The 56,249-nt window shown below is 63.3% G+C and carries 53 protein-coding genes (1 of these 53 running past the window's edge); 25 read left to right on the top strand and 28 right to left on the bottom strand.

Going from position 1 to position 56,249, the window contains the following annotated elements; genetic code table 11:
* Positions 1-2,559, bottom strand: partial view of a molybdopterin cofactor-binding domain-containing protein gene (locus M2427_RS32770; RefSeq protein ID WP_280710943.1) — the 5' portion only. Its footprint begins 168 nt before the window's first position; only the first 2,559 of its 2,727 coding nucleotides appear in the window; it begins with the start codon at positions 2,557-2,559; its stop codon lies off the left edge, out of view.
* Positions 2,556-3,383, bottom strand: a complete 828-nt coding sequence (locus M2427_RS32765) for an FAD binding domain-containing protein (RefSeq protein ID WP_280710942.1) — start codon at positions 3,381-3,383, stop codon at positions 2,556-2,558. Before M2427_RS32765 ends, M2427_RS32770 begins: the two co-directional genes overlap by 4 nt.
* Positions 3,384-3,547: 164 nt before the next feature.
* Here M2427_RS32765 and M2427_RS32760 point away from each other — a divergent pair, with 164 nt between their 5' ends.
* On the top strand, positions 3,548-4,897 hold the full coding sequence (locus M2427_RS32760; protein ID WP_280710941.1) for an 8-oxoguanine deaminase: 1,350 nt from the start codon (positions 3,548-3,550) through the stop codon (positions 4,895-4,897).
* 100 nt (positions 4,898-4,997) lie between these two features.
* On the opposite strand, the gene M2427_RS32755 is transcribed toward M2427_RS32760, so the two are convergent.
* The 4 genes from M2427_RS32755 to M2427_RS32740 form a co-directional block, all read right to left on the bottom strand.
* Positions 4,998-6,074, bottom strand: coding sequence for a BMP family ABC transporter substrate-binding protein (locus tag M2427_RS32755; protein ID WP_280710940.1), 1,077 nt, complete (start codon positions 6,072-6,074; stop codon positions 4,998-5,000).
* 80 nt (positions 6,075-6,154) lie between these two features.
* Positions 6,155-7,072: an ABC transporter permease gene (locus M2427_RS32750; protein ID WP_280710939.1), complete on the bottom strand. Its 918-nt coding sequence runs from the start codon at positions 7,070-7,072 to the stop codon at positions 6,155-6,157.
* The gene (locus M2427_RS32745) at positions 7,059-8,150 is read right to left on the bottom strand and encodes an ABC transporter permease (RefSeq protein ID WP_280710938.1); all 1,092 of its coding nucleotides are present in this window, start codon (positions 8,148-8,150) and stop codon (positions 7,059-7,061) included. Before M2427_RS32745 ends, M2427_RS32750 begins: the two co-directional genes overlap by 14 nt.
* Positions 8,134-9,705 carry an ABC transporter ATP-binding protein gene (locus M2427_RS32740; protein WP_280710937.1) on the bottom strand — a complete coding sequence of 524 codons (1,572 nt, stop codon included), beginning with the start codon at positions 9,703-9,705 and terminating at the stop codon, positions 8,134-8,136. Before M2427_RS32740 ends, M2427_RS32745 begins: the two co-directional genes overlap by 17 nt.
* Before the next feature lie 572 nt (positions 9,706-10,277).
* Between M2427_RS32740 and M2427_RS32735 the strand changes: the two genes are divergently transcribed.
* The gene (locus tag M2427_RS32735) at positions 10,278-11,384 is read left to right on the top strand and encodes a hypothetical protein (protein ID WP_280710936.1); all 1,107 of its coding nucleotides are present in this window, start codon (positions 10,278-10,280) and stop codon (positions 11,382-11,384) included.
* 66 nt (positions 11,385-11,450) lie between these two features.
* On the opposite strand, the gene M2427_RS32730 is transcribed toward M2427_RS32735, so the two are convergent.
* The 6 genes from M2427_RS32730 to M2427_RS32705 are packed head-to-tail and all read right to left on the bottom strand — an operon-like array spanning position 11,451 to position 17,317.
* A complete protein-coding gene (locus tag M2427_RS32730) occupies positions 11,451-11,930 on the bottom strand; it encodes a nucleoside deaminase (protein WP_280710935.1) in 480 nt (159 codons plus the stop codon).
* Between the two features lie 13 nt (positions 11,931-11,943).
* Positions 11,944-13,476: an ABC transporter ATP-binding protein gene (locus tag M2427_RS32725; protein ID WP_280710934.1), complete on the bottom strand. Its 1,533-nt coding sequence runs from the start codon at positions 13,474-13,476 to the stop codon at positions 11,944-11,946.
* On the bottom strand, positions 13,473-14,156 hold the full coding sequence (locus tag M2427_RS32720) for an isochorismatase family cysteine hydrolase (protein WP_280710933.1): 684 nt from the start codon (positions 14,154-14,156) through the stop codon (positions 13,473-13,475). The genes M2427_RS32725 and M2427_RS32720 overlap by 4 nt, the downstream gene beginning before the upstream one ends.
* Before the next feature lie 11 nt (positions 14,157-14,167).
* Positions 14,168-15,094 (bottom strand): ABC transporter permease, encoded by a 927-nt coding sequence (locus M2427_RS32715; RefSeq protein WP_080136340.1) that lies wholly within the window; start codon positions 15,092-15,094, stop codon positions 14,168-14,170.
* A 1-nt stretch (position 15,095) separates the two neighbouring features.
* Positions 15,096-16,208, bottom strand: a complete 1,113-nt coding sequence (locus tag M2427_RS32710; RefSeq protein WP_280710932.1) for an ABC transporter permease — start codon at positions 16,206-16,208, stop codon at positions 15,096-15,098.
* On the bottom strand, positions 16,205-17,317 hold the full coding sequence (locus M2427_RS32705) for a BMP family ABC transporter substrate-binding protein (protein ID WP_280710931.1): 1,113 nt from the start codon (positions 17,315-17,317) through the stop codon (positions 16,205-16,207). The genes M2427_RS32710 and M2427_RS32705 overlap by 4 nt, the downstream gene beginning before the upstream one ends.
* A gap of 400 nt (positions 17,318-17,717) precedes the next feature.
* On the opposite strand from M2427_RS32705, the gene M2427_RS32700 reads away from it, so the two are divergent.
* The 5 genes from M2427_RS32700 (at position 17,718) to M2427_RS32680 (ending at position 24,851) form a co-directional block, all read left to right on the top strand.
* The gene (locus tag M2427_RS32700) at positions 17,718-18,977 is read left to right on the top strand and encodes an allantoate amidohydrolase (RefSeq protein WP_280710995.1); all 1,260 of its coding nucleotides are present in this window, start codon (positions 17,718-17,720) and stop codon (positions 18,975-18,977) included.
* Positions 18,978-19,093: 116 nt separating this feature from the next.
* Positions 19,094-20,467, top strand: coding sequence for a hypothetical protein (locus M2427_RS32695; protein ID WP_280710930.1), 1,374 nt, complete (start codon positions 19,094-19,096; stop codon positions 20,465-20,467).
* A 231-nt stretch (positions 20,468-20,698) separates the two neighbouring features.
* Positions 20,699-22,768, top strand: a complete 2,070-nt coding sequence (locus M2427_RS32690) for an alkaline phosphatase family protein (protein ID WP_280710929.1) — start codon at positions 20,699-20,701, stop codon at positions 22,766-22,768.
* Positions 22,769-22,857: 89 nt separating this feature from the next.
* Positions 22,858-24,423, top strand: coding sequence for a sulfotransferase (locus M2427_RS32685; RefSeq protein WP_280710928.1), 1,566 nt, complete (start codon positions 22,858-22,860; stop codon positions 24,421-24,423).
* A gap of 83 nt (positions 24,424-24,506) precedes the next feature.
* Entirely contained in the window at positions 24,507-24,851 is a 345-nt protein-coding gene (locus tag M2427_RS32680; RefSeq protein ID WP_280710927.1) for a hypothetical protein, read from the top strand.
* Between the two features lie 17 nt (positions 24,852-24,868).
* On the opposite strand, the gene M2427_RS32675 is transcribed toward M2427_RS32680, so the two are convergent.
* Positions 24,869-26,188 carry a dicarboxylate/amino acid:cation symporter gene (locus M2427_RS32675; RefSeq protein WP_280710926.1) on the bottom strand — a complete coding sequence of 440 codons (1,320 nt, stop codon included), beginning with the start codon at positions 26,186-26,188 and terminating at the stop codon, positions 24,869-24,871.
* 87 nt (positions 26,189-26,275) lie between these two features.
* A complete protein-coding gene (locus M2427_RS32670) occupies positions 26,276-27,289 on the bottom strand; it encodes a formamidase (protein WP_280710925.1) in 1,014 nt (337 codons plus the stop codon).
* Positions 27,290-27,522: 233 nt separating this feature from the next.
* Between M2427_RS32670 and M2427_RS32665 the strand changes: the two genes are divergently transcribed.
* Genes M2427_RS32665 through M2427_RS32655 form a run of 3 tightly spaced genes read left to right on the top strand, consistent with a single transcriptional unit; the run spans position 27,523 to position 31,458 of the window.
* Positions 27,523-28,188: a TetR family transcriptional regulator gene (locus M2427_RS32665; RefSeq protein WP_280710924.1), complete on the top strand. Its 666-nt coding sequence runs from the start codon at positions 27,523-27,525 to the stop codon at positions 28,186-28,188.
* Positions 28,189-28,196: 8 nt separating this feature from the next.
* On the top strand, positions 28,197-30,062 hold the full coding sequence (locus M2427_RS32660) for an adenine deaminase C-terminal domain-containing protein (protein ID WP_280710923.1): 1,866 nt from the start codon (positions 28,197-28,199) through the stop codon (positions 30,060-30,062).
* A gap of 13 nt (positions 30,063-30,075) precedes the next feature.
* Positions 30,076-31,458, top strand: coding sequence for an NCS2 family permease (locus tag M2427_RS32655; RefSeq protein WP_280710922.1), 1,383 nt, complete (start codon positions 30,076-30,078; stop codon positions 31,456-31,458).
* Positions 31,459-31,466: 8 nt separating this feature from the next.
* Here the strand turns inward: M2427_RS32655 and M2427_RS32650 are convergent, their stop codons facing one another.
* Positions 31,467-31,688: a hypothetical protein gene (locus M2427_RS32650; protein ID WP_280710921.1), complete on the bottom strand. Its 222-nt coding sequence runs from the start codon at positions 31,686-31,688 to the stop codon at positions 31,467-31,469.
* Between the two features lie 351 nt (positions 31,689-32,039).
* Here M2427_RS32650 and M2427_RS32645 point away from each other — a divergent pair, with 351 nt between their 5' ends.
* On the top strand, positions 32,040-32,222 hold the full coding sequence (locus M2427_RS32645) for a hypothetical protein (RefSeq protein WP_163311847.1): 183 nt from the start codon (positions 32,040-32,042) through the stop codon (positions 32,220-32,222).
* 30 nt (positions 32,223-32,252) lie between these two features.
* On the opposite strand, the gene M2427_RS32640 is transcribed toward M2427_RS32645, so the two are convergent.
* The 3 genes from M2427_RS32640 to M2427_RS32630 form a co-directional block, all read right to left on the bottom strand.
* Complete coding sequence (locus M2427_RS32640) at positions 32,253-33,632, bottom strand: VWA domain-containing protein (RefSeq protein WP_280710920.1); 1,380 nt, start codon at positions 33,630-33,632, stop codon at positions 32,253-32,255.
* 5 nt (positions 33,633-33,637) lie between these two features.
* The gene (locus tag M2427_RS32635) at positions 33,638-34,585 is read right to left on the bottom strand and encodes a MoxR family ATPase (RefSeq protein WP_280710919.1); all 948 of its coding nucleotides are present in this window, start codon (positions 34,583-34,585) and stop codon (positions 33,638-33,640) included.
* 144 nt (positions 34,586-34,729) lie between these two features.
* Positions 34,730-34,930 carry a hypothetical protein gene (locus tag M2427_RS32630; protein WP_280710918.1) on the bottom strand — a complete coding sequence of 67 codons (201 nt, stop codon included), beginning with the start codon at positions 34,928-34,930 and terminating at the stop codon, positions 34,730-34,732.
* A gap of 240 nt (positions 34,931-35,170) precedes the next feature.
* On the opposite strand from M2427_RS32630, the gene M2427_RS32625 reads away from it, so the two are divergent.
* Positions 35,171-36,145: a quinone oxidoreductase gene (locus tag M2427_RS32625; RefSeq protein ID WP_280710917.1), complete on the top strand. Its 975-nt coding sequence runs from the start codon at positions 35,171-35,173 to the stop codon at positions 36,143-36,145.
* 39 nt (positions 36,146-36,184) lie between these two features.
* Here M2427_RS32625 and M2427_RS32620 read toward each other — a convergent pair whose 3' ends face one another.
* The gene (locus M2427_RS32620) at positions 36,185-36,460 is read right to left on the bottom strand and encodes a hypothetical protein (protein ID WP_280710916.1); all 276 of its coding nucleotides are present in this window, start codon (positions 36,458-36,460) and stop codon (positions 36,185-36,187) included.
* A 100-nt stretch (positions 36,461-36,560) separates the two neighbouring features.
* The gene (locus M2427_RS32615; RefSeq protein WP_280710915.1) at positions 36,561-37,169 is read right to left on the bottom strand and encodes a S24 family peptidase; all 609 of its coding nucleotides are present in this window, start codon (positions 37,167-37,169) and stop codon (positions 36,561-36,563) included.
* 163 nt (positions 37,170-37,332) lie between these two features.
* Between M2427_RS32615 and M2427_RS32610 the strand changes: the two genes are divergently transcribed.
* Together M2427_RS32610 and M2427_RS32605 are read left to right on the top strand one after the other, a co-directional pair.
* A complete protein-coding gene (locus tag M2427_RS32610; RefSeq protein ID WP_280710914.1) occupies positions 37,333-37,866 on the top strand; it encodes a GcrA family cell cycle regulator in 534 nt (177 codons plus the stop codon).
* 49 nt (positions 37,867-37,915) lie between these two features.
* Positions 37,916-38,479 carry a hypothetical protein gene (locus tag M2427_RS32605; protein ID WP_280710913.1) on the top strand — a complete coding sequence of 188 codons (564 nt, stop codon included), beginning with the start codon at positions 37,916-37,918 and terminating at the stop codon, positions 38,477-38,479.
* Between the two features lie 48 nt (positions 38,480-38,527).
* Here M2427_RS32605 and M2427_RS32600 read toward each other — a convergent pair whose 3' ends face one another.
* Positions 38,528-38,884 carry a hypothetical protein gene (locus tag M2427_RS32600; RefSeq protein ID WP_280710912.1) on the bottom strand — a complete coding sequence of 119 codons (357 nt, stop codon included), beginning with the start codon at positions 38,882-38,884 and terminating at the stop codon, positions 38,528-38,530.
* A 196-nt stretch (positions 38,885-39,080) separates the two neighbouring features.
* Between M2427_RS32600 and M2427_RS32595 the strand changes: the two genes are divergently transcribed.
* The 3 genes from M2427_RS32595 to M2427_RS32585 all read left to right on the top strand — a co-directional run bounded on the left by M2427_RS32595 (position 39,081) and on the right by M2427_RS32585 (position 40,603).
* Positions 39,081-39,545: a hypothetical protein gene (locus M2427_RS32595; RefSeq protein WP_280710911.1), complete on the top strand. Its 465-nt coding sequence runs from the start codon at positions 39,081-39,083 to the stop codon at positions 39,543-39,545.
* A gap of 386 nt (positions 39,546-39,931) precedes the next feature.
* Positions 39,932-40,117 carry a hypothetical protein gene (locus M2427_RS32590; protein ID WP_280710910.1) on the top strand — a complete coding sequence of 62 codons (186 nt, stop codon included), beginning with the start codon at positions 39,932-39,934 and terminating at the stop codon, positions 40,115-40,117.
* 144 nt (positions 40,118-40,261) lie between these two features.
* Positions 40,262-40,603 carry a phasin gene (locus M2427_RS32585; RefSeq protein WP_194481422.1) on the top strand — a complete coding sequence of 114 codons (342 nt, stop codon included), beginning with the start codon at positions 40,262-40,264 and terminating at the stop codon, positions 40,601-40,603.
* 188 nt (positions 40,604-40,791) lie between these two features.
* Here the strand turns inward: M2427_RS32585 and M2427_RS32580 are convergent, their stop codons facing one another.
* The 3 genes from M2427_RS32580 to M2427_RS32570 form a co-directional block, all read right to left on the bottom strand.
* Positions 40,792-41,112 carry a cytochrome c gene (locus M2427_RS32580; protein ID WP_280710909.1) on the bottom strand — a complete coding sequence of 107 codons (321 nt, stop codon included), beginning with the start codon at positions 41,110-41,112 and terminating at the stop codon, positions 40,792-40,794.
* 289 nt (positions 41,113-41,401) lie between these two features.
* Positions 41,402-42,232 carry an alpha/beta hydrolase gene (locus tag M2427_RS32575; protein ID WP_280710908.1) on the bottom strand — a complete coding sequence of 277 codons (831 nt, stop codon included), beginning with the start codon at positions 42,230-42,232 and terminating at the stop codon, positions 41,402-41,404.
* A 143-nt stretch (positions 42,233-42,375) separates the two neighbouring features.
* Positions 42,376-44,172, bottom strand: coding sequence for a POTRA domain-containing protein (locus M2427_RS32570; protein ID WP_280710907.1), 1,797 nt, complete (start codon positions 44,170-44,172; stop codon positions 42,376-42,378).
* Positions 44,173-44,301: 129 nt separating this feature from the next.
* On the opposite strand from M2427_RS32570, the gene M2427_RS32565 reads away from it, so the two are divergent.
* Positions 44,302-45,516, top strand: a complete 1,215-nt coding sequence (locus M2427_RS32565) for a FecR family protein (RefSeq protein ID WP_280710906.1) — start codon at positions 44,302-44,304, stop codon at positions 45,514-45,516.
* A gap of 58 nt (positions 45,517-45,574) precedes the next feature.
* Positions 45,575-48,319, top strand: coding sequence for an EAL domain-containing protein (locus M2427_RS32560; RefSeq protein ID WP_280710905.1), 2,745 nt, complete (start codon positions 45,575-45,577; stop codon positions 48,317-48,319).
* Positions 48,320-48,325: 6 nt separating this feature from the next.
* Here M2427_RS32560 and M2427_RS32555 read toward each other — a convergent pair whose 3' ends face one another.
* Positions 48,326-48,586: a hypothetical protein gene (locus tag M2427_RS32555; protein ID WP_280710904.1), complete on the bottom strand. Its 261-nt coding sequence runs from the start codon at positions 48,584-48,586 to the stop codon at positions 48,326-48,328.
* Between the two features lie 244 nt (positions 48,587-48,830).
* Here M2427_RS32555 and rocF point away from each other — a divergent pair, with 244 nt between their 5' ends.
* From rocF to M2427_RS32535, 4 genes are all read left to right on the top strand, one after another.
* Positions 48,831-49,808, top strand: coding sequence for an arginase (gene rocF / locus M2427_RS32550; RefSeq protein WP_280710903.1), 978 nt, complete (start codon positions 48,831-48,833; stop codon positions 49,806-49,808).
* A 160-nt stretch (positions 49,809-49,968) separates the two neighbouring features.
* A complete protein-coding gene (gene soxC / locus M2427_RS32545) occupies positions 49,969-51,240 on the top strand; it encodes a sulfite dehydrogenase (protein WP_280710902.1) in 1,272 nt (423 codons plus the stop codon).
* Positions 51,227-51,760, top strand: a complete 534-nt coding sequence (locus M2427_RS32540; protein WP_280710901.1) for a cytochrome c — start codon at positions 51,227-51,229, stop codon at positions 51,758-51,760. The genes soxC and M2427_RS32540 overlap by 14 nt, the downstream gene beginning before the upstream one ends.
* A gap of 115 nt (positions 51,761-51,875) precedes the next feature.
* On the top strand, positions 51,876-52,160 hold the full coding sequence (locus M2427_RS32535) for a hypothetical protein (RefSeq protein ID WP_280710900.1): 285 nt from the start codon (positions 51,876-51,878) through the stop codon (positions 52,158-52,160).
* Between the two features lie 3 nt (positions 52,161-52,163).
* On the opposite strand, the gene M2427_RS32530 is transcribed toward M2427_RS32535, so the two are convergent.
* Positions 52,164-53,378, bottom strand: coding sequence for a mandelate racemase/muconate lactonizing enzyme family protein (locus M2427_RS32530; RefSeq protein ID WP_280710899.1), 1,215 nt, complete (start codon positions 53,376-53,378; stop codon positions 52,164-52,166).
* A gap of 158 nt (positions 53,379-53,536) precedes the next feature.
* Here M2427_RS32530 and M2427_RS32525 point away from each other — a divergent pair, with 158 nt between their 5' ends.
* The gene (locus tag M2427_RS32525) at positions 53,537-53,725 is read left to right on the top strand and encodes a hypothetical protein (protein WP_280710898.1); all 189 of its coding nucleotides are present in this window, start codon (positions 53,537-53,539) and stop codon (positions 53,723-53,725) included.
* 139 nt (positions 53,726-53,864) lie between these two features.
* Here M2427_RS32525 and M2427_RS32520 read toward each other — a convergent pair whose 3' ends face one another.
* Positions 53,865-55,112, bottom strand: a complete 1,248-nt coding sequence (locus tag M2427_RS32520; RefSeq protein ID WP_280710994.1) for a divalent metal cation transporter — start codon at positions 55,110-55,112, stop codon at positions 53,865-53,867.
* 305 nt (positions 55,113-55,417) lie between these two features.
* Here M2427_RS32520 and M2427_RS32515 point away from each other — a divergent pair, with 305 nt between their 5' ends.
* The gene (locus M2427_RS32515; protein WP_280710897.1) at positions 55,418-55,591 is read left to right on the top strand and encodes a DUF3606 domain-containing protein; all 174 of its coding nucleotides are present in this window, start codon (positions 55,418-55,420) and stop codon (positions 55,589-55,591) included.
* A 45-nt stretch (positions 55,592-55,636) separates the two neighbouring features.
* Here M2427_RS32515 and M2427_RS32510 read toward each other — a convergent pair whose 3' ends face one another.
* The gene (locus M2427_RS32510; protein WP_280710896.1) at positions 55,637-55,822 is read right to left on the bottom strand and encodes a hypothetical protein; all 186 of its coding nucleotides are present in this window, start codon (positions 55,820-55,822) and stop codon (positions 55,637-55,639) included.
* Between the last annotated feature and the right edge of the window lie 427 nt (positions 55,823-56,249).

The following is a 56,249-nucleotide window of genomic DNA, read 5'->3' as shown; positions in this document are numbered from 1 at the left end:
GGATGTCTCGGCGAACAGCACCTCCGTGCGCGGAACGTCCGCGAAGGACGGGAGATGATAATCGCGAAACTTCGGATTGGTGACGCGGCCATCAGCGTCGATCACCATCTCCTCATAGAGCGCCGCGCCAAGCGCCTGCGCGACGCCGCCCTCGACCTGGCCGCGGCACTGCATGGGATTGGCGACGACGCCGGCATCGGCGGCCTGCACGCTCCTGAGAATCCTGATCTCGCCCGTGGCCTTGTTCACGGCGATGCGAAAACCCTGCACGTTGAAGCCAACCGAGCGCGGCGTGCCCTCGGAATTGCCGCGCGCGGTGAGCGGACGACCGGTCTCGCGCGCGAGCCTGGCAAGCTCTGCGAAGGACATCCGCCGCACGCCGCTGACGACGAACTCGCCCTCGAGCGCGCAAGTCCCTGCATCGCAGAGCCATGCGTCGGCCGCCGCTGTCCTCAGCTCGGTCGCAAGCTGCATGGCGGCGGCCTCAGTCGCCTTGCCGGCCACGAAAGTGCCGGTGCTGCCATAGGCGCCGGTGTCATGGCCGCCATGGGCGGTGTCGGACTGGCGCAGCCGGATCCGCTCGACGGTGGTCGCCAGGATTGTCGCGGCGATCTGCCGGTGCACGGTGCTGGTGCCGTTGCCGAATTCGGCGGTGCCGACGGTGAGATCGAAGCCGCCATCGTCGTTCAGCGCGATCATGGCGTCGGCGATGTGACCGGCGGGCGGCACCGTGTCGATCATGGTCAGCGCGATGCCCTCGCCGGTCAGCCAGTCCGGCGACAGCCCGGGTTGCGGGGCATCGGCCTGCATGGCGCGCTCGACGAGGTCAATGCACTGGTCGAGCCCGTAGGAGCCATAGAGCACGTCGTGATATTCGGACTCGGGTGGCGACAGCATGGGATCGCCGGGCCTGACGATGTTGCGGCGGCGCATGTCATAGGGGCTGATGCCGAGCTGCTTCGCCAGCTCGTCGATCGCAGCCTCCACCGCGATCAGCGCCTGCGGCAGGCCGTAACCGCGAAACGCGCCGGCTGGCACGGTGTTGGTGTAGACGACGTGACCGTCGACCCGCTTGTTGGGACAATTGTAGACCGCGATCGACTCCGACACCGCGTGGAACATCACGGAGGGGCCGTGATTGCCGTAGGCGCCGGTGTTGGAGAGCAGGTCGAGCTGCAGTGCGGTCAGCTTGCCGTCGGCATCCGCACCGGCCTTGAGGTGGACCCGCATCGGATGCCGGGTCGAGGTCGCGATGAACTGTTCCTCGCGGGTGAGCTCGAGCTTGACGGGGCGTCCCGTCTTCAACGCGGCGAGCGCCAGAACATCCTCGACGAACATCTCCTGCTTGCTGCCAAAACCGCCGCCGACGCGCTCGCAGAACACGCGGACCTTATCCATGGGCAGCTGGAAGATGTCCGAGAGCGCGCGCCGGGTCAGGAACGGCACCTGCGTCGAGGTGCGGACGTTGAGCACGCCTGCATCGTCGAGCCAGGCGAGGCCGCCATGGGTCTCCAGCGCCGCATGCTGCACACGGTGGCTGTGAAAGGTGGCCTCATAGGTCGCCGCCGATGTGGCGAGGGCCGAGGCGACATCGCCGAACTCGCCGTGAATCTCCGCGACGAGATTGCGCTGCGCGTCGGCGACGCGGTTCGCGCTGGTTCGATCGGGATGAACGAGCGGCGCGCCCGGCAGCATCGCCTGTTCGGGGTCGATCAGCGCAGGCAGGAGCTCGTAATCGACCTTCAGCCGGCGGCAGGCCTCCTCGGCAGCGTCTTCGCTGTCCGCAACGACCGCCGCGACCTTCTGGCCAATGAAGCGGACGACGTCGTCGAGGATGCGGGTGTCCTCGGGGTCCATCCAGTCCTTCTCATGCCGCGCCGTCGAGATCAGCACCGACGGCGCGTCCTCGTGCGTCAGGATCGCGTGCACGCCGGGCACCGCCATCGCCGCCGATCGGTCGATCGCGACGACCTTGGCATGCGCATGCGGCGCGCGCAGCAGCTTGATGTGCAGCACGCCTTCAACCTCAGTGTCGAATGTGTACCGCGCGTTGCCGCGCACGACATCGGGTCCCGCGGGCGCGGGCAGGCTGCGGCCGAACGCGCCGCCAGCCTCGACATCCTGTTCGATATTGCTCTTGCCGTGGATCGCGTCCTCGATCGCGCGATAGCCAGTGCAGCGGCAGATGTTGCCCTTCAGCGCCGCGCCAAGGTCGGTGCGCTGGGCCTGGTTCAGCGAGGCACAGGTCAGGATCATGCCGGCAGTGCAGAAGCCGCACTGGAATCCTTGCGCCTCGAGGAAGGCCTGTTGCATCGGATGCGGGCCGTGCTCATCGCCAAGACCTTCGATCGTCGTGATGGCGCGCCCCTCGGCGCGAAATGCCGGGATCAGGCAGCTATGCACGGGCTCGCCGTCGAGCAGCACGGTGCAGGCGCCGCAATCGCCGGCGTCGCAGCCCTTCTTCACCCCGAAATGGCCGAGCTCGCGCAGGAACGTGCGCAGGCATTGGCCGGCGCGCGGCGTTTGCGGAAAGCTGGTGCCATTGACCTCGAAGCTCATGACGGCGTTGCACCCAAGAGCTCGACGCGAATCTCCTCGGCGAGCCGCAACGTCATGTGCTTGCGCCAGAGGGGCTTGCCATGAATATCGGTATGATAGAGATCGTCGGTAATCTCCTCCGCGATGGCCGTGCGAAGCGCGCTCGCGTCGGGCGGCTTTGCGAACGACAGCAAGACTGGGCGCACGGTCGATGCGGTCACGGTCAGTTTCAACGCACCAGTGCCGTCGAGGCTTCCGATCAGAAGCGCTGCGGAGCGGCCGATGGGTGCGAGCGAGATCTGGCGAAATGCCGAGCGGCGCTTCAGGGCCGCGACCGGAATGTCGATCTGCCGCAGCAGATCGCCGGGCGACAGGCGGTTACGCTGATTGCCAGTGACGAATTCGGCGACGGGAATCCTCTGCTCGCCGCCGCCGGCCTGCCAGATGGTGCAGACGCCGTCGAGCGCCGCGGTGAGCGAGATCATCGGCCCTGCCGGCAGCGACATGCAGAGATTGCCGCCGACCGTCGCCGTCTTCCAGATCTTGAAGGAGGCGAGGAAGGCGCGGCAGCATTGGCTGATCAGCGGTGCTGCGAGCCAGTCTGTCGGGCAGGTCAGCGCATCGAGTTGCGCGATCGTGCAGGTGGCGGCGATGCTGAGGTGGCTCTCGGTGATCGTCAGTGCCGGCCATTTCAGATCGGTGAGATCGATCAGCCGGGTGAGGTGAGCTTGTGGCTCCGAGAACAGCCACGTGCCGCCCGCGAGCCAAGCATCACCTGGCGTCCAAACGGGCAGTTCGAAGCGCGTTTGCGGATGACTGACCGCTGTGATGGTATTCAAGTCCATGGCTGCGATAACGCCTGCGCCTGACGATTTGCGTTGAGGGAAAGTCTTGCAAGACCAGCGCCAAGTGGCAACAAGAAGTGGCAACAACAAGTCGTGGTAATCGCGCGCGGGCTGGCCCTGGCCTTGCAGGCCTCCCGTCAGCGGATGTCAGGAGAAGCAGGCGCATGAGCGACGCAAAGCCGATCTGGATCAGGGATCCCCTGGCCATTCTCGCCGACGGTGCCGGGCGCGGGATCGTCGTCAAGGACGGCCGCATCATCGAGCTCGTGCCGGCTGGCGCGACGCCGGCGACCGCTGATGTCGCGGTGTTCGATGCGAGCGGGCACGTCGTGCTGCCGGGCCTCATCAACACCCATCATCACTTCTATCAGACGCTGACACGGGCGTTGCCCGCGGCGATGGACCGCGAGCTGTTTCCCTGGCTGCAGGCGCTCTATCCGGTCTGGGCCAGGATGACGCCTGATACGCTCGAGCTCGGCGTCACCGTGGCGATGTCCGAACTGCTGCTGTCGGGCTGCACCACCACGACGGACCATCATTACGTCTTCCCGGCGGGGCTCGAAGAGTCCGTCGACATCGAGGTCGGGGTCGCAAAGCGGCTCGGCGTCCGCGTGCTGCTGACGCGCGGCTCGATGAACCTGTCGCAGCGCGACGGCGGCCTGCCGCCCGACAGCGTCGTGCAGGACGAGGATACCATCCTCGCCGATAGCGCGCGCGTGGTTGCGAAGCACCACCAGCGCGGCGCGGATGCGATGGTGCAGATTGCGCTCGCGCCGTGCTCGCCGTTCTCGGTGACGACATCGCTGATGCGCGCCACCGCCGATCTCGCCGACAAGCTCGACGTGCGGCTGCACACGCATCTCGCCGAAACCGAGGACGAAAACAAATTCTGCCAGCAGATGTATGGCTGCCGCCCGCTCGACTATCTCGAGCAGTGCGGCTGGCTCAACGCGCGGACCTGGCTCGCCCATGGCATCTTCTTCAATGCGGACGAGATGAAGCGGCTCGGCAAGGCCAGGACTACGATCAGTCACTGCGCCTGCAGCAACCAGCTGCTGGCCTCCGGCTGCTGCCCGGTGTGCGAAATGGAAGAGGCCGGCGTCGACATCGGCATTGGTGTCGACGGTTCAGCTTCGAACGATGGATCCAACCTGATGCAGGAAGTGCGCGCGGCCTTCCTGCTGCAACGGGCGCGCTATGGCGTGACCAAGGTCAGCCACAAGGACGCGCTGCGCTGGGCCACCAGGGGCTCTGCGGCCTGCGTCGGCCGGCCGGAACTCGGCGAAATCGCCGTCGGCAAGGCGGCCGATCTCGCGCTGTTCAAGCTCGACGAGTTGCGCTTCTCCGGCCATGGCGATCCCCTGGCCGCACTGGTTCTGTGCGGGGCGCATCGGGCTGACAGGGTGATGGTGGCGGGGAACTGGGCTGTCGTCGACGGCGCGATCCCGGGACTGGATGTTCCGGACCTGATCCGCCGGCACAGCGCCGCGGCGCGGGCGATGCAGGCGGGATAAAGTTAAAAGAGGGGGCGACCACAAGTGCCGGGTGCTTCTGGCCACCCCCTCCGAACCTCCTCCGGGAGGAGCAGGTAATTTGGGCGATGCAAGAAGCGTGCTACTTGCCAGGCAGCTTGTCGTCGATGCCCTTCACGTAGAAATTCATGCCGAGGATCTGGCCGGCGTCGAGGTTGGCGCCGCCCTTGCACTCAATCTCCTTGCCGTCCTGCCCAATGACCGGGCACTTGAACGGGTGCAGGGTGCCCGCGGTGATCGCGGCCTGGGCATCCTCGGCGATCTTCTTCACGTCGTCAGGCATGTTGGTGTACGGCGCCATTCCGAACATGTGGCTGTCGAGGCCGCCCCAGGTGTCTTCGGACTTCCAGGTGCCGTCGAGCTCGGCCTTGACGCGGGCGATATAGTAGGGGGCCCAGGTGTCGAGGATCGAGGTCAGCTGGGTCTTGGGCCCGAACTTGATCATCTCGGAGTCCTGGCCGAAGGCGAGCTTGCCGCGTTCGCTGGCGATCTGCATCGCGGCGGGCGAGTCGGTGTGCTGCATGATCACGTCGGCACCCTGGTCGATCAGCGCCTTGGCGGCGTCGGCTTCCTTACCCGGGTCGAACCAGGTGTTGGCCCAGATGATCTTGACCTTGATGTTCGGGTTGATGGTCTGCGCCGCCAGCATCGTCGCGTTGATGCCGGAGACGACCTCGGGAATCGGGAACGAGCCGATGTAACCGAGCACGCCTGATTTCGACATCTTGGCCGCGATCAGGCCTTGAATGTAGCGGCCCTGATACCACTTCGACGAATAGGTCGACATATTCTTGTCGCGCTTGTAGCCGGTCGCGTGCTCGAAATGCACGTTCGGATATTTCTTCGCAACCTTCAGCGTCGGATCCATGTAGCCGAACGAGGTCGTGAAGATCAGCTTGTTGCCGGCGCGGACGAGCTGCTCGATGGCGCGCTCGGCGTCGGGACCTTCGGGGACGTTTTCGAGATAGGTGGTCTCGATCTTGTCGCCGAATTCCTTCACCAGCGCCTGGCGCGCGAGCTCGTGCTGGTAGGTCCAGCCGAGATCGCCGATCGGGCCGAGGTAAATGAAGCCGACTTTCAGCTTGTCGTCGGCGGAGGCTGCACTGACGCTTCCGGCAAGCAGAAGCCCGGCAGCCAGCGCAAGAAGTGATTTCCTCATCATCAATCTCCAAACATCAGGGGAAAGCCACGATCCGCAACCTGCGCGCCCCATCGCGCACGCTGCGAAAAACCAAAACTCTAACGGTCAGGTACGAACACGGTGCCGAGCGCGGCCGGTGCGGTCGAGCCGCCGGTGCGTGCGCGGGAGAGCAGGACCAGCACGATGACGGTCGCGAGATAAGGCAACGCCGACATGAATTGCGAGGGAATGCCGACACCCCAGCCCTGCGCATGCAGTTGCAGGATCGTCACCGCGCCGAACAGATAAGCGCCGATGACGAGACGGCCCGGCCGCCACGACGCGAACACGACCAGCGCCAGCGCGATCCAGCCGCGGCCCGCGGTCATGCCTGGAATAAAGAACGGCGTGTAGGCGAGCGGCAGATAGGCGCCGGCAAGACCCGCGCAGGCACCGCCGAACATCACGGCGAAGGTGCGGATGCGCAGCACGGGATAACCGAGTGCATGCGCGGAGACATGATTGTCGCCGCAGGCGCGCAGGATCAATCCCGCGCGCGTACGATACAGGAACCACCAGACGCCGATGATGAGCGCGATGGAGAAATAAACGAAGGCGTCCTCACCGAACAGCACGCGACCGATCAGCGGAATGTCGGTAAGGCCCGGAATGTGCAGATGCGCAGCCGGCGTGATGCGTTCGCCGACGAAGCCGGCGCCGATCAGGCCGGACAGGCCGATGCCGAGAATGGTCAATGCCAGACCCGTCGCGACCTGGTTGACGGCGAGGCCGAGCGCCATCAACGCGAAGATCAGCGACATCAGCGCTCCCGCGATAATGCCGAACAGCGCGCCGATGAAGATTGATCCAGTGAGCCACGCGCCGCCAAAGCCGCAGGCCGCGCCGACGATCATCATGCCTTCGACGCCGAGGTTGAGCACGCCGGAACGCTCGGTGACGAGCTCGCCGGTTGCCGCGATCAGGAGCGGCGTCGAGGCGGCGAGCACCGACAGGATGATGGCTTCAACCAGCTCCACGGGCCACCTGTCGGTTCGGGAACACCAGCTTGAAGCGGTAGAGAATGAGGGAATCGCAGGCGAGTACGTAGAAGAGCAGGATGCCCTGGAAGACCTTGGTGACGTCCAACGGGATCTTCATTGCGATCTGCGCCTGCTCGCCGCCGATAAAGGTCAGTGCGAGAAAAAAGCCTGCAATTAATATTCCAATCGGATTCAACCGGCCGAGGAAGGCGACGATGATCGCGGTGAAACCGTAGCCGGGCGAGATGCCGGGCTGGAGATGTCCGACGGGGCCGGCGACCTCGATGATGCCGGCGAGACCGGCGAGCGCGCCCGATACCGCGAAGGTCAGGATGATCAGCTGGTTGGAATTGAAGCCGCCGAATCGCGCCGCGCGCGGCGCAGCACCCACGACACGGATCTCGAAGCCCTTGATGGTGCGCCCGAGCAGGATCGCGGCCGCCGCCACGACCAGCAACGCGATGATCGAGCCGAGATGCAGCCGCCCGCCCTCGATCAGCAGCGGCACCGTCGCCACCGGATCGAATTCGGCCGTGGTCGGGAAGTTGAAGCCGTTCGGATCGCGCCAGGGGCCGCGTACGAGGTAGTCGAGAAAGAGGTCGGCGACATAGACCAGCATCAGGCTGGTGAGGATCTCGCTGGCGCCGAACTTCACCTTGCAGATCGCCGGGATCAGCGCATAGAGCGCGCCCGCGGCGGCCGCGAGCACGAGCATCGCCGGCAGCACCCAGGCGCCGGCGTCGGTGCCTTGCGTCTTGACCGCGATCCAGCTTCCGGCGACCGCGCCGATCAGGAATTGCCCCTCGGCGCCGATGTTCCAGGCGTTGGCGAGATAGCAGAGCGACAGCCCGATCGCGATCATGACCAGCGGCGTCGCCTTCACCGCGATCTCCTGCAGCGAATAACCGTCGGTCAGGGGCGCGATGAAATAGGCATGCAGCGCGAGCAGCGGATTCTTGCCGATGATCGCGAACAGGATGGTCATGGTCACGATCGTCAGGCCGATCGCGATCAGCGGCGAGACCAGCGCAATCGTGTTGGAGCGCTCGGCGCGCTTCTCAAGCACCAACTGCATGCGCGGCCTCCTCGGGCTCCAGGCTGCTGCCGCCCATGAGCAGGCCGAGCTTCTCGCGCGTCGCTTCGCTTGCAGCGAGCGGAGCGGACAGCCGGCCGTGGAACATCACGGCGATGCGGTCGGCGATCTCAGCGAGCTCGTCGAGATCCTGGCTGGTGACGAGCACCGCAGCACCCGCGGTCGCCAGGTCAAGCAGCGCCTGGCGGATGACGGCGGCCGCTCCAGCATCGACGCCCCAGGTCGGTTGGCTCACCACCAGCACGGCCGGGTTGCGCAAGATCTCGCGGCCGACGATGAATTTTTGCAGATTGCCGCCCGAGAGGGAGGCCGCTTCCGGGTCGCGCTTCGCCTTGCGCACGTCGAAGGTCTCGGTCGCCTTGTCCACGGTGTTCAGCGTGGCCGCGGTGTCGATGAAGCCGTGATTGACCATGCCGCTGGCGGCGTGTCCGGTCAGCAGCGCGTTCTCCGACAGCTTCATGCGCGGCGCGGTGCCGTGGCCGAGCCGCTCTTCGGGCACGAAGGCGGCACCGAGCTTGCGCCGCTTGGTGATCGAGAGGTGGCCGGCGGCGATGCCTTCGATCACGACAGTGCCGGGATCCCTCGACAGCCGCTCGCCGGACAGTGCGGCAAAGAGTTCGTCCTGGCCGTTGCCGGCGACGCCGGCAATGCCGAGAATTTCGCCGCCCTTCAGCTCGAACGAGATGTGCTCGAGCCGCACCCCGTGTGCCTCGTCCGGCGCGAGCGAGAGATCGTTGACGACGAGCCGCGGGATCGTGGTCTGCCGCCCGGCGGCCGCCTTCACTTCCTTGATCTCGCCACCGACCATCATGCGTGCGAGCGAGGCGGCGGTCTCCTGCCGGGGATTGCAGGTCTGGATCTTCTTGCCGCCGCGCAAGATCGTGGCGGTATCGCAGAGGCGTTTCACTTCCTCGAGCTTGTGGCTGATGTAGAGGATGGCGCGGCCTTCGGCCTTGAGCCGCTCAAGGACGATGAAGAGCTGGTCGGCTTCCTGCGGCGTCAGCACCGCGGTCGGCTCGTCCAGGATCAGGAATTTCGGATCCTGCATCAGCGCCCGGACGATCTCGATGCGCTGGCGTTCGCCGACGGACAGTTGCCAGACCTCGCGCTTGGGATCGAGCGGCAGGCCATAGGTCTTCGACACCTGCTCCAGTCGCGCCGACATGTCCTTGAAGGATTCCTTGCCGTCGAGGCCGAGCGCGACATTCTCGGCGACGGTGAGATTGTCGAACAGCGAGAAGTGCTGGAACACCATGCCGATGCCGCGGCTGCGCGCTTCGGAGGGACCGGACAGCACGATTCGTTCGCCCTGCCAGCGGATTTCGCCGGCGGAGGGCTGGATCAACCCATAGATCGCCTTCACCAACGTCGACTTGCCGGCGCCGTTCTCGCCGAGAAGGGCGTGAATTTCCTTCGGCCAGATGTCGATATCGATGGAATCGTTGGCGAGGAAATCCCCATAGCGTTTGGTGAGCCCGACCGTTTGAAGCAACGGGGACTCGCCTGAATGCAGGCCGTTAGGCGTCGGATCTAACATTCGCTAATGCGCTGGCATGGGATGAACTGCCTCAATAGTGGGCTAGTTTGAACCGCCGCGTAAGGTGTGAAAAAGCGTCATCCCTTGCTTAACGCTTCGGCAGGGGCTTGGTGACGCGAGTCGCGACCCTTCGCCGGGTGATGAGTGTCTCCAGGCGGAGCGCGGGGGCCTCTCGCAGTCTCAGCCTGCAGGCGAGGTCTGTTGCATATTTGTGACGGTTCAAACCAAATCGGAACCCGCTGTGCAGGCTTGATGTGAAGTTGGGCAAAACCGCGCCAGCACGCGTATGCAATTCCGGATCGCTGCCGCCGCCGTTGCCGGCATTGGTATCCGCGTTGTGCGTTCGAGATAAATCATAAACGAATTCAACCGGGAATGTCCGGCATTGCGTTGCCGGCACTGCGCGGCGACGACGTGCGAAAACTCCAATGTTTCCGCGATGAATCGTCGCGTGCTGCTGAAACATACGGCATGCCTTGAAAAAAGTTGAGGCTTCTCACTCCGGGAGTTCGGCGCAAGTGTCGCCTCAAGGGACGTTCATTTTTACGTGTCCAAACTTGGGGGTATTCAGGATGTCGTTTCGTTTCAGGGCAGTTGCAGCAACGGCGCTGTCACTTGCTACGCTGGCCATCGGGGGCTTGGCTCACGCGGCGGATCTGCCGGTCAAGGCGGCCAAGAAGGCGCCCGACCTCCCGTTCTTCCTGGTGATCGACGACCGCGTGTCGTTCTCCTGGATGCCGAAGGGCACTGACCCCGGCGTGTGGAGCAGGCGTCCGGACGGCAGCATCAACGGCACTACGGCCAAGCAGGTCTACTCCTTCACCCACTTCGACCTCTGGGCCTACGGCACCAACTTCTTCACGATCTCGATGTTCAAGTCGGGTCATAACGACCCCGCGTCGCCCTGTACCGCACCGGGCGTGAACATCAACGGCACCCCGAGCAATTGCGCCGGCGCGACCGAGATCTACGGCCTGTTCCGCTCCACCTTCGGCTGGAACGAGTTGTTCAACACCAAGGCCTTCACCATGGGCCCGCTGCACAACATCTCGTTCGAAGTCGGTATGGATGCGAATACCGAGAACAACTTCCTCGCGCCCGCAAAGCGCGACGTCGTCGGCGGTCTGCAGTTCGCCTTCGACCTGCCCTACAAGGGCTACATCGACGTCGCCCCGTTGGTGTACTGGGAGTTCCTGAATCACAACTCGTTCACGCAGTGCGGCCTGTTCGGTGCGGGCGTTGCCGGCGTGACCTGTAACTCCGACGGAAACGTGAGCTATCGTGCGACCTGGGCCGTTGAAATCAACTACTATATGGACCTCGGTTTCCTGCCGCCGAACATGCAGTTCTGGTCGATCAGCGGCCGTGCCGGCTGGTATGGCCCGAAGGGCGACTCGAACGGTCTTCCCGCACTCTCGGGCATCGGCCGGTTCTCGACCGCTTCGAAGACCGAGCTGAACAGCGAACCGATCCGCCTGACCTTCGACGCGTCGAAGGCCGCCTGGGGTGACAAGTACTCGCACTTCGTCGACCTCTGGGTCGCCTACCGCTACTGGCAGAACAAGTTCGGCCTCGACCACAACGCCATGCCCGGCGTCTGCACTGTCGCTGCAACCGGCGAGAGCACCAAGAGCTGCACCGAGTCCACGGTCTATGGTGGTATTACCGTGAAGTTCTGATTGCCTGAGGTTCAGGCTCAAGTGGCGCCGCGCAGGAATGCGCGGCGTCATTCGTGTTTGCGGCGCCTACTTCGTCCACACACCATCGTGCAGTGCTTCCGCTTCGTCTTCCAGCAACGGGCCAATCACCGCCGTCGGTCGTTGGCCGCTCGCAAAGACCGTACGGCAGGGCAGATCGAGCGTCGGGTTCTCCGGGTGATTGCCAGTGACGCTGCGCAGACGGTGTTCGCTGAGGCCGTAGACCACGCGGCCGATGCCGGCCCAGTAGATCGCGCCGGCGCACATCGCGCAGGGCTCTGCCGAGGAATAGAGCGTCGCTGACGCCAGTACTGCGGGGCTCAGCGTGCGGCAAGCTTGCGTCGCCGCCAGGCGCTCGGCGTGCGCGGTGCCGTCGTGATCGGGCATGTAGCCGTTCTCGGCTTCGATCAATACCTTGCCATCAATATCCACGACGATGCAGCCGAAGGGATGGTTGCCATGGGTGAGAGATCGGCGGGCGACCGCGAAGGACAAACGCAAGAACTGCTCGTCGCGTTCGCCGCTCATCGATGCTCCGCGTTCAGTGCCCTGCCATGTGCCGGCCGACCTCGGTCAGATCGGCTTCGCTGGTTCGAGCTTCATACACGAATTCGCCGTGGAACATCACCACCAGCCGGTCGGACAGTTCGAGCAATTCGTCGAGGTCCTCGCTGACCAGAAGCACGGCCGCGCCGCGGTTGCGCGCGGCCATGATCTCGGCGTGGATCTGCGCCACAGCCGCGAAGTCAAGGCCGAAGCAGGGATTGGCGGCGATCAGCACCTCGACGTCGCCGGCAAGCTCGCGGGCGAGCACGGCGCGCTGGACGTTGCCGCCAGACAGCGCCGAGATCGGCGTCTCCGGCGTGCGGGTTTTGATCTTGTACTGGCCGATCTTCTTCTGCGCGTCGTCGCGGAAGGCGCCGCGGTTGAGCCACCAGCCGCCGCTGGCAAAGGGCGCGCGGTCGAACTCGCGGAAGGCGATGTTGTCGGCGACGCTCATGCCGCCGACACAGGCGTTCTTCAGCGGCTCCTCGGGCAGCAGCGACATCTTGTGGCGCCGCATCTCCTCGCGGCTGGCATGATAGCCATCTCCGGCGACGCGGATCTCGCCGCCTTCGGCTTCACGCTGGCCGGCGAGGACCTCGACGAGCTGGCGCTGGCCGTTGCCGGAGACGCCGGCAATGCCGACGATCTCGCCGGCGCGCACGGTGAGCGAGACGTCATGCACGGCGACGGCGCCGGCATCGTCGAGCGCACGGACTTTTGCGAGCTCCAGCCGCGCCTGGCCCGCTTCGCCGGTGCGCGGCGGCTGTACGGTCAACTCCTCGGCGCCAATCATGGTCCGGGCCATCGCATCCGGCGTCAGCTCGGAAACTTTGCCTGCACCGGCGAGCTTGCCACGGCGCAGGATGGTGACCTCGTCGGCGAAAGCCATGACCTCGCGGAACTTGTGCGTGATCATCAGGATGGTCAACTCGCCCTTGACGACCATGTCGCGGAGCATGCCGAGCACTTCATCGGCTTCGGCAGGCGTCAGCACCGAGGTCGGCTCGTCCAGGATCAGGAAGCGGCGCTTGAGATAGAGCTGCTTGAGGATTTCGCACTTCTGCCGCTCGCCGGCCGAGATGTCGGAGACCTTTGCGGCGAGCGGTACCTTGAACGGCATTCGGGCCAGAAAGGCCTCGAGCTCCTTCATCTCCTTCGGCCAGTTCACCACAGCCGGCACGTCGTCGCGCGCCAGCACGAGGTTTTCGGCAACCGTCATCGCCGGCACCAGCGTAAAGTGTTGGTAGACCATGCCGAGGCCGAGCGCGTGAGCATCCTTCGGGTTGGCAATCGCCTGTTCGCGGCCGCCGACGAGAATGTCGCCTTCGGTCGCGTGGTAATATCCCATGATGCACTTCACGAGGGTCGACTTGCCGGCGCCGTTCTCGCCGAGCAGCGCGTGGAACGAGCCGGGCCGCACCTTCAGCTCGACATTGTCGAGCGCCAGGAAGTCGCCGAAGCGCATGGTCATGGCGATGGCGTCGACGCCGAAGGCGCCTGATGGCGGAAGCGGTTCGCCGATGATCACGAAATCGCTCCAATGAAGGCGTCCGAGGTCGAGACCGCACCGAACACGCCTCCCTGCATCTTGATCATCTTCAGAGCATGCTCATGGTTGCTCTTGTCGGTCGCGCCGCAGCAATCGTGCAGCAGCACGCATTCGAAACCGCGGTCGTTGGCCTCGCGCATGGTGGTGTGGACGCAGACGTCGGTGGTGATGCCGGTCAGCACGATGTTCTCGATGCCGCGCACGCGCAGGATCAGCTCGAGATCGGTGGCGCAGAACGAACCCTTGCCGGGCTTGTCGATAACAGGCTCGCCCGGCAGCGGTGCAAGCTCCTCGATGATGTCCCAGCCGGGCTCGCCGCGCACCAGGATGCGGCCGCAGGGGCCGGCATCGCCGATGCCGGCGCCGATCTGGCGCGAGCGCCAACGCTTGTTGGCGGGAAGATCCGAGAGATCCGGACGATGGCCTTCGCGGGTATGGATGATGTGAAAGCCTTGGGCGCGCATGGCCGCGAGCAGCTTCTTGATCGGCTCGATCGGTGCTCGCGTCAGCGAGAGGTCGTAGCCCATCTTGTCGACATAGCCGCCGACACCGCAGAAGTCGGTCTGCATGTCGATGATGATGAGCGCGGTGTTTTGCGGGCGGAGATCGCCATTGTAAGGCCAGGCGTAGGGCTCGGACTTGATGTAGCGCTCGGGCATGATTTCGCTCTCTAGCGGGTGATCGACAATTCGGCCGGGGCTCCGGTCAGCGTGCGTTTCGGTGAGCAGGTGATGATCATGATCGCCAGCGTCAGGATGTAGGGCGCTGCGTTGAAGAGATGGTAGCCGGAGGTGACGCCGACCGATTGCAGCGCCGGCCCGAGCGCCGCGGCGCCGCCAAAGGCGAGCGAGGCCCACAGGCACAGCAGGGGATCCCAGCGCGCGAAGATCACGAGCGCGACCGCGGTGATGCCCTGACCCGACGAGAGGCCTTCATTCCAGCTTCCGGGATAGAACAGCGACAGGAATGAGCCGCCGATGCCGGCGAGGAAGCCGCCGACCATGGTGGCGCGCAAGCGGATCAGCAGCACGGAGTGGCCCATTGCGCGCGCCGCATCCGAGCTCTCACCGGCGGTGCGAATGAGCAGGCCCCAGCGCGTGGTGCGGAAGGCCCAATAGAGGATTGGCGCGAGCGCGACGCCGATCAGGAAGAGGACGTTGACGCGCAGCGCCGCCCGCACCTGCGGGATGTCGCTCCACCAGCCGAAATCGATCGCTGGCAGCCGCGGCGCGGTGGGCTCGATCAGCGGCTTGCCGAGATAGAAGGCGAGGCCGGTGCCGAACAGCATCAATGCGATGCCGACCGCCACGTCGTTGACGCGCGGCAGCGAGCAGATGCCGGCATGCAGTGCGCCCAGAAGCGCGCCGGTGATGCCGGCGGCAAGCACGCCAAGCCAGGGCGATCCCGTTACGTAAGAGATGCCGTAGGCGCTCATTGCACCCATCACCAGCGTGCCTTCGAGACCGAGATTGATGCGCCCCGAGCGCTCCGTGATGCATTCCCCCAAGCTCACGAACAGGAATGGCGTGGAGACGCGAATAGCGCCGCCGAGTACGGCGAGCGGGACGGTCCAGAGTCCGATCGATCCGTCTGCCATATCAGGATTTTCCCTTCAGGAAACCGATGCGGCCGTAGAGCGCATCACTGGCGAGCACGAAGACGAAGATGATGCCTTGCAGCACAAGCACGGACGCGTCAGGCAGTCCCAGGCGGCGCTGCAGCAGGCCGCCGCTGGCGCTGATGCCGCCGAGCAGGATCGCGACAGGGATGATCGCAAGCGGGTTTTGCCGCGCCAGGAAGGCGACAAGGATGCCGGTGAAGCCGTAACCTGCCGCAAGGTTGGCGTTGGTTCGGCCCTGCACGGCGGCCACCTCGACCATGCCGGCAAGACCGGCGGCGCCGCCGGCGAGGAAGCAGATGGTCAGGATCAGCTTGCTCACGCCAAGGCCGACGATCTTGGCAGCTCGGATGTTGCCGCCGGCAACGCGCGCGGCGAAGCCGAACACGGTGTGATAGATCAGGATATAGGCGGCGACAGCGGCGATCAGGCCGAACACGAGGCCCCAATGGACGTCGGTGCCGGGGATCGTGCCGATCATGTTGGCCGCGCCGATCTCGCGCGTCGACGGCTTGTTGAGGCTGGCGGGGTCCCGCATCATGCCTTCGACGAGGTGATTGAGGATCGCGAGTGCGATGTAGACGAGCAGCAGGCTCGAGATCGTCTCGTTGACGCCGCGATATTGCCGCAATGCGCCGGCGAGCATGATCCATAGTCCGCCACCTACGACGCCGGCGACGACCATGGCGACCTGCACGACGAGCGGCGGCATGCCCTGAATCAAGAGTGCGGCGCTGGTCGCCGACAGCGCGCCGATCAGCAACGCGCCTTCGCCGCCGATGATCACCATGCCGAGCTGTGCGGGCAGCGCGGTGCAGAGTGCCGTGAGGATCAGGGGGGCAGCACGGGTCAGCGTGTTCTGCCAGGAGAACCAGGTGCCGAAGGCGCCCTGGTACATGTAGAAATAGAGGTCCAGCGGGTTCTTGCCGAACAGCATGACGAAGATGCCGAAGACCACGAGCGCGCCGGCAAGCGCCGCGCCCGGGATCAGGACATACTCGATCGTGCCGCCGTAGCGTTGGAGAAAGCCCGGGTCGGCGGCCGGGGCAACTGCTCCGACCGCCTCGGCAGAATCCGCTGCTTCCGATGTCACGAAGTCGCTCCGATCACGCCCTCGACGAGATAGTCCATCTTTTCCAGTTCAGGATCCTTCTGGCCGCGATCGGTGCCAGCCGGGATGACCGTCTTGCCCTTGTTGTCGACCAGTCCGCCCTTGAACACGGCGTAGCCGTCGGCAGACAGGAACTTGGCCTTGATGTCGTCGGCGTGCTTGCGCGCCTCGGCGGATACGGCTTCGCCATAGGGTGAGGTCTTGACGATCTCTTCCTTGAGGCCGCCGCGATAGAAGTTCGGGATGGTCTCGCCGGCGGCGATCATCTTGACGAACTTCGGATACAGCGCTTCCCAGTTCCACTCAGCGCCCGTGAGATAAGCCTTCGGCGCGAGCGGCGACTGGTTGACATGATAGCCGCAGACGAAGGCGCCGCGGCGCGCCGCGTTCTCGACCATGGTCTTGGGACCGTCGACGTGGCAGGTCAGCACGTCCACGCCCTGGTCGATCAGGCTGTTGGTGGCTTCGGCTTCCTTGACCGGCATCGACCAGTCGCCGGTGAAGATCACCTGCGTGGTGGCCTTGGGATTGGCAAGCTTGGCGCCGAGCGCGAAAGCGTTGATGTTGCGCAGCACCTGCGGGATCGGCTTGGCCGCGACGAAGCCGAGCTTGCCGCTCTTGGAGGTGTAGCCGGCGACAATGCCGGAGATGTACTGGGCTTCGTCGATGTAGCCGAAATAGCTGCCGGCGTTCTTCGGATCCTTGTCGCTCCACAGGCCGCCGCAGTGCTCGAAGCGCAGCTTCGGGTACTTGTTGGCCATCTTGATCATGTGCGGGTTGTAGTAACCGAACGAGGTCGGGAAGAGCAGGGTGGCGCCGTCGAGGTTGATCATGGACTCCATCGTCTTCTCGACCGCATCGGTCTCCGGCACCTTCTCCTCTTCGACCACCTTCAGGCCGGGGATCTTCTTCAGCGCCGCGGCACCCTGCGCGTGGGCCTGGTTGTAACCGTAGTCGTCACGCGAGCCGACATAGATAAAGCCGATGGTGGTGTCGGCCGCGAAGGCCGGTCGGGCGCCGGCCGCTGCGCCGAGGGTGAAGGCGGCACCGCCCTGCAACAAATGACGTCGTGAAATCCTGCTAAAATCCATTGCTTGCTCCCCTTGGCGGATGGACCGCCTCAATCTCGCGGCTGCGCCGGTCTGGCTGAGCCGGATCGGATGTCGCAAGCTTCGTGCCAGAGGCTAAGGGGTGAGCATTCCGATGTAGTATATTGAAAAATATAGAATATTAGCAATTCGCGAATCTTGATCAGGAAATCGGCAGATCAATTTATAGGCAGTATTTTTAGATTGTATGCAATGGAGTTAAGCAGTCTTAACCGTCTCTCTCGTGTGCATGGCTGGCCGCTGGCGGTCGGTCGACCTCCCACATTCATGCTAACCACGCGCTGACTCGCGACGGTGCCGGGCTGAATTCGCTGGCACCGAACTTGTATCGATGGACGTTGCGACCGCCCGCGCGGTCTTCAGGATGGAAAGCTTGGCCGAGATGGGTGCTGGTACCGCCGTTCAGAATGCATCGCTCGGCGAAGAGATCGTGCGTCGGATCAACGAGCTCGCGGCAATCTCGGAAGAAGACGGCAAGCTCACCCGTATCTATCTCACGAAGGAGCTGTGCGCGGCGTCGGACCTCATCCTCGGCTGGATGCGTGAGGCCGGCATGAGCACGCATCTCGATGCGATTGGCAATGTCTGCGGCCGCTACGAAGGCGAGCGGCCGGGAGCGCCGTGCCTGATGCTCGGCTCGCATTACGATACGGTGCGAGATGCCGGCAAATGGGACGGGCCGCTGGGCGTGATTACGGCGATCGCTTGCGTCGCCGACCTCAACCGCCGTAGCAAGCGCCTGCCGTTTGCGATCGAGGTCGTGGGCTTTGCCGACGAAGAAGGCGTACGCTTCGCCTCGACCCTGCTCGGCAGCCGCGCCGTGGCCGGGACTTTCGACGAAAGCGTTTTGAGCACGCGCGACCGCGACGGAGTGTCGATGCGCGATGCGCTCGTCCAATTTGGCCTCGACCCCGATCATATCGGCGCGGCGGCGCGTTCTCGGCGCGAAGTGCTGGCCTATCTCGAATTGCACATCGAGCAGGGGCCGGTGCTGGAAGACCGGAATCTCCCCGTCGGCGTCGTCACGGCGATCGCGGGCGCGACGCGGCTGGCCGCACGGCTCACCGGCATGGCTGGTCACGCCGGCACGGTGCCGATGGCGCTGCGCCGTGACGCGCTGACCGGCGCTGCCGAATGCATCGGCGCCATCGAGCAGTTTTGCCGTACCGACGAGGGCGGCCTGGTTGGCACCGTCGGTTACATCCAGGCGAGGCCCGGTGCGACCAACGTCATTCCGGGCGAAGTCTCCTTCACCATCGACATGCGCGCGCCGACCGACATGCATCGCAAGCGCGCGGTCGCCGACGTCGTCCGCCAGATCGAGGCGATCGCCAAGCGCCGGCAATTGGCGCTCCAGCTCGACGTCACCCACGAGAACCGCACCGTTCCTTGCGCCCCCTGGCTGAAGGACCAGATCTCGCAGGCGATCGCCGCCGAAGGGTTTTCCACCTTCGAGCTACCGAGTGGGGCAGGGCATGACGGCATGGCGATGATCGACGTCGCCGATGTCGGGATGATCTTCGTTCGCTGCCGCGGTGGCATCAGCCATCATCCTGACGAACATGTCGAGCTGGCCGACGCCGATGCCGGTGCGCGGGTCTTGCTGCGGGTGATTGAGAACTTCCGGCCGCGCAAGGGGTAGTCACGCCGAGTTAACGATGCCGCGAGCCCCGCAAGTTCCCGGGTAGAGAGGCGAATCAGCCGCATTTAGAATAAGCCAGCACCGAACCATCAGAGACTTTGGCCGACTTAAGCACTATGAACAGTGATATTTCCTTTCCAGCCCATCGAGAGAACCGGTTTTACCAGGGCGCGGCTGCGACCTTTGTCGCCAACGCCCTTCAGGCGGTGAATTTTCTCGGTGACCGGTTTCTGAGAAAGTCGCATCACTCGCTGACGGCCATCGAAGATCTCTATCGACACTCGATGGACAGCGCCTTTTCGGTGACCGAGGCGTTCCTCGTCACGGGCGCTCCGCACGCCTCGGCCTATTACCCGCGCGACTTTGCATGGTTCTATCCTGACGTCCTCGATCCCGAGACCATCATGGACGCGCAGGACGCGGTGCGCCGGGCGCGCCTGCTCGAAAAGAGCGTTCGCCTGTTGCTGGAGGCGGTTCGCGCCGACGTCGTCACGACGACCATCGTTCCGGCAGGACGCGGCCGATATCTCGGCGTGAATTACTTCTCGCGCCCCTCGGATACGTTGCTCGGGATTTTGGCTGGCCTCCAGCAGATGCTCTCGGCCGAGGAGCGGGCGTCGTCTTATCTTGCGATGTCGCAATGTGCGCATGCCGGACGCCTGTTGCTGGCCGAATATGGTTCCGATCTGAAGCGCGCGATTCTGAAGCTCGCAGGCGAGCTCGAGCCGTTCGACGCTGATGGTGTCGGATCATTGCTCTGCGACGCCAGCGGGCCCCGCTCTGCGGCAACCGACACCCGCGCCGAGCGCCGGCGTTTCGTCACCAATGCCTGCGTCTACACGACGTTCATGTGGGGCGTGCAGCTCGGCGTCGTCGACGAGGTCGAGCTGAAGCGGCCGCTCGGGCGCGACCTTGCGGATTATAAGAAGGGCCTGCTCCGCCTGTTCGGCAAGGACGGCTATATCAGGCATTCGCTGGATGGCCCGGCGGGCACGCCGGTGTCGTTGGTCGCGCTGGATTTCGTCAGCGTGCATCGCGGCTTCTGGGACATGAACGACGCAAGTGAGCGCGCGCTGTTCGCGGCCACAACGGATCTGATCCTCGCCGAGCCCCGCTTCCGCATCCCCAGCACGTTTCACTTCCTGGTGTCGGCAGATAATCCGCGGAACAAGATGATCCACAAGATTGCGGCGCCGGCCTATCAGGGGCGCTCATCATGGCCGACATTCAACGTCGAGTTCGCGGATCGCATGCTGGACTTTGACGAGGCCTCGGCGAGCAATACCTACCGCGCCTGCGCGCAAGGGATATTGAAAGACATCCGCACCGCGACTGAAGTCCACGGCGGTTATCAGGAGCTGATTTCGGAGCAAGGGTTGAAGTATCGCACCTGGGCCTATAAGGGCGCGGTGGCGCACTCCTGGTTCCCGCGCTTCCTCTCCGTTTGGAACAGGGCATATGGAACGCCCATGCTTCATTGGAACGACTGAGCCGCGATCTTCCCGCGGCCGACCGCGTTGGAACTTCGGTCCTTATCCGCAGCAAGCCATTGATGGCAATCCAGAAGCGGCCGCTGGTTGCGACAATTGGTCTCCGCTCGTCGTCACAATCTCGTAACTGAAGTGACACGGCCTAGCAGCACGTCTGACAAGCGCGCCTCCTAACCTGACATGCGTTGAAACAATTTCTCTGCAATCAGGAAACGAACGAAGGGGTGTGCAATGCTTTCAAGAACGACACGACGTCTGCGTGACCGGACCGTGGTGACAGCCGCAATTCTGTCGCTGATGGGACATGACGTTTATGCAACGGACATGCTGGGCGGCAGCAACAAGAACGGCGACCGCACCGAGAGCCCGATCAAGCATGTGATCGTCATTCTCGGCGAAAACCGCACCTTCGACCATATCTTCGCGACCTATGAACCGCGTCATCCGGACGAGCGTGTCGACAATCTGCTCTCAAAGGGCATCATCACCAGAGATGGCCTGCCTGGTCCGAACTACGCCAGGGCCGCGCAGTTCTCCACCGTCGTCAACAATGTTTACTCGATCAATCCAAGCCCGAAGACGCCTTACAATCACACGACCAACAAGGTGCAGACGCCTGGCACCTCCTATGCGCCGCAAACCTGCTACACCTCCGTCGATCAGGCTGCGCTCAATGGTCCGGGCTGTCTCGCCACGCTGCAACTCGCGCAGCAGGGAGATTATGGTCTGAGCCAGCACGATCTGCCGCTGCTGACGACCGGTGCGACCGGCCTGCCGGGCAATTCGCCCGACACGCGCATCCTGGATTCGGACAATCTGCCGAACGGTCCCTATCCGCTCGTGACCCTGGCGCAGGGTGGTGAAGCCCCGTCCAGCCTCTACAAGACCTATGGCGGCAGCCCGGTGCACCGTTTCTACCAGATGTGGCAGCAACTCGATTGCGACGTTGGCAAGGCGACGCATCACAATCCGAGCGGCTGCCAGGCCGATCTCTTCACCTTTGTCGAGCAGAGCGTCTCGTCGGGCAGCAATGGCAATCCGACCCCGCACGCGCTGAAGGAAGGCGCCATCGCGCTCGGCTTCTATAACGTCGCCAAGGGCGATGCGCCTTACCTGACCGAGCTTGCGCGCAAGTACACGCTCAACGACAACTTCCACCAGAGCGTGATGGGCGGCACTTTCGCCAATCACATGATGATCGGCTACGCCGACGCGCTTTATTATGCGGATGACAAGGGCGATCCCGCGAAGCCCGACCACGTGCTCGTGCCGGGTTCGAACCCGCCGCAATATGTCGACGAGATCGAAAATCCGAACCCGGCGCCAGGTACGAACAACTGGTATCTCAACGACGGTTATGGCGGCGGCAGCTATTCGAACTGCTCCGATCCCAATCAGCCGGGCGTCGGCCCTGTCGTCACCTATCTCAACTCCATCAACGTCTCGCCGCGTTGTGCGCCGAACGCGTACTATCTGCTGAACAACTACGTTCCGGCCTTTATCGGTAGCGGCGCCACCGATCCGATCAACAACGGCCCGTTTACCCTGCCGCCGGTCATCAAGCAGCGGCATATCGGCGATGCGCTGACCCAGGCCGATGTCTCCTGGGCCTATTTCGGCGAGCGCTGGAATGACTTCAAGACGGCCCCCGGTGAAGGCACCAATTTCGGCGCGCTCGACCCGGTTGCCTATCTCTATTGCAACATCTGCAACCCCTTCCTGTTCTCCGCTTCCGTGATGACCAACAAGGCGCAACGCGACGCGCACATGAAGGATACGCTCGATTTCTATGACGCCATCGCCAACGGCAATCTCCCTGCCGTGTCGTTCGTCAAGCCGAGCACCTTCAACGACGGACATCCTTCCTCGTCCCGTGTCGATCTCTTCGAGGCGTTCACCAAGAGGATCGTCGATCAGGTGAAGTCCAACAAGGAGCTGTGGAAGTCGACCGCGATCGTCATCACCATGGATGAGGGCGGTGGCTACTACGACTCCGGCTATATCCAGCCGGTGGACTTCTTTGGCGACGGCACGCGTATCCCGCTTCTCGTCGTCTCGAAATATTCGCGCGGCGGTCACATCTCGCACGAATATGGCGATCACGTCTCGATCACCAAGTTCATCGAGCGCAACTGGCACCTCAAGCCGCTCGGACCCAAGACCCGCGACGCCTTGCCGAACCCGATTGCGCATGACGACAATCCCTACGTTCCCGTCAACCGGCCCGCGATCGGCGATCTCTTCGGCAACTTCAACTTTGCCGACCGTCACGACGACGATCACGACAACGACCGGGACTGATTGAAGCCGATAGCTTTCATCGGCGGGACCCGGCGGCTACTCAGCCGCCGGGTCGATCTCGTCTCTATCGCAAGCAGGGAGCCATACCCGTGGAAGCCACAGGACAACATGCCGCCAGCGCTGCTTCGATCGAGGCGGCGCGCCGCGCCTTTGCCAGCGGCGATCTGAGCTCCACCGAAACGATCTGCGCAGCGGTGCTCGCCGGCAATTCGTCGAATTGGCGTGCCTGGGCACTTCTGACGGAAACCGCGCTGCTGCGTGATCGCCTCGATGCGGCAACGGCAAGCGCGGAACGCGCCGTCGCGCTCGCTCCGACCAACCCGATCGCGCTGGTGTTGCGTGCGAAATGCCTCTTCGTGAATGGGGAGGCGCGTGAGGCCAGTGCGGCGACCGAAGTTGCGGCCAGGCATGCCGGCGAGGAGCCGGATGCGCTCGACGCAGTTGGTGCCATGTTTGGTCTGCTCGGGCTTCAACAGCAGGCGAGGGAGCTCTTCCGCCGTGCTGTCGTCCTCAAGCCCGGTGTTCCGCAGTATCTGTTCAATCTTGCCGCCGCCGAGCGAATGATCGGCGCGCTTGCCGATGCTGAAGCGCATTGCGATGCGGCGATTGCGTGCGACCGCCGCTACGGATTGGCCTACTACCTGCGCTCGGACCTGCGGATCCAGAGCAGCGAACGCAACCATGTCGATGAGATGGAGGCCGTGATCACCGAAGGGCGCCTGTCGGCGCCGAGCGAAATCCTGCTGCGCTTCGCGCTAGGCAAGGAGTGTGAGGATCTCGAACTCTGGAATCGCGCTTTCGCACATGTCGAGGCCGGTTGTAACTTGCAGCGCCGCTCGCTGCCGCGCGATCCCGTCGCCGAGATCGGCGAGGTCGATGCGGTCATCCAGGCGCATACGCGACGCTGGATCGATGCTGCGCCACGCGGCTATGTCGATGCCGCGCCTGTTTTCGTCACCGGACTGCCCCGGACAGGTACGACGCTGGTGGAGCGGATTATCGCGAGCCATTCCGCGATGCATTCCGTGGGAGAGACCAGCGCATTCGCGGCTGAAATGCGCCGCACCATGGCAGAACGTCCGGGGAGCCGCGACCTCGAGGGGATCGGAAAGCGCTACCTGGATCAGGCCGCCGCGCTCCGTGTGCCGGATAATGTCCGCTTCGTCGACAAGACATTGGAGAACTACCTTTATTGCGGCCTCATTCATGCAGCGCTGCCTTCGGCGAAGATCATCCTCGTTCAACGCCATCCGATGGACGCGTGCTGGGCGATCTACAAGGCGCACTTCCGCAACAAGTTCGCGTTCTCATATGACCAAACCCAGCTTGCGGACTACTATCTTGCCTATCGCCGGCTCACGCAGCGCTGGCGCAGCGTGCTGCCGCCGGAGGTGCTCATGGAAATCAACTACGAGGACGTCGTTCGGGACCAGGCCGCGGCGAGCCGGGACATCATCCGGTTTCTGGGGCTTCCCTGGGAGGATAGCGTCATGCGCTTTCACGAAAGCCCGGCGCCATCGGCGACTGCGAGCGCCGTTCAGGTGCGCCGTCCGATTTACGCATCCTCGGTCGGGAAATGGCGTCACCATGCCGAGCGGTTAGAGCCTCTCCGCGAACGTTTGGCGCGCGAGATTCCAGAGGCGGAGCTGGTATGACGACGCTACGGCCACTTTTGCTCCCCGTGATCGCATCTGCCATCGTTCTGGCCCTCGGTCGAACTGCGTCGGCCGAGGTGAGGGTGGCAGGCAAGGTGGACGCGGTCCATCTCGAGGTGCACGACGCCTCTCTCCATGACGTGCTGGCCGCGCTGCAAGAGCGGTTCAATCTGCGTTATCGTACGGTCGATGCCCTCGAAGCCCGGATGACGGGGGTCTTCGACGGACCGCTGCGGCGTGTGGTCGCCCGGCTCCTCAACGGCCATGATTATGCGATGCAGGTCAGCGCCGACGGCCTCGACATCCTGGTGCTGGCGGCGCAGAGTCCAAGCGCTGCCGTCGTCGCCGTGGTCACGCCTGCAAACGTCGCCCGGCCACCGCTCACGGCGGCCGAGTTGAAGCATTACGAAAGCGGACACCTGCGCTAGCCCCGGACGAGCCGGTCTCAGCCCGCCGTCACGTCCACCAGCTCGCCGCCCTCGAGCACTTTGGCCGCCTTGGCGCGGTCGAGGTCGCCCTCCCAGGCGGCGACGACCACGGTCGCGACGCAATTGCCGATGAGGTTGCCGACTGCGCGGGCCATGCCGATGAACCAGTCGACCGACAGCACCAGCACGAGGCCGATCGCTGGAATGCTCGGCACTGCGTTCAGCGTCGCCGCCAGGATCACGATCGCCGAGCCCGGCACGCCATGCGCGCCCTTCGACGTGATCAGGGAGACGCCCAGTACCAGCAGGAGATCGCCGAAGGACAGTGGCGTGTTGGTGGCCTGTGCGATGAAGACGACGGCCAGCGTGAGATAGATCGAGAAGGCGTCGAGATTGAAGGAGTAGCCGGTCGGGATGACGAGGCCGACGACGGAATCCTTCACGCCCATACGCTCCAGCTTCTTCATGATCTGCGGCAGCACCGCATCGGACGAGGCGGTTGCAAGCACGATCATCAGCTCTTCGCGCAGGTAGGACAGGAATTTGAGGATGTTGATGCCGGCGAGCGCCATCACGCTGCCGAGCACGCCGAGCACGAAGATCCCGACAGAGATGTAGAACAGCATCACCAGCGAGACGAGCTGCTTCAGCGAGCCGACGCCATACTTGCCGACCGTATAGGCGACCGCGCCGAGCACGCCCAGTGGGGCCACGCGAACGATGAGCCCCATGACGCGGAACAGCACCGTCGAGGCCGCGTCGATCATCGAGGTGACGAGCGCGCCTTTCTCGCCGCCGACCAGGGCTAGACCGACGCCGAACAGAACGGCGAAGAACAGAACCTGGAGCACGTCGTTGCGCGACAGTGCGTCAAACGAGGTGGTCGGGATCACGTTCATCAGGAAGGAGCCGATGCCACCGCCGGCCAGTTTGTGGGCGTTGTCGGCGTAGGTGTTGAGCGCCTTGGCATCGAGCGTCGAGGGATCGATGTTCATGCCGTGGCCGGGACCGAAGAGGTAGGCGAGCAGCAGGCCGACCACGAGCGCGACCGTTGTCATGACCTCGAAATACAGCAGCGCCTTGACGCCGACCCGGCCAACCTTCTTGAGGTCGCCGGCGCCGGCAATGCCGTGCACCACGACGCAGAATACGATCGGTGCCACGATCATCGAGATCAGCTTCAGGAAGGCGTCGCTAAGGATCTTCAGACCGATCGCAAAGTCCGGGGCGGCCACGCCGAGGACAATGCCCAGGACCAGTGCGGCCAGGACCTGGACGAACAGGGACGTATAGAGCGGCTTGGGCTCGGCGGTCGGTGCCGCGGTGATGGTCGACATGGTGGATTCCCCCGATTTGACGCGACTTGGACGCCGAAATGGAGCAACAACCGTGCCAGAATGTCGCGGCTTTGGCCCGAAAACGGCCTATTCCGCCGCCTTTGCAGTCCTGCCGAACATCCGTGTCGGTGCTGGGAAGCCGCAGGAGGTGCCGTCGGTGACCTTGACCTGATCCTCCCAGGGCAGCCGGTACGTGCCCGCGACCATGTCCTGCATGAAGGTGTAGGGACAATCCATCGCGCCGCCTTTGACCGCGACATAGCCGCGGTGCCAGAGCTGATAGATGTTGTTCTCGACGCCCCAATTGATGCGGGCCTCGCGCACGAGATCGGGCCGGACCTCGGCGGTGATGATCTCGTCGGCGCGGCCGGTGGTACCGTGTGCCAGCACGCGGCCGTCGAAATTGACGATCATGCCTTCGCCCATGGAATCGAACGAGCCGTCCGAGCCGCACATGCAGACGTTTGCCGTAACCATCAGGTTCTGGAACGAATTGGCCTGGTTGGTGAAGCGCCAGGAATCACGGATCGGCGCGGTGTAGCCGGCGGTGCGGATCATGATCTCCGCGCCCTTGTAGGCGCATTCCCGCGCCATCTCCGGGAACATGCCGTCATGGCAGATGATGAGCGCGATCTTGGCGCCGTTCGGGCCCTCGATCACGGGAATGCCGATATCGCCCGGCTCCCACGGCTCGACCGGAATCCAGGGATGAAGCTTGCGGTAATAGAGTTTGATCTCGCCGTGGTCGTCGATGATCAGGCCTGAATTGTAGGGATTGCCGTGCGGGTTGAACTCCATGATGGAGAAGCAGCCCCAGATTTTGTTGTTGATACAGGCCTGCTTGAAAGCTGCGACCTCGGGCCCGTCGAGCCGGCACATGATCTCGGGATTGGTATCCATCGAGAGGCCATGCAGCGAATATTCGGGGAGGACCACCAGGTCCATGGTCGCGAGATTGCGGCGCGCCTTGCCGACCATCCAGACGATGCGCTCGGTCTGCTTGGCGAGATCGGCGCGGGTCACGACGTTCGGCAGCTGCAACTGCACGAGCCCGATGACCACCCCATTGGGAGATTTGTTCAGTCCGCCAAGCCCGTTCATGATCAGCTCCGTTGCCGGTCGCGCGGCGCCGTTGCGCGCGAGGTCGCGGCAGAGCAAATCCGATTTTGGCGGCGCGCAAAAGTCCATTTTTCAGGCTGGCAGGCGAAACTCGTCCTCTCGGTCTTGTTCGTGCGGCCGGAGCATCCCGAAACGCCCCGACGCCCATTGTTGCAGCGGCGCGTGCCTCAAGTCTCGGCTTGACCCTCCAAATCGGCTGGTGTCAGACTTATGACATGAGTACAGCAGAGCGACATGGTGCAAGCCTTCGCGACGAATATGCCGAGATGACACGGCAGCGCATCGTTGCGGCGTTTGTCGAGACTCTGGAGGATGAAGCGGCCGACGACATTTCCATGGCTGCGGTTGCCAAACGCGCCAAAGTCGCCGAGCGAACCATCTATCGTCACTTCAAGACCCGCGCGGAGCTGTTCGCGGCGGCCGGCGAATGGATCGAGAACAACGTCTTCAGCTACATTCCCTTCAGCTCGCCCGACGAACTGCCCGAGATCTTCCGCAAGCTTTGCAAGCGGTTCGACCGCCATCCTCATCTGGCGCGCGCCATTGCCATGACGAGGGCCGGCCGCCAGGTGCGCGCCGGCTTCAGGCGGCATCTGATCGACCAGCATCGCAAGGCGATGGCGCCGCTCGCGCGACATCTTCCCGCGAAAGAGGTCCGCCAGGCGGAGGCGCTGGCGTCGTACCTCAACAACGTGCTGGCCTGGAATGCGATGCGCGAGGATTTCGGCATGACCAGCGGCGAGATCGCCGACGCCATCGAATGGGCGCTGACGACTCTCCTGAAGGATGTACGGCAGCGCGATGCCGCGGCGTCGCGCGGCGCTAAGCCCGGTAAATCGGCACGGAAACGAACCGCGGCAGCGAAAGTAACGGCAGAGTGAGGCAGGCCATGAACGCGATACCCGACGACCTCATGATCAATGCGCCCGACGAAGTTCGCATTCGTCAGGATCTGGTGCTGACGGCGCTCGGTCGCCGCCCGGCCGATCGCGCCTTGCGGGTCGGAAAATTGCTCGATGTGCACAGCCGCACCTGGAGCGAGGATCAAGAGATCGTCTTCAAGGGCCGACGTATCGCCTGGGTGGGGCCGGCCGGAAGCTACCCCGGCGAGGTCCGCGAGCGTGTGCATCGGCCGGATCTTGCGGCCGTGCCCGGCTTTGGCGAGGTGCACAAGCATATCGAGAGCTCGCATCTGACGCCGGAATGGGAGGCGGCGCTGGTGCTGCCGCATGGCAATACCTGGACCTGCGAGGCAAGCCACGAATTCTCCAACGTCAATGGCGCTCGCAATCTCGAGTTCTGGTTCGAAGCGCGTCGCCGCGGCTCGCCGCTGAAGATCTTCCCGCAGCCGGGCTCGGCGGTGCCGCCGACGGCCTACGAATGGGGTGGCGGCTGGTATGGCCACGACGAGCAGGCGCGCTTCATGAACGAAAGCCTGATGGTCACCGGGCTCGACGAAGTCATGGACTGGCCGGCGGTATGGAATCCCGATAATCCCTCCTACAAGCGGCTGTGGGGCATGATCGAGGCGACGTTCGCAGCGCGCGGCGTCGTCGAAGGCCATGCTTCGGGCTTGCGGGATCTGCCCTCCATCAACGCCTTTGCCGCGGCGGGGCTCGCCTCTGACCATGAAGTGCAGACTCCGGAGGAGACCTGGGACAAGCTCACCCGCGGCCTGTTCGTCGAGCTGCGCGTCTACGCCATGGACGAGATCGTGAAATGGCTGCTCGCAAAAGGCTTGCAGGACTGGTCGCAGATCGCGTTCACCACGGATGATCGCAGCGCCAGCCATACGCTCGAGCTCGGTGCCAGCGATCACAATGCGCGGGTCGCGATTGAAGCCGGTCTGGCGCCAGAGGTTGCGATCCAGTGTCTCACCATCAATCCGGCGCGGCACATGCGCCTCACGCCGTTCGTCGGCAGCCTGGCGCCGGGGCGCTTCGGCGACGTGGTGCTGTTGTCCGATGTTGCCAAACTTACGATCTCAGAGGTGTGGGCGGATGGTGCGCAGGTCTCCGAGGGCAAGCGCTATCTCGGCGATGTGCCGAAGATCGAATGGCCGGAATGGGCGACCAAGACGGTCAACATCAAGCGCACGATCAAGCCTGAGGATTTCGAGCTGCGGGCCGAGCCTGGCCGGACCACGATGAAAGCGGCGGTGATCCGTCCCTTCCATTGGCATCCCGAGTTCTACACCCTCGAGCTGCCCGTGTGTGACGGTGCCGTGCAGCGCGACGAGAGCGAGGCCATTACCAAATTTGCCATCGTCGATCGTTTCTCCGGCGAGGGGCGTGTCGCAAAGATGTTTTGGCGCGGCTGCGGACCGCGCACGCCGGAGACGGCGCTCGCCTGCTCGGTGGCGCACGACAAGCACAATATCTGGGTGGTCGGCTCGTCCGATGCGGCGATGGCCAAAGCGGTCAACGCGCTGATCGAACGACAGGGCGGATGGGCGCTGGTGCGCGAGGGCGAGCTCGTCGCCACCGTGCGCTTCGAGGTTGGCGGGCTGATGAGCTGCCGTTCTGCGCAAGCGCTCGATGCCGAGATGCAGGCGCTTTACGCCGAAGGCCGCAAGGTCGACTGGATGTACGAGCCGACGTTCCGACCGCGCTGGTATCCGGGATTCCCGGAACGGCTGATGTTTGCAACGCTGACCTGTGCACCCTGGAGCTGGGTGCTGGTGGCGCCGTGCGAGCAGGCGCCGCTCGGTTTCATCAACGTGCAGACGGGCGAAGCGCACCGGGTGGTCTGGTAGAGGGAAGACTGTGATGAACGAGATGACGAATCCGCAGGCCGCTTCCGCAGAGCCGGCAGCTACTGGACTGCTCGATCGGGCCTTTCGCCTCACCGAGCGTGGCACGAGCGTCGGACGCGAGATGATGGCCGGAGCAACCACCTTCGCGGCGATGGCCTATATCATCGCGGTGAACCCGGCGATCATGTCCAATGCCGGAATGGATCGCGCCGATCTCGTCAGTGCCACGGCGCTGGCCGCGATCTTCGGCTCGGTGATGATGGGGTTGTGGGCCAATCTGCCGCTCGCGGTGGCGCCCGCGATGGGTTCGAATGTCATCTTCACCTATGTCATCGTCAAGCAGATGGGCATGCCCTGGCAAGGCGCGCTCGCCATGGTCGCCTTCACTGGCGTCCTGTTCCTGATTCTCAGCCTGTCGAAGCTGCGCGAGAAGGTCGCCAAGGACGTGCCGGAAGCGCTGAAGATCGGCATCCAGGCGGCGGTCGGGACCCTCATCGTTTTCATCGCGCTGCGCGGCGCCGGATTCGTCGTCCAGAATCCGTCGACCTACATCGCCATGGGATCCCTGCGCAGTCCGCCAGTGCTGCTGACCCTGTTCGGCCTCCTGCTCACGCCGGTGCTGGTGGTGCGCCGGGTGCCTGCGGCGCTGATCCTGTCGATCGTGTTGCTGACCGTGATCGGCTTCTTCGTTCCCGGTGCCAACGGCAAGATGGTGACGTCCATGCCATCGGCGATCCTGTCGTGGCCGCGCTGGCCGACCAGTACCTTCATGGCGCTCGACGTCGGCTATCTCTTCAGCCATTTCGTCGTGGCGCTGCCGCTGCTATTCTATTTCCTGTGCGCCGAATTCTTTTCCACGCTGGGCACACTGATCGGCGTGACGGGTGCTGCCAATCTCCGCAAGCCCGACGGCTCGATCCCGAATGCCACCGCCGCGTTTGCGACCGATGCGACGGCGTCCATCGTCGGCCCGCTGCTCGGCACCTCGGTGGTGACGGCCTATATCGAGTCGATCACCGGCGTGCAGGCGGGCGGCCGCACCGGCCTGACGTCGCTGACCGTTGCCGGGTTGTTCTTCCTTGCGCTGTTCTTCTGGCCGATCTTCGTGATCATCCCATCGCAAGCGACCGCACCTGCCCTGATGCTCGTTGGCGTGCTGATGATGCAGGGTCTTGCCCGCATCGACATGACCGATCTCGGCAATGCGATCCCGATCGTTCTGACGCTGCTGGTCACCGTGCTGACCAACAACCTCATCAACGGAATGGCCCTGGGAACTCTCAGCTACATCGCGTTGGAAGTGACGGTCGGCCGGCGATCACAGGTTCCAGCGATGGTGTGGGGGCTCGGCGCCGTGTTCATCGCTTACGCGGTCGTGACAGCCCAGATTTTTTGATGCGCGCGCTACGCGACCAGGTCCAGCAAGCGGCATGATCCCCGCACCAAAACCTTGCGTCCGGTCGGCGTCATCGCAGGTGTACCGTCGTTCACAACGACGAGGCCGAGCTTGACGAGACTCTCGAGGAGGTAGGCCTTCGAGAGGCGACCGCTCGACACCGGGTTGCGAAGCGCGCGCAGCGCTTCCCACTGGTCCGGTGAAAGATCAAAGTCGAAATCGTTGCTCATGTTGCCTCAAGCGATAGTCACGTTCGTGCGCCCCTGTTAGCGGCGCTGCATGAAGACCATGCGACGACAATGAGTCGGGAATTCGGTGAGTTGTTTAGAACTTTTCTTCACGAATTGCCGCAGTCTGTTGCGCCACAATAGTTAAGATCGTTCGGAGGCGGATATCGTCCCGATCGCTGATCACTAATTGATGATTCGTATTTGATGTTGCGCCGCGATGGCCGCAGTGCACGGGAAGCGCTGCTGTCTCATTTCGCGACGCGATATGCACACAAGCGGTGAGACGCGATGTTCAGAAGTCTGCTACGCTGATTCGCGGGGAATGGCTTCACACCACAGGAGTGTGAGTGCATGAACAGGCTGGTCGAAATTCGCAGTCAGGAATCTCTGTGCCGGGAGCGCGCCGCGCTCGATCTTGAGCGCCGTATTTTCTGGCTCGCGCAAGCCCAGGAATGGGAACAGCGCGCGCTCGACGAAATCGCCTATCACTTTCGCGAGTGCAATGTCGATCACGCGGAGCTTGCGCGAAACTAGCGGCTGCGACCAAGCCTGTTGAGACCTGGCCTACTGATACGTCGCAACGATATCGGAGACTGCGCGCTCGAGCTGTTGCGCGGTGGCGCACTGTCGCACCACGCTGCAAAATGTCGCGTAACGCGGCATCTCGGAATCGCCAAAACCCCAGGCAAGCCGTCCTTCGGGATTAAGCCAGACCAGCCGCTTCGAGCGTTCGGAGATACGGCGCAGGATGTCGGCGCGCGGATCCAGATTGTTGCTGCGGGCATCGCCGAGCACGATCACCGTGGTCTGTGGCGTCAGCGTGCTCATGAAGTCTTTTTCGAAATCGACCAGGGAAGAGCCGTAATCGGACGAGCCGAAGCCGACCTTGGACATGATCTCGGCCATCGCCTCTTCCGGCGATTTCTTCTCCAGGATCTCGCTGACCTCGATCAGATGTGACGAGAATGCGAAGGAGCGGACGTCGTCCACGACTTCATGCAGCGAGTGGATCAGGAGCATGAAAAAGTCGGAGACCTGCGCCACCGAGCCTGAGACGTCGCACAGCGCGACGATCTTCGGCCGGTCGCGGTGCTTGCGCTTCCATGCGGTGAGGAAGGGCACGCCGCCCCAGGCGGCGTTACGGCGGAGCGTGCGGCGGACGTCGAGATGACCGCGGCGCTGGCGCTTGCGCGGCTTCGAATAGCGCTCACGAAGCCTTCGCGCGATTTGGCGGATCAGCGCCCGCATCTCTGCGACCTGGCGCCGCTCGATGCGGGCAAGGGGCGCATTGCGCAGGATTTCGTTGCGGAGGTTTTCGGCCTCTTCGCGGGCATAGAGCGCAAGCCCCTGGGAAACCGTGTCGCGTACCGCTTCACGCAAGGCATCGAGCGCACTGCGAAGGCGCTCGGCCAGCGCGGGATTGGTCGCCGTCAACTCGTCGAGATCGTCACGCAGGCGCTGAAGGCCCATGGCGTCGAGGATGCGGCTTGAGAAGATGCCGCGCTGGGTCGAGTAGCGGATGTCGGAGAGGGAAGCCGCGCCGGAGGCGCCGGCGATCGCCGCCTGGATCGCGTTGCGATCCTGAGACAGCAGCATCTGTGCGAGCGGGCCCAATCCTTCCTGAGGCTGACCTCCGCCCGTTTCGCTGTCCGAGCCGGAAGAGGGAGGCTGATCCTGGTCCCGCGAGGCCTCGTCGTTGTTGTTGGCTTCAGGCTGGTCTTGCCGCGGTTCGGGCTGGCTGAAGAACAGGTCAAAGCAGTCGCCAAGCGCGAGCTTCTCGTCCTGCGACTTGGCGAGCGTCAGGAGCAGCGCGTCACGCAGGATGGCGCGGTCGTTGACGCCGACCTGCGCCACCGCGCGCATCGCATCGATGCTTTCGGCGGGCGAGACATGGACGCCGGCGCCCCGCGCAGCTCGAAAGAAACGATGGAGGTTCTGGCGCATCGGGGTCAGCCGAAGACGTTGGACCGGGTCGCCTTGGCAATGAACGTTGTGATCTGCGGCGACGCAGCTTCGATGTCCGCTTCGTATTTCAGGAGCACGTTCAGCGTGTCCTTGACGAGTTCGGTGTCGAGTTCGCTGGCCTGGAGCAGCACCAGCACCCGCGCCCAGTCAATGGTCTCACTGACTGAGGGCAGTTTCTTCAGGTCGAGCGAGCGAATTTCGTGGATGAAGCCGACCATCTGCCGGCGCAGCGTCTGCGAGATGCCCGGGACACGGCTCTCGACGATGCGCTCTTCCAGCCGCTGCTCGGGGAAGCCGATATGCAGATGCAGGCAGCGCCGCTTCAAGGCATCGCCGAGATCGCGCTCGCTATTGGAGGTGAGGATCACCGTCGGCGGCGTGATCGCAGAAACGGTGCCGAGTTCGGGGATCGTGACCTGGAAGTCGGAGAGGATTTCCAGCAGCAGCGATTCAAATTCGGCATCCGACTTGTCGATCTCGTCGATCAGCAGTACGCAGCCGCCCGGGTGCTCCAGCGCCTGCAGCAGGGGGCGGGGCTCGACAAACTCCTTGGAGAAGAACACGTCGCCGAAATCATGCAGCTGCTCAAGTGCGGCATGCAGCGTCTGCGCGCCGCCGAGCACTTCGCCGAGCTTATCCTTGAGGATCTGGGTGTAGAGAAGCTGCTTGGCGTATTTCCATTCATAGAGCGCCTTGGCTTCGTCGAGGCCTTCGTAGCATTGCAGGCGGATCATCTTCTTGCCGCGCCAGGCGGCGATCGCTTTGGCAAGCTCGGTCTTGCCGACGCCCGCGGGACCCTCGACCAGGATCGGCTTCTCGATTTGTTGCGACAGATAGACTGCGGTCGCGATCTGCCGGCTCGCGATGTAGCCCTGCGCGGCGAGGCCGCTTTCCACTGCCTCGATCGAGGTCGAGGCCTTCTGATCAGCCACGAAAAGGCGCTCCCAAAGGTCTTGCTTGAGGCTTGTTCTGCCTGCGTTCCCGGCAAAGAACAAGCCTCGTTTGGGACGGCCTGATCCGCGCTGACCTGCTTTTTCCGTTCAGCGCAAATACTTGAAGCGCAGCCGATGGCGCAATCAGTGCCGCAGCAGCTCTGGCTTGCGGATGGTCTGCCTGACCTCGCCGCCGCAATCGGCGCATTCATAGATGAAGTCGATCTTGGCAAGGCTCCAGTGCGGCTCGACCTCGCGCACATACATCGGCAGGAACCCCATGCATGCCGGGCAAATCACAGGCGCGATTTCGATATCCTGATGATGCTGTACATAAGCTGGCATCTCGGCTCTCCTTCGCAGGCGACCACCAAACCCCGCGCAAAGGCTACTGCCGGCCGTCCAGATGCCGTCATCAACTCTTTCGAACAGAGGCGGAACGGCGGGCGTTTATGGTTCGCTGTGACATTCTTGTTACGTCTTCTACCCTGTAACGGGCGGACCAAATGCCTATTTCCGGTGCCTGGACGATCGCCGATCCGCTTTTTCTCGGACCATCAACGCAACGATAAGGGAGCAACGCCCATGACCCATGCCATTCGTTTTCACAAGACCGGCGGTCCGGAAGTCCTGGTTTGGGAGGAGGTCAATGTCGGCAAGCCGGGGCCGGGCGAGGCGCGCATCCGCCATACCGCCGTCGGTCTCAACTTCGTCGACATCTACAATCGCTCCGGCGTCTATCCGGTGCAATTGCCGAGCGGGCTCGGCAGCGAAGGGGCCGGTGTCGTCGAGGAAGTCGGACAGGGCGTCACCGATCTGAAGGCCGGTGATCGCGTCGCTTATGGTGCATCACCGCTTGGCGCCTATTCCGAGGCGCGGCTGATCCCCGCCGACCGACTGCTGAAGCTACCCGACGGTGTCGACGACAAGACCGCGGCTGCGATGATGCTGAAGGGACTGACCACGCAATATCTGATCCGCCAGACCTATCGCGTGAAGGCCGGCGACACCATTCTGCTGCATGCAGCGGCTGGCGGTGTTGGCCTGATCCTGAGCCAGTGGGCGAAGCATCTCGGTGCAACCGTGATCGGCACGGTCAGCAGTGACGAGAAGGCAAAGCTCGCCAAGGCGCATGGCTGCGACCACGTCATCATCTACACGCGCGAGGATTTCGTGAAGCGCGTCGACGAGATCACTGGCGGCAGGAAGGTGCCGGTGGTTTACGATTCCGTTGGCAAGGACACGTTCCTGAAGTCGCTGGACTGCCTCGCGCCGCTCGGCGTCGCTGCGCTGTTCGGTGCGTCCTCCGGCGCGGTCGAGCCGCTCAATCTCGGCCTGCTCGCGCAGAAGGGCTCGCTCTACGTGACCCGGCCGACTCTGTTCACTTACGCGGCCAAGCGCGAGGCCCTGGTCGCGATGGCGAACGAGCTGTTCGATGTCGTCAAGTCCGGCGCGGTCAAGATCGAGGTGCACCAGACCTATGCGCTGAAGGACGCAGCCAAGGCGCACGCCGATCTCGCCGCGCGCAAGACCACGGGATCGACCGTTCTTACGGTGTGAGCTCGGATCAAGCAGTGAGGCAGGCGGCTTAGGCCTGCGTCACGCCTTCTCGTGCTTGCGCGTGTCGCGGGCGTGATCGTTGCGGAGGGCTTGGAGGTCAATGTCTTCAGGTGGGGTTTCGGGAAGTGCGGCCTCAGCCAAAATGGCTTCGGTCACGTCCTCGACCGAGTCCTCCGCGATTTCGTGAATAAACGAGATGTTCTGATATTCGCCGGAGCTGATGCGGGAGATGACCTCGCGCCGGGTGATTTCAGGATCGACAACCGCCTCACGACCACGTCGTCCGTAGTCGATCATCACGACGAAATACTGCATCAAACGATCCTGCCGCGCCCCGACGGTCGGGTGCGCGACAGAGTATTTACGAAAAACAGAATTATGTCAATGTGAATTTCCAAAAATCGGAAATCTGGACCTACCGGCCCTTTTTGCGGGGGCGGGCCGATTTGGCGCGCAGCCGCTCGAGCTGGCCTTTGGGCATCGACAGGCAGATCTCTCCGACCCAGTCGAGCTTGACGCCGACGATCGGCTTGGCGTTGAAGCTGGTGAGGTTGACGAGGGAGGGGGATTTGCCGCGCTCGATGGTCTTCAGATAGCGTTCGCCGGTCTTGAGCCGGACGACGGCCTCTTCACCATAGAAGCTGGACAGCGGATGACGCTGGTCCTTGTAGACCACGATCACATCGCCGCTTTCATATTTGGGCAGCATCGAATCGCCGACGATCTCGAAAGCGACCGTTTCCTCCATGATCGGGAAGGGGAGCGCGATGTCGCCGAGCCCCTCCGGCGGTACCTGCTCGAAGTCAGGCTCGATCACGGCGCCAGCGCCGACACGGCCCATGATCGGCGCGAGGTTCAGTTCGAGATATTGCATGATCGGAATGATTTCCGAGGCCTTCACCAGGCGCTCGCCGCCGAGAATTTCGGACACCGCACCCGGGCGCACGCCCATCGCCGCGGCCAGCCCGCCCTTGCTTTTGCCTGTCTTTTCAAGGCCCCGCTCGATCATCGCAACGTCCAACATGGTGATTCCCTCGATTGCCCATGGCTCCTGCCTCTTGTAATCCGAAATTCGGAATTGATACAATTATGAATATCAGAAATCTTGCTTGACTTTGGATTCGGAATAACGGAATGTCCGACGTCTCCGGATCGTGTGCGACCGGAGCGGATCACAGGACAGCAGCATGGAACCGGGCCAGTGGTCGTCGGAGCAATCCGACGCGCTTTGCGAGTATTTTTTCAAGGGAATGTCATATGCGGAGATCGGAAGAGAGATAAACGCAAGGTTTGGAACGGCTTACACGCGCAACGCGGTGGTCGGACGGGCCAAGCGGATCGGGCTGGCGATATCCGGACGTGTTGCGAGTCCGTCAATCGTGCCGTCCTTGCCGGGCGAGCCCTGTCTGCTCGTAAAGCCACGTGTTGCTGTGCCCGGCCTGAACCTGCCGCCGCCATCGGCGCTGAAGCCCGTCAGGTCGGTCAAATTGCGCTGTGTCGGGGTCCAGCCGCGCCTGCTCACGCTGCTCGAGCTCGAACATTGCGATTGCCGCTATCCCTATGGCGGTGACAGGGAGGGAGAAGAGATCGCGTTCTGCGGTCACCCGCGCCAGCCCGGCTCGAGCTATTGCTGCCCGCATACGCATCTGACTACGGGGCCCGGAGCGGCGGGCGGCCGCACCGCCGGTGCCGTGGTGCTGAGGTTGGTTTCGACCGCCTGACCGGCACACCAAGTGTCTCTTCTCATGTCAATTCGCAAGGAGTCCCCGAGTGGTACGTGCCAGACGCAACATGTCCTACAAATTGACCGGGCTTTACGACCGCCGGTCGCGCGATTCGGCGTTCAATGCCGAAGTGGTGGAGGTCGAGGTCGATAATCCCCTCGCGCTCGAACCGGACGAGAAGATCGTGGCGATGCGGTCGATCCGCAATGATCCGCTCGGCCGGCTGCACTCGCATCACCAGATCGACGAGGCACAATACCGGGGTGGCCGCGCCTATCAGAGCGACTGGGAGAAGGCGGAGCGGGGCCCTCAGGCCATGGATCCGACCCGCGAATACGTGGACGGCGCTCGCTCGCGAGAGCCCGTCACCGAAAGCCAGCGCCAGGCCGTGTTACGGCTGAACCAGGTCGAACGCGAGCTTGGCACCGACGGCGCCGCGCTGGTGCATGACGTGCTGGTGCTCGGCCTGACCATGGAGCAGATTGGACAGCGACGCGCCGTCCGCACCCAGCGCTGGAACGACTATTTCGCCCGTCGCTTTCGCGAATGCCTCGACCGGCTGGCGCTGATCTACGGCTTTGCGACGGATGCATCGGCGCGGCGGCGCTGAATGAAGGGGTCGGCGGCTTTCGCCGCCGGCACCTCCTCCCGTCGGTTGTCAGGGGTGCGGCATGATCTGATAGGGCGTGGTGTAGGGCTCGACGCGGAGCGAGGCGTTGGCCAGCAGCCCGATCTTGGCCGTCGGCGCCTGCTGCATTTCACCGTTCTGTCCGCGATGCACGTTGTACTGCCAGACCGTGAGGTCGCCCTTCTGCGCCAGGGCGTGCGCGACCGCGCTCGCGTCACTGCCGCCGAGCGCCTGGAGCTCGTCGGGCGACAGCCCGATGATGATCTCGTCCTTGACGGTGACGATCTTGAACAGGTTCATTTTGGTCTCCTGCGCCCATGCGCCCTGAGTCGAGAGTGTAAGAAGCGCAACCGCGGCGCCCTTGATGAGATCGCAGCGAGAAAGCATGCCGTCGTCCTTTGGTGCTGACGCGCGCCCGAATCAAATAGTCGATCAGCCATGGCGCCCGTGATCCGCGTGGCCGTTTCGCAACCGCTTGGTCGCACGATCTTGAACGACGGTTCACGGAGCGAGAAATGTCGAGCAATGATGAACCGTGATGCGGCGCGGCGAGTCCAAGTCGAGAGATCAGGGGGCTCGTCGGATGAAATTCACCAACATTGCCTGCATGGCCGTATCGCTCGGCCTGATTGGTCCCACCGCGGCGTCCGATCCTTTCTATCTCGGAAGCTGGACATTGACGTCGGCCGTGGTGGCGCCATGGGCCGATCCGCATCGCAAGCCTGATGATGCCGAGCGCATGCGGCTGATGGGCAAGACAGTGGTTCTCAAACCCAGGGAGATCTCTGGTCCACGTCCATTGGCCTGCGCCAAGCCGCAATACAAGGTGACGGACTATGGTCCCGATATGCTCTTTCAGGGCGCCTTCGACGAGATGCGGCGAGCCGACAAGAAGGTCGATCCCAAGGCGCTTGCGGCATCGCTCGGCTTCAGCGGGTCCAGCATCAGGACACTGGAGACCGGCTGCGAGATCGACCTTCATTTCGTGGACGATACAACCGCCGAAATCGGACTCAACGAGCACGTGTATACGCTGAAGAAGCGCTAGTCTACGATTTGCCAATTTCCGAGCATGTTGGAAACAATGCGAAACGTTGGTCGAATTGACAGCGAGCGGAGCCTTGTGGTGACTGATGCTGCTTCTTGACGCAGGTGGGTGACGTCGGCGCGTATTCCTGTTATCCGGAATTGCCGTGGCGCGATGCCGACGAAGCATCGCTAAGCCTTACGGTTTGGCTTGCCCGGCGGGTTGTTCCTTGGCATAACTGCAACCTCTCGGGTCGGGCCGAGTCTGTTCAGAATCTGCAGCCCAGTGCGCCAGTCTGCTGGGTGCCCCGTCCCAGAGTTCGTCGTCGCCATGGTCGGTGACGTCATCCGGTCTTCGATCGGCGTCTGATGTCCGACTCGAAGGGCCGATCCTGTCATAGGTGCGAGATGAAAAACCTCAATTTCGCGACTGAACTGCATCTCAAGCTCGGTGCACCCGCAACCGGTACAGTCGAGAGTCTCCGCCTGCTGCGCGCCTTTCTCAAGCTCGCGCCCCGCCAGCGCTTCGAGGTCATCAAGCTGGTCGAAGACCTCGTCACCGACGAAACGCTCCCCGAACATCCCCTGTCCTGAGCCCGCCCGCGCCGATAGCACGCTTGGTCCCACCTCCGGCCTGAAGGCGGACAGCACGACAGCGGTCGTTTCCGGCGCCTGGCCGCTGGCGAGCGGTGCGGCAAATGTGATAATCAGGCAAGAAAAAGAGGGAGGAGCGCGACCATGATCGAACCGAAGCTCGAAGTTCCGGCTGAACTGCGTGACCTGGCCGAGAAAACCATCGACCAGGCCGAGAAGGCGTTCGGCATGTTTTTCGATGCCGCCACCAAATCGATGTCGTCTGTTCCAGGAGCGAGCGCGGACGTGTCCAAGCAGGCACTCGCCTTCACCGAGCAGAACATGAAGGCGGCATTCGAGCATGCCCGTAAGCTGGTTCACGCAACCGACCTGCAGGAGGCGATGCGGATTCAGTCCGAGTTCCTGCGCAGTCAATTCACCAACGCCGGCGATCACATGCGCCAGATGACCGGCAACTTCATGCAACCCGGCAAAGGCAAATCCTGATCGGACGCGCTTCCGTCTGCTTATAAATTGATCTTGCGTCGCGGCGAGATGCGCATTTCAATTCTGCTGCAGGTCCATGATGGACCACCGGATGAACTTCATCCGCCGTCCATTGTCCTTTCTGCTGATCCCTGTCGGTTCGCCCGGCAGGGATTTGCATTTCGGGGGCTTGGCTACCGACCAAAATTCTACTGGCGCAGCGATCCGATATAAGCGGCCAGGTCGGCGGCTTCGATCCGGCTCAAGGGAAAGTTCGGCATCTTCGGATGCGGGTCGAGCAGGAAGAATGCGAGCCTCTCGGGGCTGAAATCAGGCTTGCGTGCAACCGACGCGAAGGAGGGGACATCGGCGCTGGCCTGCGTCTGGCTGCCTGTCACGACATGGCAACTTGCGCACCAGCGCTGCGCCAGATCGGCGCCGTGATTGGCGTCAGCCGCGAGAGCAGGCGATGCGCCCAAGCTCGTGACCGCCAAGAGCAGAAACCAAATTCGTCTCGGACCTGCGCGCATCGCATCACCTACATGCATTCACTTGCGGACGTGGGCTCAGCCGCAGCACGATCCCGGAAATTGCGAGAGGTCGATGCTTGCGATGATCGATCGCAACAACCTGCGGGCCGAACGATAGAGATGGCGTATGAGCCCGGGCAGTCTCGCCCGGGGCAAGCCAAGGCTCTCCATCTCCAGCCTGCTCGGATCAAGCCTTTCGGCAAAATGTGACAAGTTCTGCTCCAATACTGCATAGCCCTTCTATCCTGGCCGGCATGGAGCTGCGTTGATCTGCCGCAAAGGATCCCGGCTAGTAGTCACCGGGGTTCATAATCATCGGGCTCGTCGTATCGGCGGGCGCGAGCGCGCTGCTGGCGCTGTCGCGCAGGAATCGGTCGAGGGTGGCCTGGATATTCTCCTTGACCGAGTCAGGTCCGCGATCGCTCATTTCGGTGTGCTGCGCGCCGGTATTGACGATGTCGATGCCGCGCGCCTTGGCCTCTTCCGGCGTCGGCAGCACGCCGGGGTCCGTCAGGAAATGCGGATCCTTCGAGCGGAACGACAGAATCTTCATGCGGTCGCTCACGACGAAGGGCACCCTGAGATTGTCGAGCGTGATGACCTTCGACACGAGTTCGGGATGTTGCTGGGCAACATACATGGAGACATCGCCGCCGTTGGAATGACCGACCAGCGTGATGTGGTCGTAGTCGGCATTCTGCTGCCTGCCCTTCAAGGTGTTCAGCACGAAGACAATGTTGGCCTCGCAGCGCATATAGACCTCGCGCCGGCCGACATATTTCTGGCCGACATGGGTCATCAGGGGTGGATCGCTCGGCAGGTCCTGCTGGATGCTGGCGACGAGATAGCCGCGCGCGGCAAGCACGTTGGCGAGGAAGGAGTACTCGGTGGCCTTGACCGTGTTGCCGTTGCTGATGATGGCGACCGGTAACCTCCAGAGACCGAGATTGGCCTTGGTCTCGTAGTCGCGCCGGACCGCGATGTCGACCGAGATCGGCCGCTGACGCGAGGCATCAAACAAGGACAGCATCTCGTGGCGGATCGCCAATTTGGCGACGATAATGTACTGGCCCGCCGCGAGGACGCAGAGGAAGGCCAAAACTGCAAAAACCCTCTTCATGGTTCCGTCTCAATCACTTTTGACTGAACATGGCTACAGGAAACGCCCTGATCGAGCGATCGTGAGCAGGTTACGGGATTAAATTTAGGCAAGTCTGTGAGGGCGGTATCAAAAAGGCCGCGTTGCGGCCACCGCCCGCGGGGCTAGATGCAGCCGCCGCGGCCGCGCTCGGGGCAGAGCCTGAAAGCGCTCGACAGGGTGAACAGAAAGCGCGGGCTGCGCCGCTCATTGTCCGGTGCCCGGTAGCTCAAGGGCACGGCCACGCCAAAATCCGCCTGGAGGTCGTGCGACAGGAAGAACCGCACGCCGGCACCGGCCGACGTCAGCGCCAGGCCGTCGCTCAGCCGGTAACCGTCGTTCCAGACGGCGCCGGCGTCGCCGAAGGCGTAAAGTTGGTAGCCGCTCCAGTAGCGGAAATTGAGCTTCTGCTCGAAGCGAACTTCGAGCGAACCAGCAAGACCGTTGTCGCCGCTGATCTCGGCCGCGCCATAGCCGCGGCCGAAGGCTGCGCCGCCGAGATAGAATTGCTGCGACGTGAACAGCGGCCGCGATGCGGTCTGGCTTGCCGCAGACAGCTTGAGCGACCAGGCGTCGGTGAGTGTCTGGTAGCGCGTGAACCAGACATTCAGGACTGAGAAATTCGAAGACGCGCCATCCCGCGACAGGAGGTCATCGCCGAATTGGGAGGCGCCGAAGATGTTGAGGCCCTGGCGGAAGCTCACCGTCGCATAGTTGGTGCCGCCCAAATTATCCTGCAGCTTATAGTCGGCAGTGACGCTGGCGGTCCTGATATGGTCATTGTACCACGGGCCGTAGAGATCGTGTTCCGATACATTGCTGAAGGTCGTCGCCGCAGTCACTATCAGCGTGGACGATTGCGATTGGAGCGGGACCATGCTGGCCCGCAGCTCGAACGCTTCGGTCGTTGTGATGTCGCTGGCGAGGCGGCGCGCATCGCCAGGCCTGACCGCGCTGTACAGCACGGAGCCGCCCAGCCTCACGCCGTCAACGCCAACCGGCGCGTCATAGGACAGCCGCGAGAAGCCGAGCTGGCGCGGATCGTTGGCGATGGTCGACAGGTTGACGGCGAGGCTGTCGCCGGGCGTGAGGTAGGAATTGAACGCGCCCGTCGCGTAGGTCTGCCATGGACCGACCGACGACGAGCCGAGATTGTCCAGGCCGAACGATGTGAAGACGTGCCAGGTTTTCAGATAGATCGTGAGGCGGAAGCAACCAGTCGCTCCGCCGATCTCCTCGAGTGCGGTATCGGTGATCCGGACGCCCGGCCAGCCGTTGACGAGATAGAGCTGGCGCTCCAGCGTTGCCAGACGCGACGGATGCTCGGCCAGGATCGGCCCGAGCATCCGTCGCACGCCGAACTGCTCGGCCCCGTCCCCCTTCAGCTCGGTTTCCACGATTGCGCCTTCGAGCACCTCGATGCGGACACGGCCGCCGGCGATGTCCTGCGCCGGCACGATCGCCCGGCTCAGATGGAATCCCTGGGCGCGGTAGAGATCACTGATCGCGCCGGCGATCGTGGCGAGGTCGGCTTGGGAGACTGGCTTGCCGAGATATGTCTGGTAGACCGAGGCGATGCGATCGTGGGGGATGGTGTGCGCGCCAATGACGTTAATGCCGCGCAGCACGAATTGCGGCTTGGCATTCCCGCCGGTACTGGGTTGGCCGACCGAGGGCAGCTTCACCGGAGGCCGGTTCAGGGATTCCTGCTCGGTTTGGTTTTCAAAGTATTTCTCGGGTTGGCGAGGATCGAACCCCGGCTGGTTCGCCTGTTGCGCGAAGGCCTGTGGCGTTCCCGCAAACGTTGGTCCAAGCAGCAGCATAGCGGCAGCGAGATACCGCCGGGCCGCACCACGCGCGGACCGTTCTCCGTAGCTTGACGGAGGAGTCCCCAGGCGCCGGTAACGATTCAGTAGCCGCATGATTTTTCATAGTTTTTTATGGTCAATGATCGGTTAATGCGGCCACCCGAGTCCCGGGTTCCCGCTAAGCCAATCTTGAGTGATCTCGGATACGCAGAAGGCTCGCAGTAACTTTGGCTGAGGGTCACCATGCTCGTCCGAATTGGAATGCGGTGCGCCGTGATGGCGGCTTTGATCCTGGGAACGGCGCCCGTTGCATCCGCTGCGGATGACGGCGTCTGGTCGGTCAGCAAGTCATCGGGCGAGGTCTGGCTCGCTACCCCTGGCGCGCAGCAGGTCTCGTTGAATCAGGAGGAGACGCTGAAGCCGGGCGATACCATTCGCACCGGGCGTAACGGCCGCGTGCTGCTGGTTCGCGGTGAAGAGACGATTCTGATCTCCCCCAACTCGGTGGTCGGCGTGCCGGCCGAGAAGAAGGAGGGACTTTCGACCACCATCATCCAGCAGGCGGGTTCGATCCTGCTCGAGGTCGAGAAGCGCAACGTCAAGCATTTCGAGGTCGAGACGCCTTATCTCGCCGCCGTGGTCAAGGGCACGCATTTCAGCGTCACGGTGGACGCAGGCAGCACCAAGGTTGGCGTGCTCCGCGGCCAGGTTGAAGTCTCCGATTTCAAGACCGGCCAGATCGCGCAAGTGATGCCCGGCCAGGTGGCCACCGCCTTCGAGCACGGCAAGCCCGGTCTCAGCCTGAGCGGCTCCGGCGCACTCAATCCAATCGAGCAAGGCAAACCGCGCGCCTCGACGATTGACCGCGTCCCTGTGCCCAAGTCGGGCCTGTCGGCGCCGCGCAATGCGGCGAGCGGTGGTGCGATTCATGCGCTTGGTACGATCGAGAAGGGCACCAAGACGGCTGGCGCTCCGACTCATTCGCATCAGGCCAGTGTAACTCACGCACCCAAGGCCGGCGTTGTGCACATCTCGAGCTCGCTCGGCGAGGTCAAGCTGAATTTCCACAAGGTCACCCACGGCCTCGCCCACAACGCCGTCGCGCCAGGGCAGGTACGCAATGCGAATGCCAGCACTGACACGGTGTGGAGCGACAGCAAGTCGAACACGACGACCGCGGCCGCCAACAGCACAACGGTCACAGCGGTCTCTGTGAGCAGCAGTGTCGCTGCGGCGACCTCAACTTCGGCGGCGTCGAGCCCGACGACGCCCGCTGTCACAACCCCTACAGCGACCAAAGCTGCGTCCAGCGGAAGCTCCGCGAGCGGTAGCAGCGACAATGGCGCAACTGGTAACGGCGCTAGTGGCGATGGCGACAGCGGAAATGGGAATAGCGGCCATGGAAGCGGAAATGGTGGCAACAATGGCCACCACTACGGCTGGTACAAACATCACTAGGCCGTCATCTTAACGGGGAAGCACTCGGCGGCGAACGCCGCAGGTGCAGGGGAGCAAGGTGAAACGCTATCGACCGCATATCCTTGTCGTGATCGCGCTGGCGGTCGTGCTGTCCACGGGATGGCATGGTGCGCTTCGCCACGCGATCACCGATTTGCGCTTCAACTGGCACTCCCGTTCCGCGACCGGCAACGTTGTCGTGGTCGCGATCGACGCTCCCTCCATCGATCAGATCGGCGTGTGGCCTTGGCCGCGGAGCCTGCACGCCGAGCTGTTGCACCGCCTCGAGGCGGCCGGGGCGCAGGACGTCGCTTTGGACATCGATTTTAGTTCGCCCTCGGACCCGACCTCCGACGAGGCCTTCCTCGCAGCGCTCCGGGAGGTCGGCGGCTCGACGATCCTGCCATCCTTCAAGCAGCCGACGCCGAACAGTGGTGCGGTCCACATCAATCGTCCCTTGAAGTCGTTTGGCAATCAGTCGTGGCCAGCCGTCGTCAATGTCGCGGTTGAGTCCGATGGGCTCGTTCGCCGCTATCCGGTCGTGGAGAAGCTCGGCGACGACGTTCAGATGCCGTCGATGGCCGTCGTGCTGGCCGGGCAGAACGCTAATCGCCGGCCGCCCTTCCTGATCGACTTCAGCATTCAGGCGGCTTCCATTCCAAGCGTTTCCTATGTCGATGTGCTGCGAGGCAATTCTGCGGCGTTGGACAAGCTGAGGGACAAGAAGGTCATCGTCGGTGCCACGGCACTCGAACTGGGCGACCGGTTCAGCGTTCCAAATGGCCGCATCCTCGCAGGGCCCGTCCTCCAGGCGTTGGCGGCAGAATCGGTCCTTCAGAACCGGATGCTGCGCTGGACATCCAATGTCGGCATGTTCGCTGGCCTTGGTGTGATCTGCCTGCTGATGATGTACTCATGGCGTCGGGTCGGACCAGGCGTCCGCGTCGCGACCTTGATCTCGGCCGGTGTAGGCATCGAATTGACAGCGGTCCTTGTGCAGGAACGCTGGCCGCTCGTCATCGATACGTCGCTCCTCCACATCGCGATCATCGCCTATCTGACGGCGATCGCCCTGGACGAGATCGACTTCCGCAGCCTGCTGGGTCGCATCGCCGAAAGCCGCTTCCACCGCATCGCGATGGCACTGGGCGACGGTCTGGTTTGCACCGATGAAGATCACCGGATCACCGTCTGGAATCCCGGTGCGAGCGCGATCTTTGGTTACATGCCGGCCGAGATGATCGGCCGTCCGTTCGAAACGCTTTGCGCAATTCCGGTGGAAGCCGGCACCAAGACCTTCGCAATACGAGATGCCGCGCGCCAGGCGCTGTTAGTCCCTGGTGGCGCCGTGGTCGTCGAGTTCGAGGGCCGCCGCAAGAATGGTGAAACCTTCGCGGTCGAAGCGAGCTTCTCGGGGTGGCAAGGAACGGAGGGATTCCAATATGGCGCGATCCTTCGCGACATCTCCGTGCGCAAGCGCGAGGCGGAGCGCGTCAAATATCTTGCCGAATACGATGCCCTGACGGGTCTTGCCAATCGCAACACGCTGCATGCGAAGCTGGCCGCGCTGATCAGCGCGGCGGAGCGACGATCCGAGGTGGCGCTGCTTGTGCTCGGCCTCGACGGATTTCAGCGCATCAACGATATGCTCGGACATTCGGCCGGCGATCTCGTGTTGCGCGCCGTGGCTCAACGCTTGCGGGTTGAGGCTGGCGACAAGGCCCTCGTCGCGCGGCTCAGCGGCGATGAGTTCGCAATAGCGCTTGACTGCGCCGAGGCAGGCGAGACCATTGCCGCGTTCGCCGAACGGATGATTCACGCATTCGAAGCGCCGCTCGTCACGGGGACACGTCAGCACAGAGTCAAGATCAGCATCGGCGTCGCCGTATATCCGGAGGGTGGCGGGAACGCGGATGATCTCCTGAGCAATGGCCACCTGGCGCTGACCAAGGCCAAGCTGACGCGACGTGGGAGCCACGTGATCTTCGAAAGCGCGATCCGGGAGGAACTGGAGAGCAGGCTGACTCTGGAGAGCGAGCTGGCGCTTGCTGCGGATCGCGGCGAGTTTGAATTGTTCTTCCAGCCCCAGGTCCGGCTGGTTGACGGCAGCCTCATCGGGGCCGAAGCGCTCATTCGCTGGCGGCATCCTGTGCGAGGCTACGTGTCGCCCGCGGAATTCATGCCGGTGGTCAACACCTCTGCGTTGTCAGAGCGGATCGCGAGCTGGGTGATGGAGACCGCCGGCCGGCAGGCCCGGGCGTGGGAGCTGTCTGGTAACAGCGTGCGCGTCGCAATCAACCTCTCGCCTTCGCAGTTGCACTCAGGCGATCTCGCGCATTCCGTTGAGGAGTTGCTGAGAACGACGGGGCTTACCCCCTCGTTGCTCGAGTTGGAAGTGACCGAAGACATCCTGCTGCACGATGAGAGCCGGGTGCTCGACATGTTCAAGCGGATCCAGCAGCTCGGCGTCCGGATCCTGTTCGACGACTTCGGAACGGGCTATGCAAGCCTGAGCTACCTCAAGAAGTTTCCGCTCGACGGGCTCAAGATCGACCGCTCGTTCGTGCTCGACTTGCTCACGGATTCCGACGACGCCGCCATCGTCGGTTCGACGATTGGCCTGAGCAAGCAGCTTGGCCTGACGGTTGTTGCTGAAGGTATCGAGAATCGGGCCACGGCCGACTTCCTGGTCAGCATGGGCTGCGAGGAGGGGCAGGGCTACTTCTTCGGCCGTCCGATGCCTGCCGAGGCGTTCGAGAAGCAGTTCCTGGCGGCCGAGCTCGAAGCGGTTAGTGCGGCCTGATTGGCGTCAGCGCCGGCGTGCGACCGCTACGCCAAAGAGAAATGCGATGAACAGGCTGGCGAGAGGAGCTTCGCGCGTGATTGCCGCTACGGTGGCAAGCGGCCGCCCGGGCTTTCGCGCTTCGTTGATCGCGTAGGTGAGACGATCGACGGCGGCACGCAATCCTCCTGCGACCTCGCCGATGGTGTGAGACACATCGGCGGCTGCATCGATGGCGCGCTCGGCCATGCCGGGCTGGGGATTGGACTGCGGTATGTCCGTGCTCAAGCTCGCGACCTCCAGACAGGACTGAAGAACTGAGGCCGGCACCTTTGGCTATCCGCGCGTGCGCTCGTTTTGAACAGCGGGCCCGAAGACCTTTGGCTATCCGCGACAGGCGCCGTTTTGAACGGCGGGTGCCAGCCTTACCGAGAAAATGCCGGGTGCGGGAATTTGTTCCGGTTTCCCCGTGAAACGACGGGTGCGAATCTCTGTTACGCTGGTGCAGCCTCGCTGAACTCAGGAGATTGTCGTGACCGATCGGACCATCGCGGATCGAGCCCGGCGCATCGCGTTGCTCGGCGCGCCCATCGATATGGGCGCTTCTCAGCGCGGCACATTGATGGGCCCTGCAGCGTTGCGGACCGCCGGCCTTGCGACATTGCTCGAAAGCCTGGATTTCGAGGTCGTCGATTACGGCGATCTTTCCGTGGCCGAGGTCAGGGATCTCACCGACAGGCCGCCGGAGAAGGCCAATCACTACCGCGAAATCCAGCGCTGGACGCGCGTGCTCAGCCGTCGCGGCTATGAGATCGCGCAAACCGGTGCGCTGCCGATCTTCCTCGGCGGCGACCACACGCTGTCGATGGGCTCGGTCAACGCGATGGCGAGACATTGGCGGGAGCTGGGACGCGAGCTGTTCGTGCTCTGGCTCGATGCGCATGCCGACTACAACACGCCTGAGACGACGATCACGGCCAACATGCACGGCATGTCTGCCGCATTCCTGTGCGGCGAGGCAGGCCTCGATGGGCTCCTGGGCGATGATCCGCGTGCTTCGATCGATCCAGACAAACTCGACCTGTTCGGCGCCCGTTCCATCGACAAGCTGGAAAAGGAGCTGATGCGCGCCCGCCGGATCAGGGTTGTTGACATGCGCCAGATCGACGAGTTCGGCGTTGCGGTGCTGATCCGCCGCGTGATCGAGCGCGTCAAGGCGAACAACGGCGTGCTGCATGTCAGCTTCGATGTCGATTTTCTCGACCCTTGCGTCGCGCCTGGTGTCGGCACCACGGTGCCGGGGGGCGCGACCTACCGCGAGGCACACCTGATCATGGAATTGTTGCACGATTCCGGCGTGGTGGGGTCGGTCGACATCGTCGAGCTTAATCCATTCCTGGATGAGCGTGGCCGCACGGCACGCACCGCAGTCGAACTGGTCGGCAGCCTCTTCGGCCAGCAGATCACCGATCGGCCGACGCCCAGCAATGCGATCGCGCCGGGTGAGTGATGGGCGAGCCGTTTATGCATTGCAAAGAATGGAACTGCTGTCGCAGCCGGCGGATTTAGATCAGTTCTGATCGAAATCGCCTGCTTTTGAAATGCGCGCGAATTGCAAATGTCCTTCGCGGAAGCTTTCATGCGGGCCGAGCTTCAGCCGAGGGTCCGCCATGAGCAGCACGATCGACACCCGCGACAAGTCTGTCAGGACCACACGTCGCCGCTTCCTGCAAAGTGGCGGGGCCGTGGCGGGCGGCGTTGTCCTCGGGGCCGGTGCGTCGACGGCGGCGGAGACGGAGAACCTTCCGCCCAACGTCCCCGGTTGGATGAAGACACCCGGCGATCCCGTGGGAAGCCAGCCCTACGGTGTGCCGTCGCCGTTCGAGAAGGGCGTCGTCAAGAACATTCCCAAGAACCTCAAGCAATACATCTCCGCGTCCGCCCGCGCGCCATTGCAGGACCTTGACGGCATCATCACGCCGAATGGGCTGTTCTACGAGCGCCATCATGGCGGCGTTCCGACCATCGACCCGGCGCAGCATCGGCTGATGTTGCACGGGCTTGTCGAGCGTCCTCTAATCTTCACCGTGGATGATCTGCGGCGGTTCCCGTCGGAATCCCGCATACACTTTCTCGAATGCTCCGGTAATCCCGGCTACACCAAGCCCTATGGCAAGACAGCGTCGGACCTCGTCGGCCTGCTGAGCTGTGCGGAATGGACGGGCGTCAGCCTGAAACTGGTGCTCCAGGAGGCCGGACTGAAGCCGGAGGCCAAATGGGTGATCGCCGAAGGAGCAGATGCGGCAGCACTGACCCGAAGCATCCCGATCGAGAAATGCCTTGAGGACGCCATGCTGGTCTACAGCCAGAACGGCGAGCGGTTGCGACCGCAGCAGGGCTATCCGCTGCGGCTGCTCCTGCCGGGTTTTGAAGGCAATATGAATGTGAAATGGTTGCGGCGCCTGCACGTGACGGCAGAGCCTGCTTATTCGCGCGAAGAGACATCGAAATATACCGATCTTCTGCCTGATGGCACGGCGCGCGAATTCTCCTTCTACATGGAAGCGAAGTCGATCATCACGCGCCCCTCGGGCGGCCAGCGCGTCAACGCACCCGGCTTCCACGAAATCACCGGCATCGCCTGGAGTGGTCACGGCAAGATCCAGCGTGTCGAGGTGTCCGTCGATGACGGCAAGAGCTGGCAAGAAGCACGGTTGCAGGAGCCGGTGCTGACGCGAGCGCTCACGCGCTTTCGTTTGCCCTGGCAATGGGACGGCAAGCCTGTGGTGATTCAGAGCCGTGCGATCGACGAGACCGGTTATGTGCAGCCGACGCTCGCCGAGCTGCTCGCCGTGCGCGGCGAGAATTATTTTTACCACAACAATGCGATCTGGCCCTGGCGTGTCGCGGCCGACGGGGAGGTGACCAATGCGCTGGCGTGAGACCTGTGCCGTCGCGATCATCATGTGTGCCCTCGCGAGCGCCGCGCAGGCGCAAAGCGCGTACGGCATCGGTCGGCCAGCGACTGCGGCCGAGATCGCGGGCTGGAATATCGATGTCGGGCGCGATGGCAGCAACCTTCCGCAGGGAAGCGGTTCGGTCAGCCACGGGCGCGAGGTTTTTGCCCAGCAATGTGCGTCATGCCATGGCGACCAGGGCGAGGGCGGGGTCGGCGATCGCCTCGTCGGCGGGCAGGGCACGATCGGGACAGCGAAGCCAATCCGCACAGTCGGCAGCTTTTGGCCTTATGCGCCAACCTTGTTCGACTACATCCGTCGCGCCATGCCGCAGAATGCGCCTCAGTCGCTGAGCGACGGGGATGTCTACGCTGTGTCCGCCTATGTCTTGAATCTGAACGGGCTGGTGGGCGCGGATGCGACGCTCGATGCCAAATCGCTTGCAGCGATCAAAATGCCCAACCGAGACAAGTTCGTCGGTGATGCGCGTCCCGACATAAAATGAAACGAAGCGAAATGATCATGTTCCGTGCGTTGGCTCGGAACTTGCTTAACTTGGGCGCGGAACTCGCAGGCCGCATTTGAATTGATCTGCGAGTGGAAAGAGTATGAGTTCTTCGATGACAACAAGTCGCTTCGCAAACTCCATCTCCATAGCACTCCGCCATCCCGGCGTGATCGCGCTGATCGTGGCCTGTGTGACCATCGCTGCGATGTTGATCGTCGATCATGGACCGTGGAGCCGCGCAAAGAGCCAGCCGGCTCATGTTGCGATGTACGCAACCACGGGCGAAGCTGCGCATGCGGCAGGCGCCAAAGTGCTCCCGACCGAACCGAAATCGCCGGCCGAGCCGGAACGGCCGGGGCCCAAGACGTCCCCGACCATCAACCCCGTGACGCCGTAAGCCTCAATTCTTTCTGCCGTAGGTGAGGAGGCCGCCAGTCGTCTTGGGCGGATGGGCGCGCAGCGCTTCCTCGTTCGGCTCGGTGCCCCAGCCGGGACGGTCCGGAATGACAAGATGGCCGTTCTGGATCTCTGGCTCATGTGTAAACAGCTCGCGGTCCCAGGCGAGGCGGTCAATGTCGATCTCCATGATGCGCAGGTTCGGCACGGCTGCGCAGAAGTGTGCGTTCATCATCGAGCAAAGATGGCCGTAGAAATTATGCGGCGCGACGTTGACCTCGAAGGCTTCCGCGGCTGAGGCGATCTTCATCGACTGCCACACACCGTTCCAGGGCGTGTCGATGATGGCGACGTCCATCGCCTGCTCGTGGAAATAGGGCAGGAATTCGCGCAAGCCCAGCAGCGTCTCGCAAGACGAGATCGGGTGCGGGCTCTGCCTGCGGACATAGCCAAGGGCTTGCGGATTGAAGCTGTCGATTTCGATCCAGAACATGTCGAGATCAGCGATCGTGCGCAGGATCTTCAAATAGCCTTCGGTCTTGGCGTTGAAGTTGCAGTCGAGCAGGATGTCGACGTCAGGGCCCGCGCCGTCGCGGATTGCTTCCAGGTGCATGCGCAAGTCGCGCAGGATCTTGCGGTCGACATTGATCTCTGGCGCGAAGGGCGATCCAAAGCCAGGCCGCCAGCCGGTGGGCTTGCCGTCGTCATAGGAGAAGATGTTGGTCTTGAGCGCAGTGAATTTCTTCTCGCGGACCTCGCGGCCCATCGCCTTGACGCCGTCGAGATTTTCGATCGGCGGCTTGTACCAGGAGGGATGATTGATGCGCCACGTCGCACAGTGTGACCAGTAGACCCTGACACGGTCGCGGATTTTGCCGCCCAGGAGCTCGTAGCAGGGGACGCCCAGGCACTTTGCCTTGGCATCGAGCAACGCGTTCTCGATCGCACCGAGCGCCTGCGCCACCACGCCGCCGGCGGCGGGCCGCGTGGCGGCGAACAGCTCGGCATAGATGCGCTCATGCTGGAAAACGTTCTGGCCGATCACGCGCGCGGACAGGCGCTGAATCGCGGCGCCGACGCCGGGCGAGCCAAAACCCTCGTCGAACTCGCTCCAGCCCACGATGCCGTCCTCCGTCGTCACCTTGACGAAGTGGTAGTTTCTCCAGCCGGCGTCGCAGGCGAGGATCTCGATGCTTGTTGCTTTTGATGATGTCGTCATGTCGCTCCCTGTCGGCTGGCCGGGCGCTGTTGTTTTTCGCAAGCTCGGGCCCAGCCACAATTGTTAGGCTACTGACTGAGTGCCGTGAAGGGCGCAAACGCTTGCCGAGGCATCGATTTTTGGGCGTTCTGGCAAGAAACCCCGTGGAATCCGGGGGCATGATGTTTCTTGGGATCGTCCCGAAAATGCGCCAAACCCAGACCGATTTGGCCACAATCGGAACCGATCAATGGGACATGCAGTTTCTGGCCGTGATTTCGGTTCTGGCGCTCCTCACGATGAGTGGGGCCGCCGTTTCAGATCGGTTTCTGACGGCCGGTCAGCACGTCGCGCAAGGGGTGGAGTAGCGCGCACGGGCGAGGGTGCTTTTGTCTTTGGGGAGACAACAATGCTTTCAGTCGACCAGTTCTTGCGGTTCATCAGCGTGCCGGCCGTGTTCGCGGCCTTCGTCATCGCGTCCCAGATTTCGGCTGCGCTGTCGCCGCTCTAGCCGATCGCGGACGAGCCGAGCAGAGCGAGGACGGCCAGCGCCATCAGCGCGGTGCCGAGCCAGCCCAGCACGACCAGCCGTTTTCTGGCCTTGAAGCGTCCCATGATCGTCCCGTTCGCGACGATCAGCATCATCATCGCCATGATGGGCACGGCGACGATGCCGTTGAGCACGGCGCTCCACACCAGCATGTGGATCGAATCGATCCCCGTAAAGCCGAGCCCGAAGCCGATGATGGTTGCGGCGGCGATGATCGTATAGAAGCCGACCGCCTTCTCCGGCCGCGCCTCCAGCGTCGCGCGCCAGCCAAACACCTCCGCCACGCCATAAGCCGCCGAGCCCGCCAGCACCGGGATCGCCAAAAGACCGGTCCCGATGATGCCGAGCGCGAACAGCGCGAAGGTGAAGTCGCCGGCGAGCGGCCGCAGCGCCTCGGCGGCCTCGGTCGCCGAATTGATGTTGGTGACGCCGTTGGCGTTCAGCACCGCCGCCGTGGTCAGGATGATGAAGAAGGCGATGGCATTGGAGAACAGCATGCCGGCCGTGGTGTCGGCCTTGATACGCGTGAGTTCGGGGCGGCCGACTTGGTGTGTCTCCTCTCGCAACGGCTTGTCGCGCGTGCCGAGGTTCATCTCCTCGACCTCCTGGGAGGCCTGCCAGAAGAACAGATAGGGGCTGATGGTGGTGCCGAGCACGGCGACCACCATCATGAAATAATCCGCGTTGACGGCAGCCTTCGGCCACACCGCGGCGAGCAGCGCCGTGCCCCACGGGATCTGCACGGTGAAGGCGGTCGCGACATAGGCGAACAGCGACAGCGTCAGGAATTTCAGCACCGGCGCATAGCGGCGATAGGGCACGAACACCTGTAGCAGGGTCGAGCCGGCCGCGAAAATCAGCGCGTGCTCGTGATTGAGCCCGCCGATCACCAGCGAGAGCGCATCCGCCATCGCGGCGATGTCGGCGGCGATGTTGAAGGTGTTGGCGACGACAAGCAGCGCCACCAGCCCCATCACGATCCAGCGCGGTGCGAGCTGCACCACGTTGGCGGCCAGTCCCTTGCCGGTCACCCGGCCGATCTGTGCGCTCACCAGCTGGATCGCAATCATGAACGGCAAGGTCAGAAAGATCGTCCAGAGCAGCCCGTAGCCGAATTGCGCGCCGGCCTGGGAGTAGGTGGCGATCCCCGACGGGTCGTCGTCGGCAGCCCCCGTGATCAGGCCCGGCCCCAGCCTTTGCAGCAGCGTCGGCGCCGGCCTTGTCGGGACGACGACGCTTTCGCGCTTGGCGGCATCGTGTTTGGATCGGTTTGACAGGGCTGACCTTCCGGAAATTACGAATCGAGGGGTTAAGCCGGATGCTACGCGGAAAGTTCCACGCCGGTAAGTTGCGGTCTAGCTCCCCTTCAAGACGAGGGCATGACCCCGCCTGCGGCGGTGGGCGACGCGCGCCGGTTTTCCGAAAAGACATCTTGCAGGCGTTTGACGCTGCCCCGCTTCGGAACGGCGAAGGCACGGTGGCGTTCTCTCATCGAGAGGAGGACGTCGCGATGGACCATCTGACGAAGCGCGAGCAGCCGGACCGCAGCAAGATCGACATGCGCGAGGCCCGGGAGGTCAAATACTGGGCCCATGCGCTTGGCGTCTCCAGACAGGAGCTGCAGCGCGCCGTCGACAAGGTCGGCAATTCGGCCGCCGCCGTTCGCAAGGAGCTCGCGGTATGAGGCGCGACGTTCAGCCCCTGCATCCGGCGAACAGTCTATGTCGGCCTATTTGATGCTGACGAACATGCCCCAGGCGGCGGACAGCGCGGCGCCGGTGAAGACGACGCCCGGGCTGTCGCAGAACACGCTGCCATAGAGGCAGACATCGGCACCGAACGAGCCGAGCTCGTGATGGCTCGCCGAATAGAACAATCCCGACAGTCCAAGCAATGAGGCGGCGATGTAGTACATCGGCTCTCTCCTGAGAACGGACATGTGCCAGCGTGGCGCGAACAGATTTCATTCAGCCGAATCCGCATCATTGCATTCGATTCAAGTTTGATGTGGTTCAGTGAGAGCAGGCCATGGAGGGGGGCTTGCAACGCGGCCCCCAGCCCCGGCGCAGCCGCTGTGTTTCGGTTTATTGAAAGTGCCGTTGACCTGTCGGGCAAAACACTGGCAGAACGGCATCATCGAAAGGTTCGGCTCGGCCCGCGCGGAGCTGTTCGCAGCGGCATTTTTGTCTGCCTAGGTGATGGCCGCTGGCCATGAGCAGGCATGTCGCGATGGAAGGTTGAAGACGGATTTTGACCCTGGCTGTGTGAAAAGCCACGAGTCGGCTACGATTCCTCCGTTTCCTGATGGAGGACACGGATGGGACGCTTCGTTGAAGGCGCGG

It is taken from the genome of Bradyrhizobium sp. BR13661 (assembly GCF_029892425.1).
Classification (GTDB): domain Bacteria; phylum Pseudomonadota; class Alphaproteobacteria; order Rhizobiales; family Xanthobacteraceae; genus Bradyrhizobium.
The sequence above is the reverse complement of the archived record's forward strand: the minus strand, read 5'-3'. Positions and strand labels throughout refer to the sequence as shown.

What these genes read in the sequence shown, in the direction of transcription:
- M2427_RS32765 (WP_280710942.1), bottom strand. Translation starts at nt 3,383, where the DNA reads ATGGACTTGAATACCATCACAGCGGTCAGTCATCCGCAAACGCGCTTC.
- M2427_RS32760 (WP_280710941.1), top strand. Translation starts at nt 3,548, where the DNA reads ATGAGCGACGCAAAGCCGATCTGGATCAGGGATCCCCTGGCCATTCTC.
- M2427_RS32755 (WP_280710940.1), bottom strand. Translation starts at nt 6,074, where the DNA reads ATGAGGAAATCACTTCTTGCGCTGGCTGCCGGGCTTCTGCTTGCCGGA.
- M2427_RS32745 (WP_280710938.1), bottom strand. Translation starts at nt 8,150, where the DNA reads ATGCAGTTGGTGCTTGAGAAGCGCGCCGAGCGCTCCAACACGATTGCG.
- M2427_RS32740 (WP_280710937.1), bottom strand. Translation starts at nt 9,705, where the DNA reads ATGTTAGATCCGACGCCTAACGGCCTGCATTCAGGCGAGTCCCCGTTG.
- M2427_RS32735 (WP_280710936.1), top strand. Translation starts at nt 10,278, where the DNA reads ATGTCGTTTCGTTTCAGGGCAGTTGCAGCAACGGCGCTGTCACTTGCT.
- M2427_RS32730 (WP_280710935.1), bottom strand. Translation starts at nt 11,930, where the DNA reads ATGAGCGGCGAACGCGACGAGCAGTTCTTGCGTTTGTCCTTCGCGGTC.
- M2427_RS32720 (WP_280710933.1), bottom strand. Translation starts at nt 14,156, where the DNA reads ATGCCCGAGCGCTACATCAAGTCCGAGCCCTACGCCTGGCCTTACAAT.
- M2427_RS32715 (WP_080136340.1), bottom strand. Translation starts at nt 15,094, where the DNA reads ATGGCAGACGGATCGATCGGACTCTGGACCGTCCCGCTCGCCGTACTC.
- M2427_RS32705 (WP_280710931.1), bottom strand. Translation starts at nt 17,317, where the DNA reads ATGGATTTTAGCAGGATTTCACGACGTCATTTGTTGCAGGGCGGTGCC.
- M2427_RS32700 (WP_280710995.1), top strand. Translation starts at nt 17,718, where the DNA reads ATGGGTGCTGGTACCGCCGTTCAGAATGCATCGCTCGGCGAAGAGATC.
- M2427_RS32695 (WP_280710930.1), top strand. Translation starts at nt 19,094, where the DNA reads ATGAACAGTGATATTTCCTTTCCAGCCCATCGAGAGAACCGGTTTTAC.
- M2427_RS32690 (WP_280710929.1), top strand. Translation starts at nt 20,699, where the DNA reads ATGCTTTCAAGAACGACACGACGTCTGCGTGACCGGACCGTGGTGACA.
- M2427_RS32675 (WP_280710926.1), bottom strand. Translation starts at nt 26,188, where the DNA reads ATGTCGACCATCACCGCGGCACCGACCGCCGAGCCCAAGCCGCTCTAT.
- M2427_RS32670 (WP_280710925.1), bottom strand. Translation starts at nt 27,289, where the DNA reads ATGAACGGGCTTGGCGGACTGAACAAATCTCCCAATGGGGTGGTCATC.
- M2427_RS32665 (WP_280710924.1), top strand. Translation starts at nt 27,523, where the DNA reads ATGAGTACAGCAGAGCGACATGGTGCAAGCCTTCGCGACGAATATGCC.
- M2427_RS32660 (WP_280710923.1), top strand. Translation starts at nt 28,197, where the DNA reads ATGAACGCGATACCCGACGACCTCATGATCAATGCGCCCGACGAAGTT.
- M2427_RS32655 (WP_280710922.1), top strand. Translation starts at nt 30,076, where the DNA reads ATGAACGAGATGACGAATCCGCAGGCCGCTTCCGCAGAGCCGGCAGCT.
- M2427_RS32650 (WP_280710921.1), bottom strand. Translation starts at nt 31,688, where the DNA reads ATGAGCAACGATTTCGACTTTGATCTTTCACCGGACCAGTGGGAAGCG.
- M2427_RS32645 (WP_163311847.1), top strand. Translation starts at nt 32,040, where the DNA reads ATGAACAGGCTGGTCGAAATTCGCAGTCAGGAATCTCTGTGCCGGGAG.
- M2427_RS32640 (WP_280710920.1), bottom strand. Translation starts at nt 33,632, where the DNA reads ATGCGCCAGAACCTCCATCGTTTCTTTCGAGCTGCGCGGGGCGCCGGC.
- M2427_RS32630 (WP_280710918.1), bottom strand. Translation starts at nt 34,930, where the DNA reads ATGCCAGCTTATGTACAGCATCATCAGGATATCGAAATCGCGCCTGTG.
- M2427_RS32625 (WP_280710917.1), top strand. Translation starts at nt 35,171, where the DNA reads ATGACCCATGCCATTCGTTTTCACAAGACCGGCGGTCCGGAAGTCCTG.
- M2427_RS32620 (WP_280710916.1), bottom strand. Translation starts at nt 36,460, where the DNA reads ATGCAGTATTTCGTCGTGATGATCGACTACGGACGACGTGGTCGTGAG.
- M2427_RS32615 (WP_280710915.1), bottom strand. Translation starts at nt 37,169, where the DNA reads ATGTTGGACGTTGCGATGATCGAGCGGGGCCTTGAAAAGACAGGCAAA.
- M2427_RS32610 (WP_280710914.1), top strand. Translation starts at nt 37,333, where the DNA reads ATGGAACCGGGCCAGTGGTCGTCGGAGCAATCCGACGCGCTTTGCGAG.
- M2427_RS32600 (WP_280710912.1), bottom strand. Translation starts at nt 38,884, where the DNA reads ATGCTTTCTCGCTGCGATCTCATCAAGGGCGCCGCGGTTGCGCTTCTT.
- M2427_RS32595 (WP_280710911.1), top strand. Translation starts at nt 39,081, where the DNA reads ATGAAATTCACCAACATTGCCTGCATGGCCGTATCGCTCGGCCTGATT.
- M2427_RS32590 (WP_280710910.1), top strand. Translation starts at nt 39,932, where the DNA reads ATGAAAAACCTCAATTTCGCGACTGAACTGCATCTCAAGCTCGGTGCA.
- M2427_RS32585 (WP_194481422.1), top strand. Translation starts at nt 40,262, where the DNA reads ATGATCGAACCGAAGCTCGAAGTTCCGGCTGAACTGCGTGACCTGGCC.
- M2427_RS32580 (WP_280710909.1), bottom strand. Translation starts at nt 41,112, where the DNA reads ATGCGCGCAGGTCCGAGACGAATTTGGTTTCTGCTCTTGGCGGTCACG.
- M2427_RS32575 (WP_280710908.1), bottom strand. Translation starts at nt 42,232, where the DNA reads ATGAAGAGGGTTTTTGCAGTTTTGGCCTTCCTCTGCGTCCTCGCGGCG.
- M2427_RS32570 (WP_280710907.1), bottom strand. Translation starts at nt 44,172, where the DNA reads ATGCGGCTACTGAATCGTTACCGGCGCCTGGGGACTCCTCCGTCAAGC.
- M2427_RS32565 (WP_280710906.1), top strand. Translation starts at nt 44,302, where the DNA reads ATGCTCGTCCGAATTGGAATGCGGTGCGCCGTGATGGCGGCTTTGATC.
- soxC (WP_280710902.1), top strand. Translation starts at nt 49,969, where the DNA reads ATGAGCAGCACGATCGACACCCGCGACAAGTCTGTCAGGACCACACGT.
- M2427_RS32540 (WP_280710901.1), top strand. Translation starts at nt 51,227, where the DNA reads ATGCGCTGGCGTGAGACCTGTGCCGTCGCGATCATCATGTGTGCCCTC.
- M2427_RS32535 (WP_280710900.1), top strand. Translation starts at nt 51,876, where the DNA reads ATGACAACAAGTCGCTTCGCAAACTCCATCTCCATAGCACTCCGCCAT.
- M2427_RS32530 (WP_280710899.1), bottom strand. Translation starts at nt 53,378, where the DNA reads ATGACGACATCATCAAAAGCAACAAGCATCGAGATCCTCGCCTGCGAC.
- M2427_RS32525 (WP_280710898.1), top strand. Translation starts at nt 53,537, where the DNA reads ATGATGTTTCTTGGGATCGTCCCGAAAATGCGCCAAACCCAGACCGAT.
- M2427_RS32515 (WP_280710897.1), top strand. Translation starts at nt 55,418, where the DNA reads ATGGACCATCTGACGAAGCGCGAGCAGCCGGACCGCAGCAAGATCGAC.
- M2427_RS32510 (WP_280710896.1), bottom strand. Translation starts at nt 55,822, where the DNA reads ATGTACTACATCGCCGCCTCATTGCTTGGACTGTCGGGATTGTTCTAT.